The organism is Streptomyces sp. SAS_281 (assembly GCF_052542855.1).
On sequence record NZ_JBMNDO010000067.1, the window covers coordinates 1 to 40,770 of the forward strand.

Annotated in this window: 37 protein-coding genes, 2 pseudogenes and 1 riboswitch; of the genes and pseudogenes, 27 read left to right on the forward strand and 12 right to left on the reverse strand. The window is 72.0% G+C overall.

What is annotated here, in order from left to right; all coding sequences use genetic code 11:
• Positions 1–126: 126 nt before the first annotated feature.
• The gene (locus ACN6LM_RS23650) at positions 127–1,545 is read right to left on the reverse strand and encodes a hypothetical protein (RefSeq protein ID WP_445067390.1); all 1,419 of its coding nucleotides are present in this window, start codon (positions 1,543–1,545) and stop codon (positions 127–129) included.
• Between the two features lie 103 nt (positions 1,546–1,648).
• Positions 1,649–1,843 (reverse strand): hypothetical protein, encoded by a 195-nt coding sequence (locus ACN6LM_RS23655; RefSeq protein WP_445067391.1) that lies wholly within the window; start codon positions 1,841–1,843, stop codon positions 1,649–1,651.
• A 157-nt stretch (positions 1,844–2,000) separates the two neighbouring features.
• Here ACN6LM_RS23655 and ACN6LM_RS23660 point away from each other — a divergent pair, with 157 nt between their 5' ends.
• Positions 2,001–2,975: a carbohydrate kinase family protein gene (locus ACN6LM_RS23660; RefSeq protein ID WP_445067392.1), complete on the forward strand. Its 975-nt coding sequence runs from the start codon at positions 2,001–2,003 to the stop codon at positions 2,973–2,975.
• 8 nt (positions 2,976–2,983) lie between these two features.
• Here ACN6LM_RS23660 and ACN6LM_RS23665 read toward each other — a convergent pair whose 3' ends face one another.
• Entirely contained in the window at positions 2,984–4,366 is a 1,383-nt protein-coding gene (locus tag ACN6LM_RS23665; protein WP_445067393.1) for a cysteine desulfurase/sulfurtransferase TusA family protein, read from the reverse strand.
• A 267-nt stretch (positions 4,367–4,633) separates the two neighbouring features.
• Here ACN6LM_RS23665 and ctaC point away from each other — a divergent pair, with 267 nt between their 5' ends.
• The 4 genes from ctaC to ACN6LM_RS23685 all read left to right on the forward strand — a co-directional run bounded on the left by ctaC (position 4,634) and on the right by ACN6LM_RS23685 (position 9,106).
• Positions 4,634–5,596: an aa3-type cytochrome oxidase subunit II gene (gene ctaC, locus ACN6LM_RS23670; RefSeq protein WP_445067394.1), complete on the forward strand. Its 963-nt coding sequence runs from the start codon at positions 4,634–4,636 to the stop codon at positions 5,594–5,596.
• The gene (gene ctaD, locus ACN6LM_RS23675) at positions 5,593–7,329 is read left to right on the forward strand and encodes an aa3-type cytochrome oxidase subunit I (protein WP_073968135.1); all 1,737 of its coding nucleotides are present in this window, start codon (positions 5,593–5,595) and stop codon (positions 7,327–7,329) included. Before ctaC ends, ctaD begins: the two co-directional genes overlap by 4 nt.
• Entirely contained in the window at positions 7,326–7,724 is a 399-nt protein-coding gene (locus ACN6LM_RS23680; RefSeq protein ID WP_445067395.1) for a cytochrome c oxidase subunit 4, read from the forward strand. Before ctaD ends, ACN6LM_RS23680 begins: the two co-directional genes overlap by 4 nt.
• 125 nt (positions 7,725–7,849) lie before the next feature.
• Positions 7,850–9,106: an Ig-like domain-containing protein gene (locus tag ACN6LM_RS23685; protein ID WP_445067396.1), complete on the forward strand. Its 1,257-nt coding sequence runs from the start codon at positions 7,850–7,852 to the stop codon at positions 9,104–9,106.
• A gap of 23 nt (positions 9,107–9,129) precedes the next feature.
• Here the strand turns inward: ACN6LM_RS23685 and ACN6LM_RS23690 are convergent, their stop codons facing one another.
• Entirely contained in the window at positions 9,130–9,531 is a 402-nt protein-coding gene (locus ACN6LM_RS23690; RefSeq protein WP_425814808.1) for a response regulator transcription factor, read from the reverse strand.
• Between the two features lie 202 nt (positions 9,532–9,733).
• Here ACN6LM_RS23690 and ctaE point away from each other — a divergent pair, with 202 nt between their 5' ends.
• The 6 genes from ctaE to ACN6LM_RS23720 all read left to right on the forward strand — a co-directional run bounded on the left by ctaE (position 9,734) and on the right by ACN6LM_RS23720 (position 16,860).
• Complete coding sequence (ctaE, locus tag ACN6LM_RS23695) at positions 9,734–10,354, forward strand: aa3-type cytochrome oxidase subunit III (protein ID WP_026171689.1); 621 nt, start codon at positions 9,734–9,736, stop codon at positions 10,352–10,354.
• Positions 10,355–10,416: 62 nt separating this feature from the next.
• Positions 10,417–11,226 (forward strand): cytochrome bc1 complex diheme cytochrome c subunit, encoded by an 810-nt coding sequence (gene qcrC, locus ACN6LM_RS23700; RefSeq protein ID WP_445067397.1) that lies wholly within the window; start codon positions 10,417–10,419, stop codon positions 11,224–11,226.
• Positions 11,223–12,278, forward strand: coding sequence for a cytochrome bc1 complex Rieske iron-sulfur subunit (gene qcrA / locus ACN6LM_RS23705; RefSeq protein WP_164399453.1), 1,056 nt, complete (start codon positions 11,223–11,225; stop codon positions 12,276–12,278). Before qcrC ends, qcrA begins: the two co-directional genes overlap by 4 nt.
• Positions 12,275–13,921 carry a cytochrome bc1 complex cytochrome b subunit gene (gene qcrB, locus ACN6LM_RS23710; protein WP_445067398.1) on the forward strand — a complete coding sequence of 549 codons (1,647 nt, stop codon included), beginning with the start codon at positions 12,275–12,277 and terminating at the stop codon, positions 13,919–13,921. Before qcrA ends, qcrB begins: the two co-directional genes overlap by 4 nt.
• 122 nt (positions 13,922–14,043) lie before the next feature.
• Positions 14,044–15,108 (forward strand): anthranilate phosphoribosyltransferase, encoded by a 1,065-nt coding sequence (gene trpD / locus ACN6LM_RS23715; RefSeq protein ID WP_445067399.1) that lies wholly within the window; start codon positions 14,044–14,046, stop codon positions 15,106–15,108.
• Positions 15,109–15,189: 81 nt separating this feature from the next.
• Positions 15,190–15,307: riboswitch (SAM riboswitch) on the forward strand.
• Positions 15,308–15,483: 176 nt separating this feature from the next.
• Entirely contained in the window at positions 15,484–16,860 is a 1,377-nt protein-coding gene (locus ACN6LM_RS23720) for an aminotransferase class V-fold PLP-dependent enzyme (protein ID WP_445067400.1), read from the forward strand.
• A gap of 13 nt (positions 16,861–16,873) precedes the next feature.
• Here the strand turns inward: ACN6LM_RS23720 and ACN6LM_RS23725 are convergent, their stop codons facing one another.
• Both ACN6LM_RS23725 and ACN6LM_RS23730 read right to left on the reverse strand, forming a co-directional pair.
• A complete protein-coding gene (locus ACN6LM_RS23725; protein WP_164399449.1) occupies positions 16,874–17,155 on the reverse strand; it encodes an Lrp/AsnC ligand binding domain-containing protein in 282 nt (93 codons plus the stop codon).
• Entirely contained in the window at positions 17,152–17,889 is a 738-nt protein-coding gene (locus ACN6LM_RS23730) for a rhomboid family intramembrane serine protease (protein WP_445067401.1), read from the reverse strand. Before ACN6LM_RS23730 ends, ACN6LM_RS23725 begins: the two co-directional genes overlap by 4 nt.
• A gap of 159 nt (positions 17,890–18,048) precedes the next feature.
• On the opposite strand from ACN6LM_RS23730, the gene ACN6LM_RS23735 reads away from it, so the two are divergent.
• The 5 genes from ACN6LM_RS23735 to ACN6LM_RS23755 all read left to right on the forward strand — a co-directional run bounded on the left by ACN6LM_RS23735 (position 18,049) and on the right by ACN6LM_RS23755 (position 23,540).
• Positions 18,049–18,291: a hypothetical protein gene (locus tag ACN6LM_RS23735; RefSeq protein WP_018104398.1), complete on the forward strand. Its 243-nt coding sequence runs from the start codon at positions 18,049–18,051 to the stop codon at positions 18,289–18,291.
• A gap of 38 nt (positions 18,292–18,329) precedes the next feature.
• Positions 18,330–19,691: an NYN domain-containing protein gene (locus ACN6LM_RS23740; protein WP_445067415.1), complete on the forward strand. Its 1,362-nt coding sequence runs from the start codon at positions 18,330–18,332 to the stop codon at positions 19,689–19,691.
• Between the two features lie 288 nt (positions 19,692–19,979).
• Positions 19,980–21,005, forward strand: coding sequence for an NlpC/P60 family protein (locus ACN6LM_RS23745; RefSeq protein WP_445067402.1), 1,026 nt, complete (start codon positions 19,980–19,982; stop codon positions 21,003–21,005).
• 236 nt (positions 21,006–21,241) lie between these two features.
• Positions 21,242–22,273: an NlpC/P60 family protein gene (locus ACN6LM_RS23750; RefSeq protein ID WP_445067403.1), complete on the forward strand. Its 1,032-nt coding sequence runs from the start codon at positions 21,242–21,244 to the stop codon at positions 22,271–22,273.
• 28 nt (positions 22,274–22,301) lie between these two features.
• Positions 22,302–23,540 (forward strand): hypothetical protein, encoded by a 1,239-nt coding sequence (locus ACN6LM_RS23755; protein ID WP_445067404.1) that lies wholly within the window; start codon positions 22,302–22,304, stop codon positions 23,538–23,540.
• Here ACN6LM_RS23755 and ACN6LM_RS23760 read toward each other — a convergent pair.
• Positions 23,497–24,762: a glycosyltransferase 87 family protein gene (locus ACN6LM_RS23760; protein ID WP_445067405.1), complete on the reverse strand. Its 1,266-nt coding sequence runs from the start codon at positions 24,760–24,762 to the stop codon at positions 23,497–23,499. The genes ACN6LM_RS23755 and ACN6LM_RS23760 overlap by 44 nt on opposite strands.
• A 108-nt stretch (positions 24,763–24,870) precedes the next feature.
• Between ACN6LM_RS23760 and ACN6LM_RS23765 the strand changes: the two genes are divergently transcribed.
• A complete protein-coding gene (locus ACN6LM_RS23765; RefSeq protein WP_445067406.1) occupies positions 24,871–26,013 on the forward strand; it encodes a glycosyltransferase family 4 protein in 1,143 nt (380 codons plus the stop codon).
• Between the two features lie 57 nt (positions 26,014–26,070).
• Here the strand turns inward: ACN6LM_RS23765 and ACN6LM_RS23770 are convergent, their stop codons facing one another.
• Complete coding sequence (locus ACN6LM_RS23770; RefSeq protein WP_445067407.1) at positions 26,071–27,867, reverse strand: AMP-dependent synthetase/ligase; 1,797 nt, start codon at positions 27,865–27,867, stop codon at positions 26,071–26,073.
• 265 nt (positions 27,868–28,132) lie between these two features.
• On the opposite strand from ACN6LM_RS23770, the gene ACN6LM_RS23775 reads away from it, so the two are divergent.
• The 6 genes from ACN6LM_RS23775 (at position 28,133) to ACN6LM_RS23800 (ending at position 33,078) form a co-directional block, all read left to right on the forward strand.
• Complete coding sequence (locus ACN6LM_RS23775) at positions 28,133–28,912, forward strand: metallophosphoesterase family protein (RefSeq protein WP_445067408.1); 780 nt, start codon at positions 28,133–28,135, stop codon at positions 28,910–28,912.
• A 99-nt stretch (positions 28,913–29,011) separates the two neighbouring features.
• Positions 29,012–29,461, forward strand: coding sequence for an SRPBCC family protein (locus ACN6LM_RS23780; RefSeq protein WP_164398843.1), 450 nt, complete (start codon positions 29,012–29,014; stop codon positions 29,459–29,461).
• A 4-nt stretch (positions 29,462–29,465) separates the two neighbouring features.
• Positions 29,466–30,674, forward strand: a complete 1,209-nt coding sequence (locus ACN6LM_RS23785; protein WP_445067409.1) for an ArsA family ATPase — start codon at positions 29,466–29,468, stop codon at positions 30,672–30,674.
• An 83-nt stretch (positions 30,675–30,757) separates the two neighbouring features.
• Entirely contained in the window at positions 30,758–31,216 is a 459-nt protein-coding gene (locus ACN6LM_RS23790) for a DUF5304 domain-containing protein (RefSeq protein WP_445067410.1), read from the forward strand.
• Positions 31,217–31,289: 73 nt separating this feature from the next.
• Positions 31,290–32,231 carry an ROK family glucokinase gene (locus tag ACN6LM_RS23795; RefSeq protein WP_164399480.1) on the forward strand — a complete coding sequence of 314 codons (942 nt, stop codon included), beginning with the start codon at positions 31,290–31,292 and terminating at the stop codon, positions 32,229–32,231.
• Positions 32,232–32,310: 79 nt separating this feature from the next.
• Positions 32,311–33,078, forward strand: coding sequence for an endonuclease/exonuclease/phosphatase family protein (locus tag ACN6LM_RS23800; RefSeq protein ID WP_445067411.1), 768 nt, complete (start codon positions 32,311–32,313; stop codon positions 33,076–33,078).
• A 171-nt stretch (positions 33,079–33,249) separates the two neighbouring features.
• On the opposite strand, the gene ACN6LM_RS23805 is transcribed toward ACN6LM_RS23800, so the two are convergent.
• Both ACN6LM_RS23805 and ACN6LM_RS23810 read right to left on the reverse strand, forming a co-directional pair.
• Positions 33,250–33,921 carry a hypothetical protein gene (locus ACN6LM_RS23805; RefSeq protein ID WP_445067412.1) on the reverse strand — a complete coding sequence of 224 codons (672 nt, stop codon included), beginning with the start codon at positions 33,919–33,921 and terminating at the stop codon, positions 33,250–33,252.
• Positions 33,914–34,705, reverse strand: coding sequence for an alpha/beta hydrolase (locus ACN6LM_RS23810; RefSeq protein ID WP_445067413.1), 792 nt, complete (start codon positions 34,703–34,705; stop codon positions 33,914–33,916). Before ACN6LM_RS23810 ends, ACN6LM_RS23805 begins: the two co-directional genes overlap by 8 nt.
• 231 nt (positions 34,706–34,936) lie before the next feature.
• Here ACN6LM_RS23810 and ACN6LM_RS23815 point away from each other — a divergent pair, with 231 nt between their 5' ends.
• From ACN6LM_RS23815 to ACN6LM_RS23830, 4 genes and pseudogenes are all read left to right on the forward strand, one after another.
• On the forward strand, positions 34,937–35,656 hold the full coding sequence (locus ACN6LM_RS23815; RefSeq protein ID WP_445067416.1) for a lysophospholipid acyltransferase family protein: 720 nt from the start codon (positions 34,937–34,939) through the stop codon (positions 35,654–35,656).
• A gap of 38 nt (positions 35,657–35,694) precedes the next feature.
• Positions 35,695–36,925: pseudogene (gene macS, locus ACN6LM_RS23820) on the forward strand (MacS family sensor histidine kinase).
• A complete protein-coding gene (locus ACN6LM_RS23825) occupies positions 36,922–37,614 on the forward strand; it encodes a response regulator transcription factor (RefSeq protein ID WP_361032730.1) in 693 nt (230 codons plus the stop codon). The pseudogene macS and the gene ACN6LM_RS23825 overlap by 4 nt, the downstream one beginning before the upstream one ends.
• A gap of 72 nt (positions 37,615–37,686) precedes the next feature.
• A pseudogene (locus ACN6LM_RS23830) lies at positions 37,687–38,673 on the forward strand (2-hydroxyacid dehydrogenase); the annotation flags it as partial.
• 26 nt (positions 38,674–38,699) lie between these two features.
• On the opposite strand, the gene ACN6LM_RS23835 reads toward ACN6LM_RS23830, so the two are convergent.
• Together ACN6LM_RS23835 and ACN6LM_RS23840 are read right to left on the reverse strand one after the other, a co-directional pair.
• Positions 38,700–40,568 carry an anthranilate synthase family protein gene (locus ACN6LM_RS23835; RefSeq protein ID WP_445067414.1) on the reverse strand — a complete coding sequence of 623 codons (1,869 nt, stop codon included), beginning with the start codon at positions 40,566–40,568 and terminating at the stop codon, positions 38,700–38,702.
• Positions 40,569–40,665: 97 nt separating this feature from the next.
• Entirely contained in the window at positions 40,666–40,722 is a 57-nt protein-coding gene (locus tag ACN6LM_RS23840) for a trp operon leader peptide (protein ID WP_073968448.1), read from the reverse strand.
• Positions 40,723–40,770 lie beyond the last annotated feature (48 nt).

The following is a 40,770-nucleotide window of genomic DNA, read 5'->3' on the forward strand; positions in this document are numbered from 1 at the left end:
CCCCCCCCCCCCCCCCCCCCCCCCCCCCCCCCCCCCCCCCCCCCCCCCCCCCCCCCCCCCCCCCCCCCCCCCCCCCCCCCCCCCCCCCCCCCCCCCGCCATTTCCGCTTCGCCGTACGAGGAGGGCTCAGGCGCGCGGCACCACGGAGCCCGACGCCTCGTCCACGACCTTCCGGCCGTCCAGCGGCCGTTCCAGCGTGACCGTACGGGTCAGCTCCTTCGCGATCATCACGCAGACCTTGCCCGGCTCGGCCTTCTTCTCCGTCACGGCCACCCGGACAGCGTCCCCGTCCTCGCGCGCGCTCGCCGTGTACGTGCTGCACACCCCGCCCCAGAACGTCACCGAGAGCGTCCGCCCGTCCGCGCTGTACGACTGGACCGCCCGGGCCTTCGTCGTGCCGCCTCCGTCCGGGGACGTGCCCGGCACCGGCTCCCGCGTCAGGTACTCCGGGTCCACCGCCACCTGCGTGACCGTGTCCCCGATGCCCCCGGCCGGCTTCACCGAGAAGATCCAGGACGGTACGAGCAGCTGCTCGCCGCCCGTCGTGTGCACCGCCAGGCCGAAGACCGCCTTCTCCACCGTCACCGTCGTCGCGGGCCGCTCCGCACCGGTCTTCGCCCCGCAGCCGACCCCGTCCGACAGCGGGGCCGGCGAGGCGCACCCGCCGATCTCCCCGGCCGGCGGCTGCGCGGCGTTGAGCCGCTTCAGCGCCTCGTCCGCGCCGATCACCGGGTAGGCGTCGCCCTTCTCCAGGGCCTTCAGCTTTCCGGCGCCCCCGGTCACCTGGCCGTCCGGACCGACCTGGATGCCGGTCGCCCAGCCGTGCGTGGGCAGCCCGTCCACCACCGGATCGGCGTTGACCACCCGGGCCGAGCCCATCAGCTGGCGCGCGTCGAGCGCGGCGCCGTCCTGGCCCGTCGCCCTCAGCACCGGCGCGGCGGCGGCCTTCGCGGTCTTCTCGTCCACGGGCTGCCCGGTGCCGCCCGGGGCCACCGCGCAGACGGCCCCCTTCTTGCAGTTGTCCGTCCCGCCGGAGCCGTACCGGGTGAAGGTCCAGCTCCCCGGCGCCTGCTTGTTCACCCGCAGCACCGGACCCGAGCCGTCCCCGTCGGAGCCGACCTTCCAGGACGTGGCCTCCGCCTGCGGGGTGCCCGGCAGTCCGAGCGCCTTGGCCAGCCTGGCCACCTCGGCGGCCGTGACCGTGCCCCCGGCGCGCTGGACGGCGGCCTTCTCCGGCCCGTCCGGCAGCTTGCCGGACGCGCGGTAGACCAGCCGCCCGCCGTGCGGATCGGGCTCGCCGGGGGCGATGCCCTCGCGGGAGGGGTCGGCCGGCGTTCCGGCGTCGTCCAGGGCCAGGGGTGGGGGAGTCCCGCCGCCACCGGACGCCGTGCTCCGCGTGTCGTCGCCGCCGCCGTCCGCCGCGGTCGCGGCCCAGTACGCGCCGCCGCCGCCGGCCAGCAGGACGGCGGCCGCCACCGAGGCCGCGACCAGCGGGGAACGCCGCCGGGTGGTGGTCACGTCGTTGTCGGGTCGCTCGGTGCTCACCGGATCGCTCCTTCGCCTGCATCGCCGCCGTGCGCCCGGCCGGCGCACGGCCCGCCGCGTGGGGCGGGCAGGGCTGGGACGGATCAGCGAGGCCGCTGGTTCCCTAGGGCCTCTCCTCCATCGCGTCGATCAGCCGGGCGGAGGCGGGCGGCACGGTCACCCCGTGGATCAGGGCGGGCGCGACGCGGGTAGGGGTGATCCTCGCGGGAACCACCCAGTGCGGGGCCATCCGTGCGCAGTCTCCGCGCAGCTCGGCCAGACCGGTCTCGGACTCGCGCGGGGCGATGTGGTTCGGCATAACGGCACCGTAGGCACCATGGAGCCCGCGAAGAAAGCCCTACTATCGGGTAGTTTTTCCGCTTCGAGGCCGGCGCGAGCGGGTAGCGTGAACTGTCACGTCACCCCTGGGACGCGGACATCCGTTCCCCTTCGACCTCCGCAGGAGACGTCTCCCCGTGCGTATCGCAGTCACCGGCTCCATCGCCACCGACCACCTCATGACCTTCCCCGGCCGCTTCGCCGACCAGCTGGTCGCCGACCAGTTGCACACGGTCTCGCTCTCCTTCCTGGTCGACAACCTGGACGTACGCCGGGGAGGGGTCGCCGCCAACATCTGCTTCGGCATGGGCCTGCTCGGCACCAAGCCGATCCTGGTCGGCGCGGCCGGCTCCGACTTCGACGAGTACCGCGCCTGGCTCGAACGGCACGGCGTTGACACCAGCGGTGTACGGATCTCCGAGGTCCTGCACACCGCCCGCTTCGTCTGCACGACGGACGCCGACCACAACCAGATCGGCTCCTTCTACACCGGCGCCATGAGCGAGGCCCGCCTCATCGAGCTCAAGGCCGTCGCCGACCGCGTGGGCGGCCTCGACCTCGTCTCCATCGGCGCCGACGACCCGGAGGGCATGCTCCGCCACACGGAGGAGTGCCGTACGCGCGGCATCCCGTTCGCCGCCGACTTCTCGCAGCAGATCGCCCGCATGGACGGCGACGAGATCCGCATCCTCCTCGACGGCGCCACGTACCTCTTCTCCAACGAGTACGAGAAGGGGCTCATCGAGTCCAAGACCGGCTGGACCGACGAGGAGATCCTGGGCAAGGTCGGCCACCGGGTCACCACGCTCGGCGCCCAGGGCGTGCGCATCGAGCGGGCCGGCGAGGAGCCCATCGAGGTCGGCTGCCCCGAGGAGAACGTCAAGGCCGACCCGACCGGCGTCGGCGACGCCTTCCGGGCCGGATTCCTCTCCGGCCTCGCCTGGGGTGTCGGCCTGGAGCGCGCCGCCCAGATCGGCTGCATGCTCGCCACGCTCGTCATCGAGACCGTGGGCACCCAGGAGTACACCCTGCACCGCACCCACTTCATGGACCGCTTCACCAAGGCGTACGGCCACGAGGCCGCCGCCGAGGTCCACGCGCACCTCGTCTGACGCGTCGCTCAGGAGAGCCGGCGGACCACATGGGCCGCGCCCCGGTCCGCCGGCTCCTCGCCCACGTACTCCTGTTCGCGCATCGCGCACCACGCCGGGATGTCCAGCCGGGCCGCCTCGTCGTCGGAGAGCACGGTCACCGTGGCGCCCACCGGCACCCCTCCGATCACCTTTGCGAGCTCGATCACCGGGACCGGGCACCGCTTGCCGAGCGCGTCGACCACCAGCGAGTCGTCCGGGGCGGGCGAGGGGGCCGCGGCAGCCGGCGCGCCCAGCTTCTCGCGGACCCCGGCGACCAGGCCCGGCAGCACCTCCAGGAAACGGTCGACGTCCTCTTCCGTGGTGCCCCGGGGCAGCGACACGCGGACGTTCCCCTCGGACAGGACGCCCATCGCCTTGAGCACATGGCTCGGCGTCAGCGTGCTGCTCGTACAGGACGAACCGGACGAGACGGAGAAACCGGCCCGGTCCAACTCCCCGAGCAAGGCCTCCCCGTCGACATAGAGACAGGAGAAGGTCACCAGATGCGGCAGCCGCCGCACCGGATCGCCGACCACCTCCACATCGGGCACCAGTGCGGGCACCCGGGCCCGGATCAGGTCCACCAGGGCCCGCAGCCGGGCCGCCTCCGCGTCCGCCTCCGCCCGCACCGCGCGCAGGGAGGCGGCCGCCGCGACGATCGCCGGCAGGTTCTCGAACCCCGGCGCCCGCCCCGACTCCCGCTCGTCCGCCGGCCCCTGGGGCGCGAACCGGACCCCCTTGCGCACCGCGAGCAGCCCGACCCCGGCCGGTCCGCCCCACTTGTGCGCGCTCCCCGCCAGCAGCGACCAGCCCTCCGGCACCGGGCCCCAGGCCAGTGACTGCGCGGCGTCCACCAGCAGGGGCACCCCGGCCGCCCGGCACAGCCCGGCCGCCTCGGCCACCGGCTGCTCGGTGCCCACCTCATGGCTGGCGGACTGGAGGCAGGCCAGCGCGGTGTCCTCGGTCAGCGCCCGCCCGAACGTCTGTGCGTCCACCGCGCCGGTCCGCTCGACCGGGACCCGGGCGACCGTGCCGCCCCGGTCCTCGTGGTCCGCCGCCGCGTGGAGGACCGACGAGTGTTCGACCGCCGACACCACCAGACGGCGTCCGACACGCCGACGCCCGGCGAGCGCGCCGGAAATTCCGGAATGCACCGCCCGGGTGCCCGACGAGGTGAACGTGAGCTCGTCGGGGCGGCACCCGACGGCCTCGGCGGCGGCCTCCCGGGCCGCGTCGAGCAGCAGCCGGGCGCGGCGTCCCTCGCGGTACAGCCGGGCCGGATCGGCCCAGCCCTCGTCCAGCGCGGCAAGCAGCGCCTGGCGGGCGACGGGGTGCAGGGGGGCGGCGGACGCCGCGTCGAAGTAGGGCACCCGGTCACGCTAGCCCGGAGCGCCCCCGCCGCCCCCCACCGGCCGCTCCGCCAGGTGGAGGGGGCGTCAGATGGCGGCCGGAGGCGCGAATTCCACCCCTTCGGGGAGTCGGGCGGCGCGTTGGGCACCCTCCCCGCGCGACCCCAAATAGCGTCCAGTAGGGTTTGGTCCGCATAAACATCCAAACCCCTGCCCGCACCGGGCCGGCGACCGACCAGCGAGACGGCCGCGCCGACCGTGCGGGCGAGACTCTCGGGAAGGCGCTACGTGAGTCCCAACGGCTCCGACCGCTCGTCGCGGCGCCCGATGCGGCGGAAGCTGCCGCAGGTGCTGACTGCGGGCCTGATCCTGGCGACCGCCACCGGTTGCACGTACAAGGACTTCCCCCGCCTTGGTATGCCTACGCCGGTAACGGAAGAGGCCCCACGGATCCTTTCCCTCTGGCAGGGCTCGTGGGCGGCAGCGCTCGCCACGGGCGTGCTGGTCTGGGGCCTGATCCTGTGGAGCGTCATCTTCCACCGGCGCAGCCGCACCAAGGTGGAGGTACCTCCGCAGACCCGGTACAACATGCCCATCGAGGCGCTGTACACCGTGGTCCCCCTGATCATCGTCTCGGTGTTGTTCTACTTCACCGCCCGGGACGAGACGAAGCTCCTCACGCTCTCCCCGAAGCCCGCCCACACCATCAACGTGGTCGGCTACCAGTGGAGCTGGGGCTTCAACTACATCGAGAACGTGGACGGCTCCGCCGCCACGGGCAACGAGGTCCCCAAGGAGCTCGACGCCATCCCGAACAGGTTCCGCAAGGACTTCCCCAAGGGTGCGGACGGCGTCTACGACGTCGGCATCCCGGGGGACCGGAACCCGCAGACCGGCAACCCGGGACCGACCCTCTGGCTGCCCAAGGGCGAGAAGGTCCGTTTCATCCTGACTTCGCGTGACGTCATCCACTCCTTCTGGGTGGTGCCGTTCCTCATGAAGCAGGACGTCATTCCGGGCCACACCAATGCCTTCGAGGTGACTCCCACCCAGGAGGGCACCTTCATGGGCAAGTGCGCCGAGCTCTGCGGCGTCGACCACTCCCGGATGCTCTTCAACGTCAAGGTCGTCTCCCCGGAGCGCTATCAGGCGCACCTCAAGGAGCTGGCGAAGAAGGGCCAGACGGGCTACGTGCCGGCCGGCATCGAGCAGACTGACCCGGCCAGGAATGCGGAGACGAACAAACTGTGAGCATCCTCAACGAACCTCAGGGTGCCGCGGCAGCAGACGACTCGTACGAGGACGAGCTGCCGGTCCGGCGCAAGCAGCCGGGAAACGTCGTCATCAAGTGGCTGACCACCACTGACCACAAGACGATCGGCACGATGTACCTGGTCACATCGTTCGCCTTCTTCTGCATCGGCGGCCTGATGGCGCTCTTCATGCGCGCCGAGCTGGCCCGGCCGGGCACGCAGATCATGTCGAACGAGCAGTTCAACCAGGCGTTCACGATGCACGGCACGATCATGCTGCTGATGTTCGCGACGCCGCTGTTCGCCGGCTTCGCGAACTGGATCATGCCGCTGCAGATCGGCGCGCCCGACGTGGCGTTCCCGCGGCTGAACATGTTCGCGTACTGGCTGTACCTCTTCGGCTCGATCATCGCGGTGGCCGGCTTCATCACCCCGCAGGGTGCCGCCGACTTCGGGTGGTTCGCCTACTCCCCGCTCTCGGACGCCGTCCGTTCGCCGGGTGTCGGCGCCGACATGTGGATCATGGGTCTGGCCTTCTCCGGGTTCGGCACGATCCTCGGTTCGGTCAACTTCATCACCACGATCATCTGCATGCGCGCGCCCGGCATGACGATGTTCCGCATGCCGATCTTCACCTGGAACGTGCTGCTGACCGGTGTGCTGGTCCTGCTCGCCTTCCCGGTCCTGGCTGCCGCGCTGTTCGCTCTGGAGGCGGACCGCAAATTCGGTGCCCATGTATTCGACGCGGCCAACGGCGGCGCCTTGCTATGGCAACACCTCTTCTGGTTCTTCGGCCATCCAGAGGTGTACATCATCGCCTTGCCGTTCTTCGGGATCATTTCCGAAGTGATCCCTGTCTTCAGCCGCAAGCCGATGTTCGGTTACATCGGCCTGGTGGCCGCGACCATCTCCATCGCCGGCCTCTCGGTGACCGTGTGGGCCCACCACATGTACGTCACCGGTGGTGTGCTCCTGCCGTTCTTCTCCTTCATGACGTTCCTCATCGCGGTGCCCACCGGGGTGAAGTTCTTCAACTGGATCGGCACGATGTGGAAGGGCTCTCTGTCCTTCGAGACACCGATGCTCTGGGCGATCGGCTTCCTGATCACCTTCACCTTCGGTGGTCTGACCGGCGTCATCCTGGCCTCGCCGCCGATGGACTTCCACGTCTCCGACTCGTACTTCGTGGTCGCGCACTTCCACTACGTCGTCTTCGGCACGGTGGTGTTCGCGATGTTCTCCGGCTTCCACTTCTGGTGGCCGAAGTTCACCGGCAAGATGCTGGACGAGCGGCTCGGCAAGATCACCTTCTGGACGCTGTTCGTGGGCTTCCACGGCACGTTCCTGGTGCAGCACTGGCTGGGTGCCGAGGGCATGCCGCGGCGTTACGCGGACTACCTCGCCGCGGACGGCTTCACCGCGCTGAACACCATCTCGACCATCTCCTCGTTCCTGCTCGGCCTGTCGATCCTGCCGTTCTTCTACAACGTCTGGAAGACCGCCAAGTACGGCAAGAAGATCGAGGTGGACGACCCGTGGGGCTACGGCCGTTCGCTGGAGTGGGCGACCTCCTGCCCGCCGCCCCGGCACAACTTCCTCACGCTGCCCCGTATCCGCTCCGAATCCCCGGCGTTCGACCTGCACCACCCGGAGATCACGGCGCTGGAGCAGCTGGACCACGCCTCCGAGGGTGACAAGGCCCTCGCCGGCGGCAAGGAGGCGGGCAAGTGAAGATCCAGGGCAAGATGTTCCTCGGTCTGGCGCTGTTCATCCTCGTCATGGCCGTCACGTACGGCGTGTGGTCGAAGGAGCCCGTCGGCACCACCGCGCTGGTCCTCGCGTTCGGTCTGAGCCTCATGATCGGCTTCTACCTGGCCTTCACGGCCCGGCGGGTCGACGCGATGGCGCAGGACAACAAGGAGGCCGACGTCGCGGACGAGGCCGGCGAGGTGGGGTTCTTCTCCCCGCACAGCTGGCAGCCGCTCTCGCTGGCGATCGGCGGTGCCTTCGGCTTCCTGGGCGTCGTCTTCGGCTGGTGGCTGCTGTTCTTCTCGGCGCCGCTGCTCCTGATCGGCCTCTTCGGCTGGGTGTTCGAGTACTACCGCGGTGAGAACCGCACCCAGTGAGACCGGTCAGCCGCTAGCACACCGCTCCACCTGACGGGGGGCCGACACTTCGACGAGAAGTGGCCGGCCCCCCGTTTGCAGTCGTCCCGCGCGCTGAAACGGACGAATGTTCTTAGCGTGAGTCCATGAACCACACGCTGCGCATCCGTCCCGTAGTGAGCTGCACTCTGCTGGCCGCGACCTTGGTCGCCGGGGCGGCAGCCTGCGGGGATTCCGATGGCCACCCCCTGTCGGCCCAGCCGTTCGACGCGGCCGACGAGGTGTCCTTCAACACGCCCGACGGCGGCAAGAAGGTCGACCCCGACAAGCCCCTGGAGATCCGGGTCGACGCCGACGACGGCCGGATCACCGACGTATCGGCCGTGGACGCCGCAGGACGCCATCTGGCGGGCGAACTCGACGCCGACGGACACCGGTGGCACTCCACCGCTCCGCTGGCCGCAGGGACCCGTTACACCGTCAAGGTCCGTATGGAGGACGACGACGGGGCCCCCGGCACCCGCACGATGTCCTTCGACACCGCCAAGGCCACCAAGTTCCTCGAGGTCACCTTCGGCCCTCGGGCGGGCACCTACGGCGTCGGCCAGCCCCTCGTCGCCACGCTCAGCGCCCCCGTCACGGACAACGCCTCACGCGCCACCGTCGAGCGCGGACTGCGGGTCCGCTCCACGCCCGCGGTCACCGGCTCCTGGTACTGGGTCGACGACAAGACGCTGCACTACCGGCCCAAGGAGTACTGGCCGGCGAAGGCCGACATCGAAGTCAGCTCCAACCTGACCGGCATAAAGGTCACCAACGCGCTCTACGGAGCCCCCGCCAAGGCGTTGAAGATCACCACGGGGGACCGCATAGAGGCCATCACGGACGCCTCCGAGCACTCCATGACGGTGCTCCGCAACGGCGAAGTGATCAACACCATCCCAGTCACCACGGGCAAGCCGGGCTTCGACACGCGCAACGGCGTCAAGGTCGTGCTCGGAAAGGAGCAGTACGTACGTATGCGCGGTGAGTCCATCGGAATCGCCGCCGGGTCCTCGGACTCGTACGACCTCGACGTCTACTGGGCCACCCGGGTGACATGGAGTGGCGAATACGTGCACGCGGCGCCCTGGTCCACCGGCTCGCAGGGGTACGCCAACGTCAGCCACGGCTGCACCGGCATGAGCACCAGCGAGGCCGAGTGGTTCTTCAACACCGTGCGCGAGGGCGACATCGTCAGCGTCGTCGGCAGCGACGGCGAGACGATGACGCCCTTCGACAACGGCTACGGCGACTGGAACCTGTCCTGGGCCAAGTGGCAGAAGGGCAGCGCGCTGAAGAACGACACCACCGCGCCGCGGGCCGACACGGTCGAGGCGGCGCGGCTGCGCCCCCAGGTCTGACCGTGCGACCCGTCCGTGGGGGCTCAGGCCCCCACGGACAGCCGTGTACGCAGCAGGGCGGCCAGGGCGTCCGCGAACTCCACCGGCTCCACCGGCAGCGTCACCGCGGCGTCCGCGCGGCTCCAGGTGGCCAGCCAGGCGTCCTGCGGGCGTCCGATGAGGACCAGGACCGGCGGGCAGCGGAAGATCTCGTCCTTGATCTGCCGGCAGACGCCCATGCCGCCCGCCGGAGCGGTCTCGCCGTCCAGCACGCAGACGTCGACGCCCCCGTGCTCCAGGGCGTCCAGGACGGCGGGCAGGGTGGCGCACTCCAGGAACTCCACCGGCGGCACGTCCGCCGCGGGCCTGCGCCCTGCTGCCAGCCTCACCTGCTCACGGGTGTGCGCGTTGTCGCTGTAGACCAGGACCGTGGCGGTCGGCTGCATGGTTCCTCCGTGACATCCGTGTCTTCGGGGCACTCGGGGCGCTCGGTGGGCGAGAGCCGTCCGATGCGCGGATCGTACTCCGCCCGACTGCGTGTCAGCACCGGTTCGCACAGCCCTTCCATGGGCCGTTCGGGCAGGACACACCCCTCTGACACACCGAACGGCACCCCCCGGAGTGAGGGCGGGATAAGCGACCGACATAATGTCGGTCGTGGCGACAGCAACGACAGTAGAAACCGGGCACGCGCACCCGTCGGTCAATCGACCGAACCTCACCAGCGTCGGAACCATCATCTGGTTGAGTTCCGAGCTGATGTTCTTCGCGGCCCTCTTCGCGATGTACTTCACCCTGCGATCGGTGACCGGACCGGAACACTGGAAGGAAATGGCGTCCGCCCTGAACTTCCCGTTCTCGGCGACGAACACCACGATCCTGGTGCTCTCCTCACTCACCTGCCAGCTCGGCGTCTTCGCCGCGGAGCGGGGCGATGTGAAGAAGCTCCGTGCGTGGTTCGTGATCACTTTCGTGATGGGTTCGATCTTCATCGGAGGCCAGGTCTTCGAGTACACCGAGCTGGTGAAGAAGGACGGCCTCTCGCTGTCCTCCGACCCGTACGGCTCGGTGTTCTACCTGACCACCGGCTTCCACGGTCTGCACGTGACAGGCGGTCTCATCGCCTTCCTGCTCGTCCTGGGCAGGACATACGCGGCCAAGAGGTTCACCCATGAACAGGCGACCGCCGCCATCGTCGTGTCCTATTACTGGCACTTCGTCGATGTCGTGTGGATCGGCCTCTTCGCCACGATCTACATGATCAAGTAACCGGGCCCGAGCCCGAACCACATCCAGCATCGACGCAGAAGATCCTGACACCGGGGTAATCCGTGAAAAAGCTCTCCGCACGACGACGCCATCCGTTGGCGGCGGTCGTCGTACTACTCCTCGCGCTGGCGGCCACCGGGGGGCTGTACGCCGCGTTCGCGCCCGCGAGTAAGGCGCAGGCCGACGACACCGCCCAGTCCCTCGCCATCGACGAGGGCAAGAAGCTGTACTCCGTCGGTTGCGCCAGCTGCCACGGAACCGGCGGTCAGGGCACCTCCGACGGGCCGCAGCTTGTCGGCGTGGGCTCCGCCGCCGTGGACTTCCAGGTCGGTACGGGCCGCATGCCCGCGCAGCAGCCTGGCGCCCAGGTACCGAAGAAGAAGGTCATCTACAGCCAGGCCGAGATCGACCAGCTCGCGGCCTACGTCGCGTCGCTCGGCGCCGGTCCGGTCGTCCCGACCAAGAGCCAGGTCAGCCCTGAGGGTGCGGACATCGCCAAGGGTGGCGACCTGTTCCGTACCAACTGCGCGCAGTGCCACAACTTCACCGGCAAGGGTGGCGCACTGACGAACGGCAAGTACGCGCCGGACCTGGACGGCGTGGACCCGAAGCACATCTACGAGGCCATGCTGACCGGCCCGCAGAGCATGCCGTCCTTCCCGGACTCGACGATGCCCGAGAAGCAGAAGCGGGACATCATCGCCTACGTCAAGACCGTGAACGGCTCCGAAGCCGAGTCCCCCGGCGGCCTCGCACTCGGTGGCCTGGGTCCGGTCAGCGAGGGCCTGTTCGGCTGGATCTTCGGTCTGGGCGGTCTGATCGCAGTTGCCATTTGGGTCGCGGCCCACACCGCTAAGGCCAAGAAGTCATGAGTAGCCAAGAGATTCCAGAAGAGAACCTGCCCGACGAGCAGGGCGCCGCGCACGACGCGGTAGACAAGGCGCACGACGACCCGTTCGCCGACCCGGGGCTGCCGGCCCACAAGCCGCGCATCCAGGACATCGACGAGCGGGCCGCGAAGCGCTCCGAGCGCACCGTCGCGTTCATGTTCCTGTTGTCCATGCTGGCGACGGTGGGCTTCATCGCCTCCTACGTCATCTTCCCGGTCGACAAGATCGTCTTCATCTTCCCGTTCGGTCATGTCAGCGCGCTCAACTTCTCCCTGGGTCTGACCCTGGGGCTGGCGCTCTTCCTGATCGGCGCGGGCGCCGTCCACTGGGCGCGCACCCTGATGTCCGACGTCGAGGTCGCCGACGACCGGCACCCCATCGAGGCGTCGCCCGAGGTCAAGGCGAAGGTCCTGTCCGACTTCGCGGACGGCGCGCGGGAGTCCGCGCTCGGCCGGCGCAAGCTGATCCGCAACACGATGTTCGGTGCGCTGGCCCTGGTGCCGCTCTCCGGCGTGGTGCTGCTGCGCGACCTGGGTCCGCTGCCGGAGAAGAAGCTCCGCAAGACCCTGTGGGCCGAGGGCAAGCAGCTCGTCAACATGAACACGATGGAGCCGCTGCGCCCCGAGGACGTCGTCGTCGGTTCGCTGACCTTCGCCATGCCCGAGGGCCTGGAGGAGCACGACGAGGACTTCCAGACGCAGATCGCCAAGGCCGCCCTGATGATCATCCGCATCGAGCCGGACGACATCAAGGACAAGCGCGAGCGCGAGTGGGCGCACGAGGGCATCGTCGCCTTCTCGAAGATCTGCACGCACGTCGGCTGTCCGATCAGCCTGTACGAGCAGCAGACGCACCACGTGCTCTGCCCGTGCCACCAGTCCACCTTCGACCTCTCCGACGGCGCCCGCGTCATCTTCGGTCCGGCCGGCCACGCCCTCCCGCAGCTGCGGATCGGCGTGAACAGCGAGGGCAACCTCCAGGCGCTCGGTGACTTCGAAGAGCCCGTCGGTCCTGCATTCTGGGAGCGCGGATGAGTACTGCGACGAACACGCCCGGCGCAGCGGCGCCGGGCAACCGCAAGGCGCCCGCCGGTGAGCGGGTGGCCGACTGGGCGGACGGCCGGCTGGGGATCTACTCCCTCGCCAAGGCCAACATGCGCAAGATCTTCCCGGACCACTGGTCCTTCATGCTCGGTGAGATCTGCCTCTACAGCTTCATCATCATCATCCTCACGGGTGTGTATCTGACGCTGTTCTTCCACCCGAGCATGAACGAGGTCGTTTACCACGGCCCGTACGAGCCCATGCAGGGCATCCGGATGTCGGAGGCGTACGCCTCGACGCTGGACATCAGCTTCGACGTCCGCGGTGGTCTGCTGGTCCGGCAGATCCACCACTGGGCCGCGGTCATCTTCCTGGCCGGCATGTTCGTGCACATGATGCGCGTCTTCTTCACCGGCGCGTACCGCAAGCCGCGCGAGATCAACTGGCTGTTCGGCTTCCTGCTGTTCGTCCTCGGCATGTTCACCGGTTTCACCGGTTACTCGCTGCCGGACGACCTGCTCTCCGGTACGGGTGTCCGCTTCACCCAGGGCGCGATCCTGTCGACGCCGATCGTGGGTACGTACATCTCGATGTTCCTGTTCGGCGGGGAGTTCCCCGGCGGCGACATCATCGCGAGGTTCTACTCGATCCACATCCTGCTGCTGCCGGGCATCATGCTCGGGCTCGTGGTCGGCCACCTGATCCTGGTCTTCTACCACAAGCACACCCAGTTCGCGGGTCCCGGCAAGACGAACAAGAACGTCGTCGGCATGCCGCTGCTGCCGGTGTACATGGCGAAGGCCGGCGGGTTCTTCTTCCTGGTCTTCGGCTTCATCGCGATCATCGCGGCGATCGCCTCCATCAACCCGATCTGGGCGATCGGCCCGTACCGTCCCGACCAGGTGTCCACGGGCGCCCAGCCGGACTGGTACATGGGCTTCGCGGAGGGCTTCGTCCGTGTGATGCCGGGCTGGGAGATCAACCTCTGGGGCCACACGCTGGTCCTGGGTGTCTTCATCCCGCTGGTCCTCTTCGGTGTGGTGCTCGGTGCGCTGGCCCTGTGGCCGTTCATCGAGTCCTGGATCACCGGCGACAAGCGCGAGCACCACATCCTGGACAAGCCGCGCAACGCGCCGACCCGGACGGCCCTCGGTGTCGCCTGGGTGACGATCTACTTCGTCATGCTGATCGGCGGCGGCAACGACATCTGGGCGACGCACTTCAGCCTCTCGCTCAACTCGATCAGCTGGTTCGTCCGTATCGCCTTCTTCGTCGGCCCGGTCATCGCGTTCGTCGCGACCCGCCGGATCTGCCTCGGCCTCCAGCGCCGCGACAAGGAGAAGGTGCTGCACGGCCGCGAGTCGGGTCTCATCAAGCGCCTGCCGCACGGTGAGTTCGTCGAGGTCCACGAGCCGCTGTCGCCGGAGGCCCGGTACAAGCTCACCGCGCACGAGCAGTACAAGCCGCTCGAGATCGGCCCGACGGTCGACGAGAACGGCGTGGAGCGCAAGGTCTCCGCGATCACCAAGGTCCGGGCGCGGCTCAGCAAGAGCCTGTACGGCGAGGACAACCAGATCGCCAAGCCCACCACCGAGGAGTACAAGGAGATCACCAGCGGCCACGGCCACCACTGATCACCCGTTCTGACCGCCACGGCGAGAGCCCCGTCCATCCGCTGGACGGGGCTCTTTGCCGTCCCCGGGGGCTCGATAGGGTGGAGCCCTTCCTTATCGGCTGTGGACCCCAGGAGCGGACCATGAACGTTGTGACCCCGGACGGCGGCGACAGCGTGGCGGCCTTCTCCTGGCCCAGCGTGCTGATCCCCCTGCTGCGCGGCGAGGACCTGAGCGCCGACGCCACCGCGTGGGCCATGGACCGCGTCATGAGCGGCGAGGCCACCGACGCGCAGATCGCCGGTTTCGCGGTGGCCCTGCGCGCCAAGGGCGAGACCGTCACGGAGGTCTCCGGCCTGGTGCGTGCGATGTACGAGCACGCCACGACCATCGACGTGCCCGGCCGGACCGTCGACATCGTCGGCACCGGCGGCGACATGGCCAAGACGGTCAACATCTCCACCATGTCCGCCATCGTGATCGCGGGGACCGGCGCCAAGGTCGTCAAGCACGGCAGCCGCTCCGCCTCGTCGGCCAGCGGCTCGTCCGACGTGCTCGGGAAGCTCGGCGTCAACCTGGAGTTGTCCCCGCGGCGCGTCGTGGAGGTGGCCGAGGAGGCGGGCATCACCTTCTGCTTCGCGGTGAAGTTCCACCCCGCCCTGCGCCACGCGGCCAAGGCCCGTGCGGAGCTGGGCGCGCCCACCACGTTCAACATCCTCGGGCCGCTCACCAACCCGGCCCGGGTGCGTTCCCAGGCGATCGGGGTGGCCGACCTGCGCATGGCCCCCATCGTCGCGGGCGTGCTCGCCGAGCGCGGCAACTCCGCCCTGGTGTTCCGGGGCGACGACGGCCTGGACGAGCTGACCACCACGGCGACCTCACGGGTCTGGGTGGCCCGGGACGGCGTGGTCCGCGAGGAGTCCTTCGACCCGCGCGACGTGGGCGTCGACCTGGTCCCGGTGGAGGCGTTGCGCGGCGCCGACGCCTCGTACAACGCGGATGTGGCGCGCCGGCTGCTGGCCGGGGAGACCGGGCCGGTACGGGACGCGGTGCTGCTCAACTCGGCGGCGGCGCTGGTCGCGCTGGACCCGGGAGAGGGGTCGCTCACCGAGCAGATCCGGGCCGGTATGGCGAAGGCCGCCGAGTCCATCGACTCGGGTGAGGCCGGGCGGGTGCTGGAGAGATGGGTCGTCGCCAGCAACGCGTGAGCGCGGCGATGTGAGCGGGGCGCGGTCCGGATCGCGGACTGCGCCTTGCGCGTTCCCGTACGTATGGCAAGATGCTGCGCAGGTCATGAGTGACAGCGACTACGGCCCCGGCCCGCTGTCCGGCAACCCTCCGTCCGTGGCGGGGTGCCCCGGGTGAAGACCGGGCCGCAGGCAGCGAGGTCTGTGGCAAGCGCGGACCCCTCGACGTCGCGTGACGTCCACCCGTGGGGTCCTTGGTCCTCAGGGAGCCTCTTGTGAGCAAGCGAATGCGTTAGGGCCCGAGGCCCTTCTCCGCACACCCCTCTTCTCTTTCACTCCGTGCTGCCGCGTATCCGCCGGCGCGCGGAATTCGCCTGCCTGTTACGGGAGTTCGCCATGTCTGTCTACACCGCTGCCGCCGACCAGTCGCTTTGTGCCCCGCTGCCGGTTCTGGGCGAGGATGTCCTCGTCCCGCTGGTCACCGGCGGCGAGGTCGGCTACGCCGCGCTGGACTACGCCGCGAGCGCCCCGGCGCTGAAGCGGGTCTGGGACGACGTGGCCGCGTACGCCCCGTACTACGGCAGCGTGCACCGGGGCGCCGGGTACCTCTCGCAGCTGTCCACGGACCTCTTCGAGTCCAGCCGGGCCACCGTGGCGGAGTTCCTGGGCTGCCGTCCCGAGGACCAGGTGGTCTTCACCCGGTCCACGACGGACTCGCTGAACCTGCTGGCCGCCGCGCTGCCCGCCGACTGCCAGGTCTTCGTCTTCGAGACCGAGCACCACGCCTCGCTGCTGCCCTGGCGCGACGCCCACGTCACCTACCTGAACGCCCCGCGCACCCCCGCCCAGGCCGTCGCCACCCTGGAGCGGGCCCTCTCCGACCGGGAGCCCTACGGCCCCGCGCTGGTCTGCGTCACCGGCGCCTCCAACGTCACCGGCGAGCTCTGGCCCGCTCGGGAGCTGGCCGCCGCCGCCCACGCGCACGGTGCCCGGATCGTCCTGGACGCCGCCCAGCTCGCCCCGCACCACCCGGTGGACATCGCCGAGCTGGACGTGGACTGGGTCGCCTTCTCCGGGCACAAGCTGTACGCGCCGTTCGGCTCGGGCGTCCTGGCCGGCCGGGCCGACTGGCTGCGCGACGCGGAGCCGTACCTGGCCGGCGGCGGAGCGTCGCGCACGGTGGCCCGGCGCGCGGACGGCGGCGTGGACGTCGAGTGGCACACCACCGCGGCCCGCCACGAGGCCGGCTCGCCCAACGTCATCGGCGTCCACTCCATCGCCTCCGCCTGCAAGGCGCTCACCGAGGCCGGGTTCGACCGGCTGGTCGCCCGCGAGCAGCGCCTCGTCCGCGAGGTCCTGACGGGGCTCGCCGAGGTCCCCGAGGTCAAGGTGCTCTCGCTGTTCGGCGACGACGCGCCGCGGGTCGGCGTGATCTCGTTCGTGGTGGAGGGCTGGAACAGCTCCCACTTCGCCGCCGCCCTGTCCGCCGAGTACGGCATCGGGGTGCGCGACGGTCTGTTCTGCGCCCACCCGCTCGTGCGCACCCTGCTCGGCAGCGACCCGGGCGAGGCGGGGGAGTGCGGCGCGCCGGAGGCCCGGCCCGGCGAGAGGTCCCTGAACGCGATCCGGGTCAGCTTCGGCGCCGGGACCCCGGACGAGCACGTCGAGCGCTTCCTGCGCGCGGTCCGGGAGCTGGTGAGCGACGGGGCGCGCTGGAAGTACCGCACCGAGGACGGCCGTTGCGTGCCGGACCGGGGCGCCGCCCAGCTCTGAGGACCGGGCGGCCCTACGCGTCCAGGCCGATGGAGAACGCGGCCTCCAGGTCGTGCTGCGAGTACGTGCGGAAGGCGACGTGGGTGTCGGTCCCCTCGACGCCCTGGATCTTGCTGATCCGGCCGGGGATGACCTCGGCGAGGTCGTCGTGCTTGGCCACCCGGACCATGGCGATCAGGTCGTAGGTGCCGGTGACCGAGAAGACCTCGCTGACGCTGTCCAGCGCGGCGATGGCCTCGGCGATCTCGGGAATCCGGTCCACGCTGGTTTTGATGAGCACGATCGCGGTGATCACGGCTGTGTTTCTCCCTCGGTGGCCGTGGCTGGAGACTTCACTCTAGCGTTACGCCCATAACGCACCCAGGCGTAGAGGAACCCGGTCGCGAAGCCCACCACGTGCGCCAGGTACGCCACACCCGGGCCGCTTCCCGCGCCCTCGGCGGCCAGCCACTGGAGTACGAACCAGAAGATCAGCACCACCCACGCCGGGAAGCGCAGCGGCAGGAACAGCAGGAACGGGAAGACGCTGGTCACCCGGGCCCGGGGGAAGAGGTAGAGGAACGCCCCGAGCACCGCCGAGATCGCCCCGGACGCCCCGACGAGCGTCTGGTCGGACGTGGCGTGCGCGGCGGCGTACGCGAGCAGCGCGAGGTAGCCGCAGCCGAGGTAGAACAGGGCGAACTCGGTGTGCCCCATGCGCTCCTCGGCCATCGCGCCGAACACGTACAGGAACAGCATGTTGCCCAGCAGGTGCAGCCAGCTGCCGTGCACGAAGAGCGCGGTGAACGGGGTGAGCAGGGCGGGCGCCGAGCCGTCCCACAGCTCGCTCGGGATCACCCCCCACCGTTCGAAGTAGCCCGCCTGCGCGGCGAGCAGCGCGTCGGCACCGCCGCGCACCGGGACGAAGCCGGAGAGCGGGCTGATCACGAAGACCGCGCAGCACAGGGCGATGAGGGCGTACGTCACCGGTGGCCCGCCCGAAGTGGCCGCGCGCAGGAGCCTGCCCGCAACGGCCCGCCGATCGATCATGGACAGAGCATGACGCAAACGGAGCGAACGGGACAGACCGCCTCGCCGTGCCGGCGGTAAGCGCCGAGGCCGTAGGGTGACAGGTGGACATCCGCAGTTCGACGGCGCACCGCGAGACCCTTGTCCGGCAGCTCACGGCTCGACGAAAGAGGACGCACGATGACGACCGTTCCCCAGCCGACCGACACCACTCGCTGGCGCTGCACGCTCTGCGGGAACCTCACGCGCTTCGACGTGACGCGGTCCTCGAAGGTCGTGGAGTACGTGCACCTCGACCTGGCCGGTGAGTCGAGCGTCGAGGAACGCGAGGTGGTCAGTGAGACCATCGAGTCGGTCCGTTGTCGTTGGTGCAACGCGGTGGACCAGATCGAGCTCGTCGACAGGCCGGGTGCCGACTCCTGAGGGGGCCGGGCGGAGACAACACAATGGGGTGACGGATGGTGGAGCAGCCCGAGGGCGGCGCCGCGTCGGCCGACGGGGCCGATGACGCCGTGGAGGCGCTCGACCGCCCGCTGCCCGAAGGGGTACGGCGCCGGGTCGTCGCGCTGGTGTCCGACGCGTTCGGCGGGCTCACGGTCGCCGAACTGCCCGCCCAGCTGAGGCAGTACGCCCGTTTCACGGCGTCGCGCCGCGCCAAGTTCGCCGGGAACGCCATGGCGGCCGCCGTGGCGAACGACGAACGGTTCCGCCACCGCATCGGTGACCGGCTCAGGGAGGCCCAGCCGGAGCTGGCGGGTGCCGTGGAGTCCGGCGCGCCGCCCGCCGCAGCCGACCCGGTGGACGTGGCGGCGGCGGCGTACGTCCTGCGCCCCGAGGGCTGGGTGAAGCTGGTCGCTGCGGCCGGCGAGGAGGTCCAGCGCGCCGACGCCGAGCGGGCCGGCGAGGAGAGCCGGCGCGAAGTGGCGCGGCTGCGCGAGGAGCTGGCCGAGGCCAGGGCCCAGACGAAGAGCGAGACGGAACGGCTCCGCGCCGAACTGGACGCCGCCCGCAAGGAGGCGGACTCCCTCCAGCGCAAACTGCGCAGCGCGCTCAGCGAGGTCAAGCGCGGTGAGGCGGCGCTGCGCAGGTCCAAGGCCGAGACCGAGACCGTACGCGCCGAGGCGGCCGCCCAGGTGTCCGCCGCGGAGAGCGAGACCCGGCGGCTGAGGGCGCGGCTCGGGGAGGCGGAGGCGTCCGTCGAGGCCGGCCGCCGGGCGGCCCGGGAAGGGCGCTCCGTCGAGGACATGCGGCTGCGGCTGCTGCTGGACACGGTGCTCGAAGCGGCCGGCGGGCTGCGGCGGGAACTGGCGCTGCCGCCCTCGTCGATGCGGCCGGCGGACAGTGTGGACGCGGTGGAGCCCGGCCGGATGTCGCCCAAGGACATCGCGGCCAGGGCCCTTTCGGAGACCGACCCGGCACTGCTCGACCAGCTCCTGGAGCTGCCGCAGGCCCACCTGATCGTGGACGGCTACAACGTCACCAAGACGGGTTATCCGCAGATGCCGTTGGAGAAGCAGCGGCTGCGGCTGCTCGGCGGGCTCTCGGTCCTCGCGGCGCGCACGGGTGCCGAGGTGACGTGTGTGTTCGACGGGGCGGAACTGGCCGCCCCGGTGCTGCTGGCGCCGCCGCGCGGGGTGCGGGTGCTGTTCAGCAAGCCGGGGGTCACCGCCGACGAGCTGATCCGTCAACTGGCGCGCGCGGAGCCGCCGGGACGGCCCGTGGTGGTGGTCTCCACCGACCGCGAGGTGGCCGACGGAGTGGCGAAGGCGGGGGCCAGACCCGTTGCGTCCGCCTTGCTCCTGAAGCGGCTTTCGCGGGTTTAGCGCCTCTTGCGGGGAGTTCGCCCGAGATCAGGGAACGGTCCGTCAAGTCGTCGCTACACGCCGTGGGGTGCGGGCAAAGAAGTGCCGTGTGTGACGAGATTTTTCCTGCGAGGATTTGAACTGATCACAAGATGGTCACTAGGGTCGGGCCTCGAACCTTCGCGCGGTCGATCACCCATCCGGGGTGGCGGCGAAGGAACCGCCGAGTCCGTGATGTGCACGGAGCCGGGGATCTCTCCTCCCCCCACAGATCCGGTAGGCGGCTCGAGGAAGAAGGAGCTCGCCTTCGTGGCGTCCCACCGTCGTCCCAAGCAGCCGAGCCGCACTCGTGTGACCGTGCTCACCGCGACCGCAGCCGCGGCCGTCGCCCTGTCCTCCCAGGCCGCTCACGCCGACCCCAAGCCGACCAAGAACGAGGTCAAGGCGAAGGTCGACGATCTCTACCACCAGGCCGGAGCGGCCACCGAGCAGTACAACGGGGCCAAGGAGAAGCAGGAGAAGCTCGAGAAGCAGATCAGCGCGATCCAGGACAAGGTGGCCCGCGGCCAGGGGGAGCTGAACCAGCTCCGTACCGGCCTCGGTTCCCTCGCCGCCGCGCAGTACCGCTCCGGAGGTATCGACCCCTCCGTCCAGCTCTTCCTCTCCTCCGACCCGGACAGCTTCCTGGACCAGGCGTCCGCGCTCGACCAGCTGACGGCCAAGCAGACCGAGGCCCTGTCGAAGGTCCAGGAGAAGCAGCGGGCCCTCGCGCAGCAGCGCAAGGAGGCCCAGGACAAGCTCAGCGACCTCGCCTCCGTCCGCAAGACGCTCGGCGAGAAGAAGAAGAAGCAGCAGGAGAAGCTGGCCGAGGCGCGCCGCCTCCTCAACACCCTCACCGAGGCCGAGCAGGCGAAGATCCGGCAGGACGAGGCCCGCGCCAGCCGTGACGCGGGCGCCCGCGTCGACCTGGGCAACGAGGCCCCCGCGTCCGGCCTCGGCGCCGCCGCCCTCAACGCCGCCGCCACCCGCATCGGGAAGCCCTACGTCCCCTCGGCCACCGGCCCCAACTCCTTCGACTGCTCGGGCCTGACCATGTGGGCCTACGCCCAGGCCGGCGTCAACATCACCCGCACCACGTACACCCAGGTCAACCAGGGCCACCGGATCGGCGTCAGCCAGCTGGCCCCCGGCGACCTGGTCTTCTTCAACGGCAACGAGCACGTGGGCCTCTACGCGGGCGGCGGCCAGGTCCTGCACGCCCCGTACCCCGGCGCCTACGTGCGCTACGAGTCGATGAGCACCATCGGCAGCATCTACGCCGCCGTGCGCATCTGAACCGCGCCCGAACGGGCGAATTTCCGCGCCCCGTACTGACGCCCGCCCCGCCGGAGACCACAGGTCACCGGCGGGGCGTCACTGTGTGTGGCCCCCACCGGTCCGGCGTGTCTTTGTCCGCTCCGTGATCACGCGGCTACTGTCTGCCTGCTGTCGCGGCTCCCGTACGTCGGTCCGCCCACCCGGGCGGCAGGGCCGCGCGCGTCTGTGTCCAGCGGAAGGGAGTGCGGCGTCCTGTGGGGTCCCATCGCCGTTCCACACAGCCCGGTACCGGCCGCGGTGCCCGGGCCACCGTCCTGACGGCGGCGGCCGCGACCGCGGCCCCGACACTCGGCGCCGCCACCGCGAACGCCGAGCCGCACGACACCCCGCAGTCCGCCGGGGCCCGCGTCGACCACCTGTACGCCGAGGCCGAGCGCGCCACCGAGCAGTACAACAGGGCCGGCGAGGACGTGACCCGGCTGCGCGGCGAGGTGAGCCGGGCCCAGGACCGGGCCGCGCGGGGCCAGGAACGCATCAACCGGATGCGCGAGGAGCTGGGCTCCGCGGCCCGGGCGGAGTACCGGGCGGGCGGCATCGACCCCGCGCTGGCCCTGCTGCTCACCTCGGACCCGGACAGCTACCTCGACCGGGCCGCCGCCGTCACCATGGCCGACGCCCACCGGGCCACCGCCCTCGCCGAACTGCGCAAGGCCCAGCGGGCGCTCGCCCAGGTCCGGACCGAGGCCGCCCGCTCGCTGGCCGGCCTGGAGCGCGGCCGGGAGGCCGTCAGCCGCCACAAGCGGACCGTCGAACGCAAGCTCGCCCGGGCCAGGCAGCTGCTGAGGTCGCTGCCGGCCTCCGAGCGGGCCGCCCTGGCCCGCGCCTCGCGCGACGGACGCGACCCGGGCGCCGGGCTGCTGGCCGGGCTCCCGGCGGGTTCCTCCCGCGCTGCCGCGGCCGTCCTGGCGGCACAGCAGGCGCTCGGCCGGCCCTACGTGTGGGGCGCCAGCGGGCCCTCCGGGTTCGACTGCTCCGGGCTGATGCAGTGGGCCTGGGCCCAGGCCGGGGTGAGCCTGCCCCGGACCTCGCAGGCCCAGCGGTACGCGGGGCACATGGTGCCGCTGTCCGAGGCCCGCCCCGGGGACCTCGTCGCCTACCGGGCGGACGCCAGCCACATCGCCATGTACGTCGGGAACGGCCAGGTCATCCATGCTCCGTACCCGGGCGCCCCGGTCCGCTACGACCCCGTCGGCATGATGCCCGTCTCCTCGGTCACCCGGGTCTGACCGCGGCGACAGCCCGTACGCTCGTCATGTGGTCGAACGGGTGCGCAGGCGAGGCGGGCGGCGGGCGGCGGGTGCCCTGCTCGCCGCGCTGCTGTGCGCCGCCGGCTGCTCCGCCCCGGCCGACCGGGCGCCCGACAGCACCTCCCGGGGCGTCCGCGCCACCCTGGACCGGCGCGCCGCCGCCGTGCTCCGCCACGACCCGGCCGCCTACGCCGCCGCCGTCGCCCCGGACGCCACCGCGCTGCGCACCGCCCAGCGCCGGGAGCTCGCCCGGCTGGCGGACGTGCCGCTCGGCTCCTGGGCGTACCGGCTGACGCGTCTCACCCGGCACGGGGCGGACCGGGTCACCGCCGACGTCACGCTCGGCTACCGGATCGCGGGCTACGACAGCGCCCCGGTCTCCGTCGACCGGGTGGTGGACCTGGCCCGCGACCCGGCGGACGGCCGCTGGTACGTCACCGCGGACCGGGCCGCCGACGGCAGCGCCGGGCAGCTGTGGGAGCAGGGCGACGTCGAGGTGGTGCGCGGAAGGCACAGCCTGGTCCTGGGCGTCGGACGCTCCCGGGACGAGCTGGACGCGATCGCGGCGACGGCGGACGAGGCGGTGCCCGCGGTCTCCGCCGCCTGGCCGGAGCGGTGGGCGGGGCGCGTGGTGGTGCTGGTGCCGGACAGCGTGACGGAGATGGGCCGGCTGCTCGGGTCGCCCGCCTCGAACTACAAGGGCATAGCGGCCGTCACCACCGGCGAGACCGGCACCACCGGGAAGGCCCCAGCCGACCGGGTGATCGTCAACCCGGAGGCGTACGCCCTGCTCGGCGGCTTCGGGCAGCGCGTCGTCCTCACCCACGAGACCGCCCACGTGGCCACCCGCAGGCAGACCTCGCCGGCCACCCCGACCTGGCTCTCCGAGGGCTTCGCGGACTGGGCGGCCTACCGGGACCGGGACCGGACCGCCGAGGAGATCGCCCCCGAGCTGGCCGACGCCGTCCGGGCCGGTGACGTGCCGGCCGGGCTGCCCGAGGACGAGGACTTCGCCTTCGCGGGGGACGCGGACCGGCTGGCGAAGGCGTACGAGGGCGGCTGGCTGGCCTGCGAGCTGATCGCCGCCCGCTGGGGCGAGGACAAGCTGTTCGCCTTCTACCGGGCCGTCGGTGCCCACCACGGGCGCGACGGGGCGGTCGAGGACGCCCTGCACGAGGTGCTGGGCACGACTCCGCAGGACTTCACGGCGCGCTGGCGGGTGTATCTGCGCGACCGGCTCGACTGAGCACGGCCTCCGCCGCCTCCGGTACCGGCTCGCGCCCCGGGGCCCGTACGACCGTGTCCCGCCACAGCCGCAGGGCCGCCAGCACGCACGCGGCGACCAGCAGCCCGTTGCGCAGGAACATCAGCGTCAGGCCCTGCGCGTCGCTCGACACCACATGGACGAAGCCGATCGGGAACTCCAGCTGCGTCACGCCCGTGGCCGCCACCACCAGCAGGGCCGGCCACCCCATCCGGCTCTCCCGCAGCACCAGGCACACCGCCGCGAGGCCCACCAGCCACAGCATGTACTGCGGGCTGATGACCCGGCTCGTCGTGGTGAACAGCAGCACCGCCGTGAACGCCGCGTCCGCCGGCGTACTCACCCCGAACGTCCGCGCCCGCAGCCGCCACACCAGCAGCCAGCCGAACGCGGCCACGCTCAGCCCCAGCGCCAGCGTGCTCACCAGCGGCACGTGCGGCCCCAGGAACTCCAGCGAGCCGTAGTGCAGCTCCACCCGGCCCTCCCAGCCGAACTGCCGCCACACATGGAAGACCAGCGCCCCCAGCGACTCGACCTCGGTGCCCCGGTCCCGCTGGAAGCCGAGGAACGCCAGCGCCCCCGGCGCCGCCGCCACACACGCCAGCAGCAGCCCGGCCGCCACCGCCGCCGCCGTCGACCACGCCAGCCGGGTGGCGCGCCCCCGGGCCGTCCCGGCCAGCAGCAGCGCCGGCCACACCTTCAGCAGCGCCCCGAACGCGGCCAGCGCCCCCAGCACCCGGGGGTGCCGCAGCCCGGCCAGCAGCGCCGCCACCGCCACGGCCGTCACCATCACGTCGTACCGGGCGTAGGCGGTCGTGCCGAGCAGCGGCACGCCCGCCACCCACACCCACACCCCGGCCGCCCGGCGGCCCGGACCGTCGCTCGCGCGCAGCAGCATCCCCAGGACGAGCGCGTCGCACAGGAACGCCAGCACGAAGAAGGCGGTGGCGTAGTCCAGGAACGGCAGCAGGCCGGGGGAGAGGACCGCCAGCGCCGCCACCGGCGGGTACTGCCAGGTGACGTCGGACTGCGGGTAGGTGCCGGAGCGCAGCACCTCGGACCAGCCGTGGTAGATCACCGACACGTCGCTCGTCACGTCGAGCCCGGGCGGGGTGACCACCTTGGTCACCCAGAGCAGCAGCACCGCCCTGGTGAGCGCCCACACCGCGAAGGCCGCCGGACGCGTGCCGCTGGAACCCGTCATGACCTGCCCTCACCCGTCCTGTGCACCGTACGAAACAGCCATGATGCCCGTACGCCCTGTGCGCGGGCCATCAGGCACGGCCGCCGGGGCCCGGTACTGTCGGCGGCGATGGACAAGACCTTGATCGTGACCAACGACTTCCCGCCCCGCCCGGGAGGCATCCAGGCGTTCCTGCACAACATGGCGCTGCGGCTCGACCCCGACCGGGTCGTCGTCTACGCCTCCACCTGGAAGCGCGGGGCCGAGGGTGCGGCCGCCACCGCCGCCTTCGACGCCGAGCAGCCGTTCACCGTCGTCCGCGACCGAACGACGATGCTGCTGCCGACCCCGCGCGTGACCCGGCGGGCCACGGAGCTGCTGCGCGCGCACGGCTGCTCGTCCGTCTGGTTCGGCGCCGCCGCTCCGCTCGGCCTGATGGGCCCGGCGCTGCGCGAGGCGGGCGCCCGCCGCCTCGTCGCCACGACGCACGGCCACGAGGCGGCCTGGGCGCAGCTGCCCGCGTCCCGGCAGCTGCTGCGCCGGATCGGCGAGGGCACCGACACGCTGACCTACCTCGGCGAGTACACCCGCTCCCGGATCGCCGCGGCGCTCAGCCCGGCAGCCGCCCGCCGCATGGTGCAGCTGCCGCCCGGGGTGGACGAGAAGACGTTCCACCCGGACTCCGGCGGCGGCGGGGTCCGGGCCCGGCTCGGGCTCACCGAACGCCCGGTCGTGGTCTGCGTGTCCCGGCTGGTGCCCCGCAAGGGCCAGGACACCCTGATCCTCGCGATGCCCGCGATCCTGGCCGCCCAGCCCGACGCGGTCCTGCTGGTCGTGGGCGGCGGGCCCTACGAGGACGAGCTGCGCAAGCTCGCCGCGCGCACCGGGGTGGCGGACTCCGTGCGGTTCACCGGTGCGGTGCCCTGGTCGGAGCTGCCCGCGCACTACGGGGCCGGGGACGTCTTCGCGATGCCCTGCCGGACCCGGCGCGGCGGCCTCGACGTGGAGGGCCTGGGCATCGTCTACCTGGAGGCGTCCGCGACCGGGCTGCCGGTGGTGGCCGGTGACTCCGGCGGCGCCCCGGACGCGGTGCTCGACGGCGAGACCGGCTGGGTCGTGCGCGGCGGCGAGCCCGGCGAGGCGGCGGAGCGGATCACCGCGCTGCTGGGCGACGCGGAGCTGCGGCGGCGCATGGGGGAGCGGGGCCGGGCCTGGGTCGAGGAGAAGTGGCGCTGGGACCTGCTCGCGGAGCGGCTGCGGGAACTGCTCTGATACGTGGGCGGGGGGGGCCGCACCGGTGTGGTGCGGGCCCCCTCGCCCACGTGAGGCTCACGAGCGGTAGATCGACTCCACCTCGTCCGCGAAGTCCTTCGCCACCACGTTCCGCTTCAGCTTCAGCGAGGGCGTGATGTGGCCCGCCTCCTCGGTGAACTGGGCGCCCAGAACGCGGAACTTGCGGACGGACTCGGCCTTGGAGACCGCCGCATTGCCGTCGTCCACCGCGCGCTGCACCTCGGCCAGCAGCTCCGGGTCGTCGCGCAGCGTCAGCGCGGTCGAGCCGGCCGGCTTGCCGTGCTCCTCGGCCCAGCGGCCCAGGAACTCCTCGTCCAGCGTCACCAGCGCGCCCACGAAGGGCCGCCCGTCGCCGACCACCATGCACTCCGCCACCAGGGCGTGGCCGCGGATGCGGTCCTCGATGACGGCGGGGGCGACGTTCTTGCCGCCGGCCGTGACGATGATCTCCTTCTTGCGGCCGGTGATCGCGAGGTAGCCGTCCTCGTCCAGCGTGCCGATGTCCCCGGTGTGGAACCAGCCGTCCGCCAGCGCCTCGGCCGTCGCCGCCTCGTTGTTCCAGTAGCCGGAGAACAGGTGCTCGCCGTGGAGCAGCACCTCGCCGTCGTCCGCGATGCGCACCACGGAACCGGGCAGCGGCTGGCCGACGGTGCCGATCTTCTGCCGGTCCCACGGGTTGAAGGCGGTGGCCGCGCAGGACTCGGTCAGGCCGTAGCCCTCCAGGACGGTGAAGCCGATGCCCCGGTAGAAGTGGCCCAGGCGCTCGCCGAGCGGGGCGCCGCCGGAGATGGCGTGCTCGCCGCGCCCGCCGAGCACCGCGCGCAGCTTGCCGTAGACCAGGCGGTCGAAGACCTTGTGACGGAACTTCAGGCCCAGCGAGGGGCCCTGCGGGGTGCCCAGCGCGCGGCTGTAGGCGATGGCCGTGTCGGCGGCCTTGTCGAAGATCTTGCCCTTGCCGTCGGCCTGCGCCTTGGCGCGCGCCGCGTTGTACACCTTCTCGAAGACGCGCGGAACGCCGAGGATCAGCGTCGGGCGGAACGCGGCCAGCTCGTCGGTGAGGTTCTTGATGTCCGGGACGCAGCCGAGCTTGATCGGTGCCATCACCGAGGCGACCTCGACCAGCCGCCCGAAGACGTGGGCGGCGGGCAGGAAGAGCAGGACGGAGCACTCGCCGGTACGGAAGAGGGGCTTGAGCCGTTCCACCACGTTGCCGCACTCCGCGAAGAAGCTGCGGTGCGTCAGCACGCAGCCCTTGGGGCGGCCCGTGGTGCCCGAGGTGTAGACGATGGTGGCCGGGTCGTCCGCCCGGGCCGCCGCGCTGCGCAGGTCCACGGTCTCCTCGGAGACCCCTTCGCCCTCGGCCCGGAGCGTGTCGACGGCGCCCTGCTCGATCTGCCAGACGTGCCGCAGGCCGGGGAGCCGGTCGCGCACGGAGGCGACGGCGGCGGCGTGCGTGTCGCTCTCCACCAGGACCGCGACGGCCCCCGAGTCGCCGAGGATCCACTGCACCTGCTCGGGCGAGCTGGTCTCGTACACCGGCACGGTGACCGCGCCCGCGCTCCAGATCGCGAAGTCCAGCAGCACCCACTCGTACCGGGTGCGCGACATCAGGGCGACGCGGTCGCCGGGCTCGACGCCCGCCGCGATCAGGCCCTTGGCGGCCGTCCGGACCTCGGCCAGGAACTGGACGGCGGTGACGTCCGTCCAGACGCCCGCCACTTTGCGGCTCATCACCGCGACATCGGGATGCTGAGCGGCATTGCGGCGGATGAGATCCGTCAGGTTGCCGTCCGAGGGGACCTCGTACAGGGCCGGAAGGCTGAACTCGCGCAAGACTGCTGCTCCTCATCGGGCTCCGGTGCCACGGCTCTGTGTGACGCACCGGCGCGGTCCAAGATGGCGGGTGCTCAGTGGGGTGAGCACGACTGGACTGCCCGGACGTTACCCACCAGTACTCGGTTCCGGATAGGGGGTCCCGGCCAGATGTCTTATGCGTCACACATATCGGGACGTCCTTTCGCGCACAGTAGTCCACCCGTACACGCACCAGGAAGTAACCGCAGGTCCGGGGCCTCTGCGCAGGCCCTAGGCTGTTTTCATGCGAGCAGGAGCGAACACCCGCGTCCATGTGGTCAGCGACGTGCACGGCAACACCGGGGCGCTGGCCCGCGCCGGAGACGGCGCCGACGCCCTGATCTGCCTCGGTGACCTGGTCCTCTTCCTCGACTACGCCGACCACTCGCGCGGCATCTTCCCCGACCTCTTCGGCGTCGAGAACGCCGACCGGATCGTCGCCCTGCGCACCGCCCGCCGCTTCGACGAGGCCCGCGACTTCGGCCGGCAGCTGTGGCAGGGCATGGACCGCAACGCCGCGATCACCGAGGCGGTCCGCAGGCAGTACGCCGAGATGTTCGCCGCACTGCCCACCCCGACGTACGCCACCTACGGCAACGTCGACATCCCCGCCCTCTGGCCCGAGTACGCCGCCCCCGGCACCACCGTCCTGGACGGCGAACGCGTCGAGATCGGCGGCCGCGTCTTCGGCTTCGTCGGCGGCGGCCTGCGTACGCCGATGCGCACCCCGTACGAGATCGACGACGAGGAGTACGCCGCCAAGATCGAGGCGGTCGGCGAGGTCGACGTGCTCTGCACCCACATCCCGCCCGAGGTGCCCGAGCTGGTCTACGACACCGTGGCGCGCCGCTTCGAGCGCGGCAGCCGGGCCCTGCTCGACGCCATCCGCCGCACCCGGCCGCGCTACGCCCTCTTCGGCCACGTCCACCAGCCGCTGGCCCGCCGGATGCGGATCGGCGCGACCGAGTGCGTGAACGTCGGCCACTTCGCTTCCACCGGCCGGCCCTGGGCACTGGAGTGGTGAACCGCCCCACCCTGGGACGGGCCGCCGGGCGCACGCGATAGCCTTCTGGCGGCAGGCTCCTGCCGACGGACCGGTACACCGCACTGGAGGGCCACAGCGATGGCTGAACACACCAGCTCGAGCATCACGATCGAGGCGGCGCCGGCCGACGTCATGGGTGTGATCGCCGACTTCGAGCGCTACCCGGAGTGGACCGGCGAGGTCAAGGAGGCCGAGGTCCTCGGCACCGACGAGCACGGCCGGGCCGAGAAGGTCCGCCTCGTCCTGGACGCCGGCGCGATCAAGGACGACCACACCCTCGCCTACACCTGGATCGGCGACTACGAGGTCAGCTGGACCCTGGTCAAGTCCCAGATGCTCCGCGCCATCGACGGCTCCTACGCGCTCGCGCCGCTCGGCGCCGGCGACCGCACCGAGGTCACCTACCGGCTGACCGTCGACGTCAAGATCCCCATGCTCGGCATGATCAAGCGCAAGGCGGAGAAGGTCATCATCGACCGCGCCCTGGCCGGCCTGAAGAAGCGCGTCGAGTCCGTCCCGAAGGGCTGAGCGCGTGCGCACGGTCCTGGTCACCGGGCCCGGCGGAGCCGGCCGTACGACGGTCGCGGCGGCCACCGCGCTCGCCGCGGCCCGCGACGGCGCCCGCACCCTGCTGGTCTCCGCCGACCCGATACCCGGCTTCCCGGACGCCACGGCCCCCACCCCGGTCACCGCCGGTCTGTGGTCCGTCCGGATCGACTCCGCCGCCCACTTCCGCAGCGAACTCCTCGCCCTCCAGGAGCAGTTGTCGTCCGTCCTCGAACTGCTCGGCGGCAACCCGCTGGACGGCGAGGAGCTGACCGAACTCCCCGGCAGCGGCGAACTCGCCCTGCTCCACGCCCTGCGCCGCGCCGCCCACGGCGACTGGTCCGGCGAGGCGTACGACCTCCTCGTCGTGGACCTCCCGCCCCTGCGCGACGCCCTCCGCCTGCTCGCCCTCCCCGGACAGCTGCGCCGCTACCTGCGCAGGCTGCTCCCCCAGGAGCGCCAGGCCGCCCGCGCCCTGCGCCCGATGCTCGCCCAGCTGGCCGGTGTGCCCATGCCCGCCCAGTGGCTGTACGAGGCCGCCGCCCGGCGCGACGCCGAGCTGGCCCAGGTCCAGGCGCTGATCGAGGACCGGGCCACCACGCTCCGCCTCGTCGCCGAACCCGGGCCGGCCGCCGACGAGGCCCTGCGCACCGCCCGTACCGGCCTCGCCCTGCACGGACTGCGCGCCGACGCGCCGGTCGCCAACCGGCTGCTGCCCGGCCACTCCCCGGACCCGTTCTTCGCCGCGCTCGCCGCCCAGCAGGAGAAGTCCCTCGGCCACTGGGCGGACGAGGGGGCGGCCCCGGTCCGGATCGCGCACCTCGGCCGCGACCCCCAGGGCCCCGACGACCTCCTGGCCCTCGCCGGCGCGGACGGCGGGGGCGCCGCGCTCGCCGTGCCCGGCATCGGCGAGGAGGGCGGCCGGGCCCCGGACCCCTGGTGGACCGAGGAGGCCGGCGGGCCCGAGGGCGACGGGATACTCGTCTGGTGCCTGCGGCTCCCCGGGGCCGTCAAGAAGGACCTCCAGCTCGTCCGGCGCGGCGGCGAACTCCTCCTGGCCGTCGGCCCGTTCCACCGCACCGTGCCCCTGGAGCCCGCCCTGCGCCGCTGCACCGTCTCCGGCGCGGCCCTCACCGACGGCGTGCTGCGGGTCCGCTTCACGCCCGATCCCGCGCTCTGGCCCCGGACGAGCTGAACGGCGTACCACCGTTCGGGTACCGTCGAAGGTACGTGTCCGGTATGCCGGGCCGCCCGGCCACGATGCCCCAGGAGTCCGCCATGAGCGAAGCCACCGATCGCCCCGCCGACGAGGACGCCTGGGCCGACGCGTGCGCCGAGGACCTCGCCGCCGAGCAGGCCCGCCGCCGTGCCGCCTACGGCCCGCCGCCCGGATCCGCAGCCGAGGAGCTGCGCAAGCTGGTGGACGCGGTGGCCGACAAGCTCGGCTCGTTCCAGGGGCCGCTCCTCGGGATGGCCGCGCAGGGCGCCGTGCAGCAGGTCATCCAGCAGGCCAAGGCGGCCGTGGAGCCCGTGATCGAGCGCAATCCAGACGTTTTCGATCACATCGCGGCGGCCGGTAGCGAACTGCTCGCCGCCTACCGCTCGGCGGTCCAGGGCCAGGAAGGCCGCTGGACCCGGGGGGCGGGGGACCCCGCGGGCACCGAAAAGAAGGCGGAAGGCCCCGAAGGCCCCCGTGACGAGGGGTCCGGCGCCGGCGAACACATCGACCTGGACTGACCGGCGCCGACAGGACGGGGCCCGGCCTCGGGTACGGTTGCCCCAGCGGGGCTCGACCGGAACTGAGGGATTCATGGGACTCACCATCGGCGTCGATATCGGCGGCACGAAGATCGCGGCTGGAGTGGTCGACGAAGAGGGACGGATCCTCTCGACCTTCAAGGTGTCGACCCCGCCGACGGCCGAAGGCATCGTGGACGCGATCGCTGCGGCGGTGTCCGGCGCCAGCGAGGGGCACGCGGTCGAGGCGGTCGGCATCGGCGCGGCGGGATACGTGGACGACAAGCGGGCCACCGTGCTGTTCGCGCCCAACATCAACTGGCGCCACGAGCCGCTGAAGGACAAGGTCGAGCAGCGCGTCGGCCTCCCGGTCGTCGTGGAGAACGACGCCAACGCCGCCGCGTGGGGCGAGTACCGCTTCGGTGCCGGCCAGGGCCACGACGACGTCATCTGCATCACGCTGGGCACCGGCCTCGGCGGCGGCATCATCATCGGCAACAAGCTGCGCCGCGGACGCTTCGGCGTGGCCGCCGAGTTCGGCCACATCCGGGTCGTCCCGGACGGTCTGCTCTGCGGCTGCGGCAGCCAGGGCTGCTGGGAGCAGTACGCCTCCGGCCGCGCCCTCGTGCGGTACGCGAAGCAGCGCGCCAACGCCACCCCGGAGAACGCCCCGATCCTCCTGGGGCTCGGCGACGGCACCGTGGACGGCATCGAGGGCAAGCACATCAGCGAGGCCGCCCGCCAGGGCTGCCCGGTGGCCGTCGACTCGTTCCGCGAGCTGGCCCGCTGGGCCGGAGCCGGACTCGCCGACCTGGCCTCGCTGTTCGACCCGTCGGCCTTCATCGTCGGCGGCGGCGTCTCGGACGAGGGCGAGCTCGTCCTCGACCCGATCCGCAAGTCGTTCCGGCGCTGGCTGATCGGCGGCGAGTGGCGCCCGCACGCCCAGGTGCTCGCCGCCCAACTCGGCGGCAAGGCAGGGCTCGTGGGCGCGGCCGACCTGGCCCGCCAGGGCTGAGCCCGACCCGTACACGGAAACACCGGACGCCCGTCGCGCCCTCTCGGGACGCGGCGGGCGTCCGCCGTATCGTGAGGGCATGGCCACGATGTCGCTGCCCGATTCGTGCACCGAGCCGGACGGCTCGGCCGTCATCCGCGTGCTCAGCTACAACATCCGCTCGATGCGCGACGACAACGCCGCCCTCGCCCGGGTCATCCGCGCCTGCGCCCCCGACCTCGTCCTCGTCCAGGAGGCCCCGCGCTTCTTCCGCTGGCGCAAGTACGCCGCCCGGCTCGCCGCCGCCACCGACCTGGTGGTCCTGGGCGGGGGCGCCACCGCCGCCGGGCCGCTGCTGCTGTGCTCGCTGCGCGCCACGGTCGAGCGCACCGAGGACATCCTGCTGCCGCGCACCCCGGGCCTGCACCGCCGGGGTTTCGCCACCGCGGTGGTCCGGTTCGCGGGCGCCCGGGTCGGAGTGGTCAGCTGCCACCTGAGCCTCCAGCGGCAGGAGCGGCTGGCCCAGGCGGAGCGGCTGGTGGAGACCGTGGACGCGCTGGGCGTGGCGCACACGGTCATCGCCGGTGACCTCAACGACGTACCGAGCGGACGGGCCTTCCGGCGTCTCGCCGGGCGCTACCAGGACTGCTGGGAGATTGAGCCGCGGGGCGGCGCGTACACCTTCCCCGCGCACGAACCCCGCCGCCGGATCGACGCCGTCTTCGCCACCGGCGGCGTCGAGGTCCTGGGCTGCGGGGTCCCGGACGGGCTGCCCGGGGTGCGGGAGGCCGACCTGCGGGCCGCGACCGACCACCGCCCGGTGCTGGCCGCGCTCCGGGTCCCGGCGGCAGCCGGCGACAGGCCCTAGGGCCTGTCTGACAATTCCCGCCTGCCGCGCGACGCCATGCACGCACTCTCGCCGCACCGGCCCCAGACCCCAGTACATCCAGTACAGAGGTCTGGGGCCGGCACGCCGGGAGCACGCACCTGACGCCGCCCGGCCGCCCTCCGGGCGACGACGGGAATGGTCAGACCGGCCCTAGACCACCGCGCCCCGGCCCGGGTCGTCGTCACCGTCGTCGTCGGAGTCCATCCGTGCCACCAGCGTCACGAAGCCGCCCAGGAAGCCGCCGACGCAGACCGTCGTCAGCCACCAGGTCATCTCCCAGGAGAGCAGCACCGCGAGCAGCATCAGCACCGGCCCGCCGACCACCGCGAGCCAGGCGAACTTCGCCGTGACGTCGGCCTCCGGCAGCGGCGGCGGCTCCGGCGGCACGAAGTGGCCCTCGTCGTCGTCCCCGCCACCCGGGGCGGCGGCGTCCGGGTCGGCCGGCTCGTAGTCGCGCGGACCCACGCCCGGAGCGAAGACCACGGAGCCGCCGAGCGGCCGGTCCGCCTCCGGCTTCGGCTTGGGCGGCCGCTTGCCGAGCCCCTTGTCCGCGGCCGGGGCGGTCAGCGGACCGTCGTCCGGCAGCACCAGATCCTCGACGGACCGGAAGGGCCGCGCGCCCGGCGGGTCCGGCGGCTCCTCCCCGTACCCCTCCACGATGGCCCGCCAGACGGCCTCCTCGTCCAGCGGCCCGTCCCCCGCACCTGCCGGTGCGTCGGGTGGAGCGCCCTTCCCGTCGTCGTCGGCGACGGCCGCCCCCTCCACGGGGAGCGGCTCGCGCTCCTCCTCGCTGCCCGCGCGCTCCGCGTCGTGCTCAGCCACCGGACGTGCTCCCCTTCTTCCCGCCCTGATCCATGTCGCTCGGAGCGAGGCGGCCGATGAACGCATGACTCTCGTCGAAGATCCGCTTCGCATCATGGTCCAACGTCGCCACGTGGTAGCTCTGTTCCAGCAGGACCTCCCGGACGTCCGTCGAGGAGACGCGGCTCAGGATGCGCGCCGAGTCGGCGGGCGGCACGACATGGTCCTGCGGGCTGTGCAGCAGCAGGAGCGGCTGGGTGACCTGGGGCAGATCGCCGTCGACCAGCCGGAAGAACCTGCGCACCGAGTGCGCCGCGTGCAGCGGCACCCGGTCGTAGCCCACCTCCGCGACGCCCTCCAGGGCGATGTCGCTGACCAGGCCCTTCGTCGTCGGCACCAGATGGCGGACCACCGGCAGGGCGTGCGCCGCCAGGCCGTGCACCTTGTTGGCCGGATTGACGAGCACCAGACCGCTGACCGCGTCCCCGTGCTTCGCGGCCAGCCGCAGCGCCAGCGCGCCGCCCATCGAGAGCCCGAGGACGAACACCCGCGCGCAGCGCTCCAGCAGCCCGCGGAGCTCCCGGTCCACCTCCGCGTACCAGTCCTGCCAGCCGGTCACCTGCATGTCCTGCCAGCGCGTGCCGTGTCCGGGGAGCAGCGGCAGCGAGACCGTGAGACCGCGCTCGGCCAGATACTCGGCCCAGGGGCGCAGCGACTGCGGGGAACCGGTGAATCCGTGACAGAGGAGGACGCCGACCTCTCCGCCCTCGTGGCGGAACGGCTCGGCTCCGGGAAGGACCGGCACCGGGGTCTCCTGTTCATGAGGCTCGCGGGGGAGCGAGCGGGAAGGGGTTCGGAAGGATGTACGGGACGCGCGAGGATTACTTCACCGTACGCGACCGGACCGACACCGACCAGGGCCGTCACCGGCCCGGGCCGCGGACACCCGCCCGCGCCGGGCGGGAGGAAGGGGGACACGGCGGGTTAAGGTCTGTCGGACAGCACACAGGAGGCATCCGAGTTGATCTACGGCGCTATGAAGTTCTCCATCGGCGGGTCGCTGAAGCTCGCCTTCAGGCCGTGGGTGGAGGGCCTGGAGAACATCCCCGCGCGCGGGCCCGCGATCCTCGCCAGCAACCACCTGTCGTTCTCCGACTCCTTCTTCCTGCCGGCCGTGCTGGACCGGAAGGTGACCTTCATCGCGAAGGCCGAGTACTTCACCGCGCCCGGTGTGAAGGGCAAGCTCACCGCCGCCTTCTTCAAGGGCGTCGGCCAGCTTCCCGTCGACCGCTCCGGCGCGCGCGGCGCCGGTGAGGCGGCGATCCGGGCCGGCATCCAGGTCGTCGAGAGCGGCGGCCTCTTCGGCATCTACCCCGAGGGCACCCGGTCGCCCGACGGCCGGCTCTACCGGGGCAAGCCCGGCGGTCTCGCCCGCGTCGCGCTGGCCACCGGGGCGCCGGTCATCCCCGTCGCGATGATCGACACGGAGAAGATCCAGCCGCCCGGCCAGGTGGTCCCCAAGCTGATGCGCCCCGGCATCCGGATCGGCAAGCCGCTCGACTTCAGCCGCTACCACGGCATGGACGGGGACCGCTTCATCCTGCGCTCGGTCACCGACGAGGTGATGTACGAGATCATGAAGCTCTCGGGCCAGGAGTACGTCGACATCTACGCGACCGCCGCCAAGCGGCAGATCGCCGACGAGGCCAAGCGCCGGTCCGAGGCCGCGAAGAAGACGGACGGCGACAGCGCCTGAGCTGCGCGGCGGTCCGCCGGGGGACGGGGGAGAACAGCATGGTCAAACGCGTACGCGTGGTCCGGATGTCGGTGGAGCAGCCGCTGTGGCGCGCCCTGACGGCGTACCGCGTGCTCACGATGCTCTACGCGGTCCTGCTCGCGGCCTTCGCCCGGCGCGACTACGACCGTCCCTGGATAGCCATCACGTTCCTGTCGCTGATGGCCGTCTGGACGCTCGCCACCCTGCCGAAGGTGGGCAGTGCGGCCGCGTGCACCAGGCGCTTCCTGGGCGCGGACCTGGCCATCGCCCTCATCGGGATCGTCGTCACCCCGCTCGCGGACTTCCAGGCGCAGCACGTCGACGGGCCCACCCTGCCGTCCATCTGGACCGCCGGTTCCGTCCTCGCCTTCGCGATCAAGGGCGGCTGGCGCTGGGCGGGCTTCGCCTCCAGCCTGGTCGCCGTCGCCAATCTCATCGAGCGCGGCGAGCCCAGCCGCGACACCCTGCACAACGTGATGCTGGTCTGGGTCGCCTCCATCGCCATCGGTTACGTCGTGGAGGTCGCCCGGGCCAGTGAGCGCACCCTCGCCCGCGCCCTGGAGATCGAGGCGGCCACCCGCGAACGCGAACGCCTCGCCCGGGACATCCACGACGGCGTGCTCCAGGTCCTCGCCATGGTGCAGCGGCGCGGCGCCGCGATGGGGGGCGAGGCGGCGGAGCTCGGCCGGATGGCCGGGGAGCAGGAGGTCGCCCTGCGCACCCTGGTCTCCAGCGGCCTCGTGCCGCCCACCCGGCTCTCCGAGGACGCCTCCGAGGGCGCCGTCGTCCGGACCGTCGAGACGGACGACGACGAACCGGGCGCCGGGGACGGTGGCGAGACCGATCTGCGGTCACTGCTCGCCCCGCACGCCGGCTCCCGGACCAGCTTCGCCGAGCCGGGCGCTCCGGTGCTGCTGCCGTCCGCCGCGGCGGCGGAACTGGCGGCGGCGGTCGGCGCCGCCCTGGACAATGTCCGGGTGCACGCGGGCGAGGGCGCCCAGGCGTGGATCCTGCTGGAGGACTGGCCGGACGAGGTCGTCGTCACGGTCCGGGACGACGGGCCCGGCATCCCCGAGGGGCGGCTCGCGCAGGCCGAGGGGGAGGGGCGGCTCGGGGTCGCCCTGTCGATCCGCGGCCGGCTGCGCGATCTGGGCGGTACGGCAGAGCTGATCTGTTCCGGGCCAGGGCACCGAGGTCGAATTGAAGGTTCCTAAGGTTTCACGGGGGAAGGCGGGTTCGGTCCGATGAGCGCGACACACGAAGAGGGCACCGGGCAGCGGGCGATCAGAGTGATGGTGGTGGACGACCACCCGATGTGGCGGGACGCCGTGGCCCGGGACCTCACCGAGGCCGGCTTCGACGTGGTGGCCACCGCCGGCGACGGGCCCCAGGCCGTCCGCCGGGCCGGCGCCGTCACCCCGGACGTCCTGGTCCTCGACCTCAATCTGCCCGGCATGCCCGGGGTGCAGGTCTGCAAGGAACTCGTCGGCACCCAGCCCGGGCTGCGGGTCCTCGTGCTCTCCGCCAGCGGCGAGCACGCCGACGTCCTGGAGGCGGTCAAGTCCGGTGCCACCGGCTACCTGATGAAGTCGGCGAGCACCCAGGAGCTGACCGACGCCGTCCGCCGCACCGCCGCCGGCGACGCCGTCTTCACCCCGGGCCTGGCGGGCCTGGTCCTCGGCGAGTACCGCCGGCTGGCCTCCGAGCCCGCGCCGGCCGCCTCCGACGAGCCGAAGGCTCCCGAACTGACCGACCGGGAGACCGAGGTGCTGCGGCTCGTGGCCAAGGGGCTCTCGTACAAGCAGATCGCGGAACGGCTCGTCATCTCGCACCGGACCGTGCAGAACCACGTCCAGAACACTCTGGGCAAACTCCAGCTGCACAACCGGGTCGAGCTGGTGCGGTACGCCATAGAGCGCGGGCTGGACGACGCCTGAGCGGCGGAGCGGTGCCCCCGGCCGTATATTCGCGATGACCGCCGCACCCAGCAGCAGACAGGGGAAGACGTCGTGGAGATCCTGGCCTTCGGAGTGCAGTCCGACGAGAAGCCGCTGATCGAGAAGGCGTTCGCCGGGAAGCACGAAGTCCGCTGCCTGGACGTCTTCCTGAACCGGGACACCGCCCCCATCGCGGCGGGCTACGAGGTCATCTCCACCAGCGTCAACGCCGACCTGGGCGGCGCGGTCCTCCAGACCCTCGCGGCCGGCGGCACCCAGATGATCGCCCAGCGCTCCACCGGGTTCAACAACATCGACCTGGACGTCGCCGAGCGCCTGGCCCTCCGCGTCGCCCGGGTCTCGTACTACTCGCCGTACTCGGTCGCGGAGTTCGCCTGGACCCTGGCCATGGCGGTCAACCGCCGGGTGATCCGGGCCGCCGGCCGCACCCGCGACTTCGACTTCCGCCTCGACGGGCTCCTCGGCCGCGACATGCACGGCCGCACCGCGGGCGTCATCGGCACCGGCAAGATCGGCGAGGCGTTCACCCGGATCGCCCACGGCTTCGGCATGAAGCTGCTCGGCTGGGACGTCGCCGAGAACCCGGCCTGCGCCGAGCTGGGCATGCGGTACGTCGACAAGGAGCGCCTGCTCGCGGAGTCCGACCTGGTCAGCCTGCACGTGCCGCTGCTCCCGTCGACGCACCACCTCATCGACCGGGACGCCCTCGCCCTGATGAAGGACGACGCGATCCTGGTCAACTCCAGCCGGGGCGGCCTCGTCGACACCTCGGCCCTGGTCGGCGAGTTGCGGGCGGGCCGCTTCCTCGGCGTCGGACTCGACGTGTACGAGGCGGAGGCCGGGCTGTTCTTCCTGGACAAGTCCCTGGAGGGGGTGGACGACGACACCCTGGCCCGGCTCGTCACCTTCCCGAACGTCATCGTCACCTCGCACCAGGCGTACTACACCGAGGACGCGGTCGGCCAGATCATCGACGCCACCGTCGAGAACGTCGGCGACTACCTGGCCGGCCGCCACAGCGGCAACGTTCTGGTCCCGGCCCGCCCGGCCCCTGACCCCGCGTCTCAGCCGTTCACCGGCAGCCCCGCCAGCAGCTCGGACACGATCGCCGCACCGCGCAGCGTCAGCACCGACTCCGGGTGGAACTGCACCGAGGCGAACCCGGCCCCGCGCAGCGCGTGCAGCTCCCCGGACACCTCGTCCCGGCTCGCCTCGATGCCGTGCGCCGCCAGCTCCGCCGCCCCGGAGTCGTCGCAGCGCGCGGTGAAGCTGTTGTAGAAGCCGACCGTCTCGGGCCGCCCGAACAGGTCGATACGGGTCTGCGCCCCCTGGTACGGCACCGCCTTGCGGACGATCTCCAGGCCCAGTTCCGCCGCGATCAGCTCATGGCCCAGGCACACCCCGAGCAGCCCGTGCCGGTGCTCCCGCACCAGCTCGGCGGCCATCGCGCGCAGCAGCCGCATCTTCGGGTCCGCCGCGTCCCCCGGATTCCCCGGGCCCGGGCCGAGGACCACGGGCCCCTCGTGCGCCCGCACCACGTCCCGCAGCCCCGGCTCGTCGTAGCGGCGCACGGTGACGTCGAGCCCCGAGGCGCGCAGCAGGTGCCCGAGCATCGCGGTGAACGTGTCCTCGCCGTCCACCACCAGGGCGTGGCCGACGCGGTCGGCGGCGCGCTCCTGCATCCGCAGCCAGAACGGGGCGAGCCCGTCCCGCCGGGCGTCCAGGGCCGCCCGCACCCGGGGGTCGTCGGCCAGCCGGGGGCGCTCCCGCTCCGCCTCGGGGCGGGCCGGGCGGACGCCGAGGGCGGCGAGGACCCCGGCGGCCTTGGCGTGGGTCTCGGCGACCTCGCTCTCCGGGTCCGAGTGGCGCACCAGGGTCGCCCCGACCGGCACCCGCAGCGTGCCGTCCGCATCGATGTCGGCGGTCCGGATCAGGATCGGCGAGTCCAGGGTCTGGGTGCCGTCGGCCTCCCGGCGCAGCAGGGCAAGCGCGCCCGCGTAGTAGCCGCGCCCGCCGTCCTCGTACCGCTCGATGACCCGGCAGGCGTTCTGCACGGGGGAGCCGGTGACGGTCGCCGCGAACATGGTCTCCTTCAGCACCTCCCGCACGTCCAGCGAGGAGCGCCCGCGCAACTCGTACTCGGTGTGCGCGAGATGGGCCATCTCCTTCAGGCGCGGGCCGATCACCACCCCGCCCATGTCGCCGACCGTGCACATCATCTTCAGTTCCTCGTCCACCACCATGGAGAGCTCCTCGGTCTCCTTGCGGTCCCCGAGGAAGGCGAGCAGGTTCTCTGGGGTGGGACCCTCGGCGGGATAGCGGTAGGTGCCGCTGATCGGGTTCATCACGACGGTCCCGCCGGACATCCGCACATGCACCTCGGGGCTGGCACCGACCAGCGTTCTCTCCCCCGTGTGCACGACGAACGTCCAGTACGCCCCCCGCTCGCCGGCCAGCAGCCGCCGGAACAGGGCCAGCGCGTCCGCCCGGCCGAAGCCGTCGATCCGGCCCCGGAACGTCCGCCGGATCACGAAGTTCGCGCCCTCGCCCCGGCCGATCTCGTCCTCGATCACCCGGCGCACGGTGCCGGCGTACTCCTCGTCGCTGACGTCGAACGCCCCGCCGTCCACGCGGACTTCGTGGCGGGGGAGCGCCGACAGCGCCTCGTCCAGGGGCATCGTGTACGTCTCGTCCGCGACCAGGACCGACAGCGGTGTGCCGTCGTCGCGTACGTCGAAGCCGCGCTCCGCGATCTGCCGGAACGGCACCAGCGCCAGCGACGGCCGGTCGCCGACGGGGATGTCGGCGAGCCGGTCCGCCTCGTGCACCCGGCCGATCAGCACCTCGACGGTGTCGTGGTCGTGGCCGGGGGTGCGGCGGCGCAGCAGGGCGAACGGCGGGCAGTCGTCGCGCAGGAGTCGGTCGAAGCTCATGGGTCGGTTCCTTCCAGGGAATCAGCTGGGAGGAACGGCCCGTGGACACGGAAAAGGCCGCCCCTCGGGCGGCCTCTGCGTCAGTGTGTACGCGCGATCAGCGGGCCGCCGGATGAGCGGTCCACCACCAGTTACGGGTCGAGTGCGCGAACATGCCCCGTACCCTAGCCCACGCCGGACGGCGACGGGGCCCTTTCCCACC

Excerpts from the sequence above, each read along its gene's own strand:
- ACN6LM_RS23790 (WP_445067410.1), top strand. The coding sequence starts at position 30,758 with ATGAGCGAAGCCACCGATCGCCCCGCCGACGAGGACGCCTGGGCCGAC.
- ACN6LM_RS23800 (WP_445067411.1), top strand. The coding sequence starts at position 32,311 with ATGGCCACGATGTCGCTGCCCGATTCGTGCACCGAGCCGGACGGCTCG.
- ACN6LM_RS23775 (WP_445067408.1), top strand. The coding sequence starts at position 28,133 with ATGCGAGCAGGAGCGAACACCCGCGTCCATGTGGTCAGCGACGTGCAC.
- ACN6LM_RS23735 (WP_018104398.1), top strand. The coding sequence starts at position 18,049 with ATGACGACCGTTCCCCAGCCGACCGACACCACTCGCTGGCGCTGCACG.
- ACN6LM_RS23730 (WP_445067401.1), bottom strand. The coding sequence starts at position 17,889 with ATGATCGATCGGCGGGCCGTTGCGGGCAGGCTCCTGCGCGCGGCCACT.
- qcrB (WP_445067398.1), top strand. The coding sequence starts at position 12,275 with ATGAGTACTGCGACGAACACGCCCGGCGCAGCGGCGCCGGGCAACCGC.
- qcrA (WP_164399453.1), top strand. The coding sequence starts at position 11,223 with ATGAGTAGCCAAGAGATTCCAGAAGAGAACCTGCCCGACGAGCAGGGC.
- ACN6LM_RS23655 (WP_445067391.1), bottom strand. The coding sequence starts at position 1,843 with ATGCCGAACCACATCGCCCCGCGCGAGTCCGAGACCGGTCTGGCCGAG.
- ctaE (WP_026171689.1), top strand. The coding sequence starts at position 9,734 with ATGTCGGTCGTGGCGACAGCAACGACAGTAGAAACCGGGCACGCGCAC.
- ACN6LM_RS23690 (WP_425814808.1), bottom strand. The coding sequence starts at position 9,531 with ATGCAGCCGACCGCCACGGTCCTGGTCTACAGCGACAACGCGCACACC.
- ACN6LM_RS23815 (WP_445067416.1), top strand. The coding sequence starts at position 34,937 with ATGAAGTTCTCCATCGGCGGGTCGCTGAAGCTCGCCTTCAGGCCGTGG.
- trpD (WP_445067399.1), top strand. The coding sequence starts at position 14,044 with ATGAACGTTGTGACCCCGGACGGCGGCGACAGCGTGGCGGCCTTCTCC.
- ACN6LM_RS23720 (WP_445067400.1), top strand. The coding sequence starts at position 15,484 with ATGTCTGTCTACACCGCTGCCGCCGACCAGTCGCTTTGTGCCCCGCTG.
- ACN6LM_RS23780 (WP_164398843.1), top strand. The coding sequence starts at position 29,012 with ATGGCTGAACACACCAGCTCGAGCATCACGATCGAGGCGGCGCCGGCC.
- ACN6LM_RS23795 (WP_164399480.1), top strand. The coding sequence starts at position 31,290 with ATGGGACTCACCATCGGCGTCGATATCGGCGGCACGAAGATCGCGGCT.
- ACN6LM_RS23760 (WP_445067405.1), bottom strand. The coding sequence starts at position 24,762 with ATGACGGGTTCCAGCGGCACGCGTCCGGCGGCCTTCGCGGTGTGGGCG.
- ACN6LM_RS23835 (WP_445067414.1), bottom strand. The coding sequence starts at position 40,568 with ATGAGCTTCGACCGACTCCTGCGCGACGACTGCCCGCCGTTCGCCCTG.
- ACN6LM_RS23765 (WP_445067406.1), top strand. The coding sequence starts at position 24,871 with ATGGACAAGACCTTGATCGTGACCAACGACTTCCCGCCCCGCCCGGGA.
- ACN6LM_RS23685 (WP_445067396.1), top strand. The coding sequence starts at position 7,850 with ATGAACCACACGCTGCGCATCCGTCCCGTAGTGAGCTGCACTCTGCTG.
- ACN6LM_RS23825 (WP_361032730.1), top strand. The coding sequence starts at position 36,922 with ATGAGCGCGACACACGAAGAGGGCACCGGGCAGCGGGCGATCAGAGTG.